This window comes from Paenibacillus sp. FSL W7-1332 (assembly GCF_037969785.1).
Lineage (GTDB): Bacteria > Bacillota > Bacilli > Paenibacillales > Paenibacillaceae > Paenibacillus_AQ.
Map to the genome: position 1 here is coordinate 6,615,687 of NZ_CP150209.1, position 57,671 is coordinate 6,673,357.

Genomic DNA, 57,671 nt, shown 5'->3' on the forward strand with positions numbered 1-57,671 from the left:
TCTATCAAATGACCGCGTGGATTGATAAAGGGGTTTTTACACCCTCTGGCTCTTCTTGGTTCGACGAAAACAATTTAATTGAATCCTTGCAATTATTTCTACAGCAAAGAAAACATAGCCGTGGAAGAAGAATAAGCCGAAAAGTAAGTGGAGGGGAAGAAATGCTGGAGAACATGTTTATCGAATCTCCTTATTCCGAAAAATTGACCACCGCATTAATTGAGGAATTTAAAGTCAAGGAGTCCCTGACTTTGGAACAATTTCTTCAGCCTTTATCGGAAAAGGTTGAAGGTTTCATGTATCTGGCTGCACTCTGCGCAATGGAAAATCAGAAGTTTCTTTGGAGAGATTCCCCATTTATAGGGTACACGTTAGATACGAAAATGCATAGTCTGACCCTTCAAGAACACCTTTTTCATCAGCTTTCAGATGCTCTCATTGAAAGGATGGGTACACATGTTTAACTTAAACCAATGGATGGATTATAGCCCGGAAGAAGTTTGTGCGATGCTAACCATCAAAGCATGTCCTAAGCATCTAATTCCTCGACTCGAGTTTGATGATACTTTTCGTACAGATGTAACGAATCGACTTCGAGAGGTTGGATACGAGTTTGTCGATGATCCGATTTCCCAGCATTTTGATGCACGTTTATCTCAGGATATTCGTCACCTCGAGCCTTTTACCGAGGGTCCATTTCCACCTAATGAGGGGCAGTCGGTTGTTGGAAAGGCATTACTTGTGATTCTTTGGTGCAATCTCATTTTGCCCAAATATGATCATTCGCTAAAAAAACAAATGGATGAGGATCCCCATGTAACCGAAGAACAACTATTTGAAAATTTTAAATCACAGCTTGGCTCCATGCAGAACTTGAGGAAAAATTTAACCGTGCTGAAGCAACAAGGTTTTATACTAGGGGTTCGCGGTACAACCTCTATGATCGCGGGCCCCCGCTTATCCACAGCTGTGGATAATTCAAAACTTTATGAACAGGTCCGAAAGCATGTCATTGATCTTCTTATCAATGAAACTGATGCATTGAAAGAAGAAACGTCACTTGCGTTTACGGAAATAACGAAAGAAGGTGGGGATACATATGAAGAGAATTATGGATAAAAAGTATTTGCCGATTCGTTTTCTGAATCTGGAAATGGAAGGCTTTTCCTACTTCCCGCGTCAAGAAATCCCATTAGACGCACAAATCATTGGGTTAATTGGTAATAATGGTGCCGGCAAAACGACCATCCTGAATATGATCCGAGTACTCATTGGGTCAAGAAAATTCGATAATAACCAATCTCTTCAAACATTCTTTGAACGGGATGATGTCGATGAAATCTATATTGTCGGACGTTTCGTGAATACCATTCATCCCACTTACGGAAAACGTCCATTTGAAGCTATTGGTAAAAGGCAAGACACCGTTTCTATTGTTTGTAGAATCAAACGCGATCCATGCAAACGTGAATACTGCGTTTTTGATGGCTATTTTGATTTAGATCTTGATTTAAAGGCCTACATCCGCTGGTTGAATATGGAGCAATATGCTCGGCAAATGCAAGAGATCGGTCTAACCAGATCCCTCATCAATGCTTGTAGTTTAGACCAAGGTAAAACGGAAGATATTATGGATCTCAATGAAGAAAAATTGGCTGACTATATTTTGCAGATTTGTGGAGAACAAGAGAGATTGGACCGCTTTAACCAGATTAAAGCGGATATTAAAACGTTAAAAGAACAGTATTTTCATATTAATCTACAGAAACAACAGCAAGAACTTACATTGAGGGAAATTGAAAACAACATCAGCCTCTGCAAGCGGATACTCGAACTCGAGCATGAGATAAAAGCTCTTCAATTGGAACTTCCGCTTTCAGAATATGCACACTTAATGAATGTATATGAGGAGTTCAACCAAGAAATAGTAGATCTTTTACAAAAAGAACATGAATTAATTTCAAAAATAGAGACAAATGCTCAATTGCTTGCCGATCATACGCAGCAATTATCCAAAACCAAGATAAACATCATAGAATTAAATGGATCCATGAGAGAGCTTTCGGAAAAACGAACATCGACAGCGGTTGAAATATCCAATCATGAACGTAATGCTGCAGAACTAAGCACGTTCATCGAGACGTATCATCCCCTTCCTGTTCAAGACATAGCTCAACTATCTGAGGGAAAACATCAATTGAATCAAAGCTATAAAGACCAATTAACCATAACAACAAATTTGAAGAATCAGCTACATCAGCTTGAACATAAAATTGCTCGCATGGAAACATCAAAGAAAAGTGAATTTCCTGCCGGCGTTATACAATTAAAAAAATGGCTGGAATCTAAAGCCATTGATCATTTATTAATTGCCGATTGTATCGACATCCCCGATCCGTCTTGGCAAGAAGCTATAGAAGCTATGTTAGGAACGGAACGATTTACGATCGTTGTAAGTCCTGAAGACATGGTCCAAGTCATGAAAGAAGCACAAGCAATTAAGTATCCTTTCTGGGTATCACCCTATAAACCTGCGTATTTACAGCTTAAAAAACAAGCCGTTCTGAACAAAATCCTTCTTAAAGACGAACGAATAGCTGGTTATTTACAGCGATTTGAAAATGTAATGATTGCCCATAATCTTGAAGAAGCATGGGCCTGGGTTCGTAAAGGTAATAGTGCTTTATTAAATTCACCGTCTCCCTATTATGTTGTTGAACGTGGCGGACGTTCTATTGGTGCAAAAGGTCTTTATTGTGGTCAGTCTGCTTTTCAAGCCCAGCTTAAGGCAGACAAGAAACATGCACTCGAACAAAAATCCCTACTAATTCAATCAGAAGAGCAAGAAGTTCTCTTATTGGAACAGCTGAACGCAATAATAGAAGAAATTAAGACCCAGGAGCAAATTCTTCTATTACCTAGTAAAAAAGATACTCTCGCTCACACCTACATGATCCTTCAGCAACTTCAACATGAGATGGATACCCTGACGAAATCGAGAGATGAATGTACGAATTCTCTATTAGAACTTGTCACCCTTCAAAATCAACTTAGTAATCAAGCTGGCGTACTAACTGAAAAATTGAACGGTTATCGTGGTGAATTATCTATCGTTGAAGTGAGCATTCGGGATAAGAAATCGCAGAAAATCAACATCGAAGCCCAAGCCGATGAAATTCGGAGTCAATTTACCGAAGAACAACGAGTGGCATTAGCTGTTGCCGATAAATTGGCCACACTAGAGAAACCGGAGCAATACCGAAAGAGTATAGAAATGAAGGAATCCGCTGTCGAGATATTGCGGAATAATATATCAGGAGGAGCCGTCCGACCGGGAGAAGAAATAGCTACAGTCAAATTAGAGCAGTCGTATGAAAAACACCGCATGCTTCTGGATCAACATCAAGAGGAGATTCAAAAAATTCAAGATGATTTGGACAAACTTGAAAAGAAGCGTGTTGAAGCTAAAAACGAGTACCGAATTATGGTTGATGAGGTATTTCAAAAAGTACGGAAATCACTCGAGGAAATGGCAGCGCGGGGTAATTTCGAAGCCTCATTAAGAGCTGTTTATTTGGAGGATGAGCGTTGGAAGGTTGATTATCGTCTAGGCTTTAATGGGAAACCGGCAAAAAGTTACCGGGATAAAAGTGCACTTAGCGGTGGACAAAAAGTCATTGCTTCATTACTTCTAACCTTCGCTGCGATTAAAGCAGATGGCGTACTCAGCTTTATGTTATTGGATGAACCGTTTGCCCATTTGGATGAAGAGCGTATTGCCTTAGCCGGCCAGTTTCTAAGTAATTCCGAGGCTCAAATCATTATAGGGATGCCCTATTCTGAAAACATCAAATTGATGATGCCATGGATGAATATGTTACTTAATTTCCGACCTAAAAAGAGGAATGAAACAGTAGCGCCTCCGATTACTTACGGAAAAATTCGTCCGTAGATTTAATTACATAAGGGGAAACCAATGATGACCTGTGGCACAACCAAACATTCTTTCAAAACAATTACGATGTGGACTCCAGTTGAATTCGAAAACGAAAACTATACAAGTAGGAAAATAAAAGTCTCTACCTGCAGACATTGTGGCTTTACTCGTCAAACTCCCATATCTGAACGGATCAGATATGGAGCCGGTGAACCCCCTTATGATCTAGATAATGTTCTAGAGGGAGAGATGCTAGAGTTGACTCGCTCCCTCCTCTTAGATCTAATCAAATCAAAGACTCGCAAGCGATGGGAAAATTGGAAAGCACACTGGTTAACTCATGTTGAATATCAACTATTTGACGAATCCGTAATGAGATTATTTAACTGGGGCTTGCTAGTCATGCACGAGAAAAAGCTCCACAATCGTATCCAGACCTGGGATCCCAAGTTCGTATCTGCTAATCTTGGAATGTTTGAATCTGATATTGCTCGCCTCATGGAAATGAATTTCGACACGAATACAGCCGAACTCGATTCACTCACGATGGCGTTCCAGGACCTTAAGCCATTGACCGAAAACGAACATCTCATAAAAAAGGTCATTCAATTCGTAAAAATAAAGAGAGATTCATCTACCATACACATGATACGACTGCTATTTGCTCTTTTTGACCACAATCAGAAGCAAAAAACCATGAGTTGGAAAATGTTCTCGCAACAGTATTTTTATTCGACAAAAGCCCTTTCAGAAGGGGATAAGCATCGCTTACGAAAATTACTTGGAAAAAAACTATCCGACTTTGGTATTCACTCCAATAAGTCACGAATTTGGATAACCGGTCCTTTTTCATGGGAACTAAATGGCTATACGAACTATGGGCTTGCATTTCATGGAAGTTTATCTTTAACTCGGAGTATGATTCATAAAATGCGGATAATATCCTGGGACTCCCCCCATCTTCTCATTATTGAAAACAAAGATTTGTTCGATTCACTAGTTGATAGTCAGTGGTTAGACCCATGTAAATGGTCTCTCCTTTACAGTAAAGGCTTTATATCTTCTGAAGAAATTGAGCTTATTTCCTATGCCTCAACATTTAATCTAGTGTCTATTACCATATGGCCAGACTTTGACCCTTTTGGGTTGTCCATTGCCATTAATATAAAGGAAAAATTAATGGGGAAAGCCTTGAATATCCCCGTTAAGATATTTGGATTCACCAAAGAATGGGGCGAAAGGTTTCCTGGCACCAGCCCCTTAACTAAAAGTGATTTGAATGAAATTTATCGGTTGATGACTTATCCTATTCCCCATGCATGTATAGAGGCTCTACATTTGATGAAAAGTACAAATCGGAAAGGTGAGCAAGAGTTATGTTTTGATTTCTTTACAGAATCTGATTTTGAGCGCCATTTATCTCAAGATGTTGTACAACTGATCTAAACCAGTGTTCGATTCTAATGTGCCTATGATAAAACAATGACCGCTATAGGTCAGTTAATTGCCACAACGAAAAAGATGTTTCCTCTTAAGGACATGTGAGGGCCAAGTGCCGTTTATTAAGGCGATAAGTTATAGTCGAAACTTGGCGTCATTGATACTAGAATTTTTTTATTGAAGGGGATATCACATTATGAGCACAAACAGTCAGTTACTCCTTTTATCGAGCTTTTGTAAATATTTCACTGGCCCATCAAACACTAAAATATTCAAAAACATTATATAAACTTCCTTTTGTGGGATCCTCTAACCATTCTTCATGCTTATGTTTGATTCTATCAGTCATAAATGGAGATTCCTTCAATAAACTCCAACTTTCTTTATATAATTCAATTAAGTATTTTAATTGTTGTGATGGGTTTTCAAAATTTTCTGCTGATTTTCTGTACAAATCAATAATTGTTACACTATATCGTTGAGCTGTTGCAAACCCAAGATCATGCCAGCCCAAATTATTGTAGAATTCAAGTCTATCTCGAAGAGCTAAGAGAATATCGAATCTTTTCATACTGAATTTATTGTTCATAATACTAGTTGGTGTTTTTCTGTAAAAGTACAACCTATCGTTAATAACGGCCATGGATTTGGCATTGTATAAGATCCTATGAATTGCAGCTTCATCTTCATGAATTAATCCTACTGGAAATGTAACATCATTAAAAAGTGAACGTTCAAAAATCTTTGCCCACGCCATTGGCCGGGTTTTTCCCTTACCAATAAGACCCCAATGCATTGCTTTTCCTTCATAAACGATTAATTCCGGTGGCGCGGTACTATATGAAAATAAATTATTTTTATCTTCAAAACGTAAATAGTAACATTGGACAAGGTTGAATTTGTTTTCTTTACAGTTATTATAAAGTACTTCTACTAGATTTTCTGCAACAATATCGTCCGAATCAACGAAAATTATATACTTACCAGAAGCCATTTCTAATCCATAATTCCGTGTATCAGATAGTCCGCTATTCAATTTATGATAAACACGAACTCGAGTATCTAGTTTTTTTATTGAATCACAAATTGCTCCACTTCCATCTGTTGATCCATCATTAACCAAGATAACCTCTATATTTTCATAGCTTTGTTTCAATATTGAATCTACACAATCCTGGAGCCAGTTCAACGTGTTATATACTGGAATAATTATACTGATTTTATGATTCATATAACCCTCACTTTCTTACCCTCCCGCGCTACTATAGCGTTTTAAACCAAAAACAAAAAAACGTGATGCGATAAATAGTAGTAACAATGCTATCACAGGGGTGATATAAGCATATGCAGCTAAAGAACCCCCGAGTATAAATTCAACTGGAAAATAACTTGTAAATGCATATGGAATAATCCACGTTAATAATATTTGTAAGGCATAGGGATAGATTGCCAGGGGGTATTTTAAAAACTGATTTAAACTCTCAATAAGAACCATTGAACTCATAACATCTATAAACCAAAAACTGAAAGTAGCCATTAAAATTGTTATTGAAAAATATATGCTTGTTGCACATATGATGAGAACAAGTATCCAGAGAAATGTCATAGGTGTAAAAACCAGATTTAACTCTATGCCAGAATAAACACAAACAATTATTCCATAAATACTTAAGATAAAACCATGTAGATTTGTACCATCCACTGTAATCGCATATAAGGGATTTATTGGTCGCAACAATAGTCTGTCAAGATTACCCATACGCACATACTTATTGGGTAAAGTCCATATATTACGGAGAAAAAATTCATCCAGACCTGCTGGGATAAGTGCAAACCCATAGAGCATTAGGGACTGATGATAAGTCCATCCATTTAGCGCGGGGGTATTGGTATAAATAATTGATAAAAAAAGGATTCCGACCGTCTGTCTCGCTATATGTGCTGATACTCCCATCAAAAAATCCAACTTATATGACATACTCTCACGTAGATTTTTAATCAAAAAGTAGCGGTAGAGTATGATATGCTTTTTAACCCCCATTAATTTGTAACCCCCTAATTGCTAACTTATAAAGACTTTCAGAGATTAACCATAATACAACACTCCAAAAAGTTTGTATTAAAAGCTGTACAAGTGTGTCGTTAAAATCGTATCGTCCCATATAAATCAAAGTTGGGGTATAGATGATATTTTTGAATGGAAGCCAATTGCTTAACGTCATAGCCCAAGCAGGAAACAAAGAAAGTGGGACGATTGCTCCTGAGAAAAAGTCGAACAAAGATTTTTTTAAGAAGTGTAGACCCCAAAAGTTCATAGTCCAGAAAGATATATATCCAGTGATTAAGCTCAGTGAAAAAAGAATCAAAAAACTCAATACTACGCTCATAATAAAAGCTATAACATATCCAATTCCGGCTGGAGGAATTATAGTAGGAAATAAAAACGTTATAATCAGCATGACGATTGATGCCTGCACGATACTGACTAAACTTCCCCCGATATTCTCCATCAAGCGAGCAATACTGAAACGAACGGGTTTAATCAAGTCGAAAGCTAAATTTCCATTTTTGACACGATCAAAGATAATACGTTCTGGGGAGTTCCTATATGCATAAATAGAATTTAATATTTGTGAAATGAAAAGATACGTAATCATTTCTGATTCTGTAAATCCTGAAATTGACGGTTTCCCAACATACACTGCTCTCCAAATAAAATAGAGAACAGCTAGCTGAATAGTTGTTCCGAGGATATATATGGTAAAGGAGAATCGATATTGAACACCATTTCTAAAAGTTATAGTTGTAAACGCAAAATATTTTCGTAAAAAGTTCATAGAGTGTATGCCTTCTCTATAATATCTTCTACAGTTGTATCGATAAGTTGCATATCAAGTATCTTATACTTAGAATCAATAAATGCAAAAACTTCGGCTGGTGATATATTTACTGGGATTTGGACAGAAATCATTTCATCTCTAATCATCATAGTATATTCTGCTGCAAATCGTTCAATATCTATGCTACTTACTGGTTCAGCCAGTTTAAAATTCACTGTTCGATTACCAGCATATCTTTGACGTAAACTGCTTATTGTATCATCTAAGATCATTTTGCCATGATTTATAATCATAACTCGGCTTGAAAGTTCTTCAATGTCCTGCATGTCGTGTGTAGTCAGTATGATTGTAGTATTATAAAGCGAATTTAACATTTTAATAAATTCCCGCATTTTTCTTTTAGCTGTAATATCCAACCCGATTGTCGGCTCATCTAAAAATACTACTTTTGGGCTATGCAGGAACGCTGCTGCAAGATCGGCTCTCATACGTTGTCCTAGTGATAGTTGGCGTACTGGGCGATTAATAAATTCGTCTAATGATAAAAGGTCAATGAATTCTTTAAGTTTGTTCTGATATGTTCTATCGTCTATTTCATAGATGCGTTGAAGTAGGTTTAATGATTCAATAACTGGTAAGTCCCACCACAACTGGGTTCGCTGGCCGAATACAGCACCTATGTTCATAGCATTCTTTAACCTTTGCTTGTGTGGAGATATTGAACAAACTTCTACTTCACCTGAAGTTGGGGTTAAAATACCCGTTAATATTTTTATTGTCGTAGACTTTCCAGCTCCATTTGGTCCAATAAATCCAATAATATCTCCCATATTAATAGAAAAACTTATATCATTAACGGCATGTATTTCCTGCCTCTCTCGTGAGAATAGAGTAGATAACGCACCTAAAAAACCAGATCGTTTAGATATCGAAAGAAAGAATGATTTATGCAGATGCTTAACCGAAATAACCTCCATTTTTCTTTCCTCCAAGTAATAGAGTTATAATTAAAAAACTCCCTTCAACCTCCCCTTATATCTGTGTATAAACGCTTATAGTTTGATCCATAGATAAAAATTCCCTCGAGTTAATTTGAAAATTTAGAGATAAATTCATTTATGATTGTTTTATGACTTTTAGCTAAGTTCTCTGGAATTTCGTCAAGCGGAAAAAATTTAAAATCCTGAGATTCTTCACGATTAATTATCATCTCACCACTTATGTGTTTAGTGTAGTATGCAATTACAACAACATAAAATTCGTCACCATTCGGTGCTTTTATGAAATTTTCTTTTCCCGAATATACATTCAGCAAATTTAGATTTTCAATCCTTAAATTTGTTTCTTCTAAAATTTCCCTTTTCGCTGTTTCTTCCGTAGTTTCTCCCAATTCCATAAGCCCACCAGGAATTGCCCAAGAACCTCTAGGCTGTTTTCTTTGTTGAAGTAGGACTTCATTCGAATCATTGAGAATAATAATAACAGTTCCGGGAAAAATTAGAGGCCTAGTTCCTACTAACCTTCTTAAATCTTCAACATATCCCATCCATTATCCCCTCCAAATTAATCATTAATTATCATGTTATAAATATTATTCGTCTCAATTACAATATTATCCCAGCTATACTTTTCTATTCTTTTTAGAGCTTGTTTGGCTAATTGGGACCGGGTATAGGGGTTATTTAGTAACTTATCCATTTCATTTGCTAATATCTCAGAGTTTCCTAACGGAAATACAATCCCATTCACACCATTTTCAATAATTTCAGAAAGTCCTCCTGTTTGACTTGCGATTACGGGAATGCCCTCAGCTATTGCTTCTAGAGCTGTTATCCCAAATGACTCTTCTATACTAGGTATCACATGTAAAGATGACTGTCTTAATAATAATTTCACTTCGTTATTTTTGAGAAATCCTAAAAATTCAACATCTTTATCAATGGATAAGGATTCAGATAGTAATTTCAGCTCATTTTTTAATGGACCGTCACCAGCTATTTTCAATTTATAGTTAAAGGAACTATTACTTCTTTTTAAAATTGCAAATGCTTTTAATAAAACATCACAGCCTTTTAGAGGCGATAGGCGTCCACAAAATGTTATAGATAGTGGTTGAAATTGAGGGTTACAAGCCCTTCTAAAAGAGTCTTCACAAGAATCATAGTCAATACCATTGGGGATCACATGAACATCTGTTGCTAATTCCCCATACCTTGTACCTATTTCTTCATTCAACCATTTACTAACAACAATAGCTTTATTAGAATTATTTAACATATATCTTCGCAAAGAATCATTGAAATGGTTAGGGGGAGCTGAAATTGAATGAATAGTTGTTACCATGGGAATATTAAAAAGGTCTTTTATAGCAACACTAGTGAAGGCATGAAATGAATCATGAGCATGAAATACATCAAATGGATCAACACTTTTTAAAAATCTATATACCATAGGAAATAATTTATTACTTAGCTCTGCCCATTTAAACGGTGTTGCGATACGTGTTTTACTAAAATGAGGATCAATTTCATTACTGAAATCTCCATCCATTGTAGTGGGAAAATTAATAACAGTAAGCTTACCATTTTCACTAACTTCAAAATTATTAGGGTCATCAGAATGTCGATTAATTTTAGCAACAAGCACTGTCACAGAATTACCTTCATTAACAAATCCTGTAGCTAAATTATAGACATGTGTGCCTATTCCACCATATAAATTAGGTGGATAATCGGGAGTCATCATTAATATTCTCAAAATATCACACCTCAAATATGCATAAAAATTTCCTTCTATAATCAATTGCTTTTAGATCTCTTTTTATCTGGAAATATACTACAACAAAGTCTTTCCTTTAGCTTTGCTTAAAGATTCATTATGATTTTTGTATTATGTTTAGTGAAGCTTTACAACCTAGATCTTATCAATTTTCCACTTTCAGTTTTTGGTAATGATTTTGCCAGAGCTATGACTGAAGGAATCTTGTACCTCGAAAGTTTGTCTTCACAAAATACTTTTAATTCCTCTAAACTTAGTACTTCATTTTCATTTTTCAGTACGACAATTGCCGAAATTTTTTCACCATAAACCTCATCAGGTACTCCTGTAACAGCAACTTCTAACACTTTCGGGTGCTTATATATAACTTCCTCTACTTCTCTAGGATAGACTTTAAACCCGCCATATATTATCATCTCTTTCTTACGATTGATAATGTAATAATAAGAATCTTCATCTTGCTTCGCATAGTCACCACTGTATAACCAACCATCTTTTATTACTTTCTCAGTTTCTATATCATTATTTAGATAGCCTTTCATAAGGTTTGGACCACTTATTAATAACTCCCCGACCTTTCCGATTGTCACATCATTGCCATTTTCATCTACAATCCTAAGTTTTACTCCTGGTAAGGCAACTCCTATGCTGCCTTTCTTTTTTTTCCTTTTTAATGGATTCAAAGTAACCATTGGTGAAGTTTCAGTAAGTCCATAACCTTCTGTGATTTCAAAATTGAAAATCTCCCTCCATTTATCAAACACTTCCATTGGCAAAGGTGCAGCCCCAGTAAAGGCAATCTGCAAGCAAAGATTATATTGAGTTAATTTGGGATCCATTAACAAATACGTATACATTGTTGGGGGACCAAAGAAAAATGTTATTTCTTCTTTTTCTAGTACAGTTAGGGTTTGTTCGCTGGATTTCCAGCGCTCCAAAAGATGGACATATCCACCTATTAGCAGTGTGGAGTTTAAACAACATGTTAGAGCTGCAGAATGAAATAACGGGGAAACGATTAAGGTCTTATCTAAGTGGGTTAAACCTATCGATTCAGAAAAAACTTTCGCATTACTGTAGAGATTATTATGTGTAAGTATTATTCCTTTGGGTCTGCCTGTTGTCCCAGATGAATAAATTATTGTGCAATCTTCTACATCGGTCTTTTCATATTGTGTAGGTTGTAAGGAAGGCTTAAAACTTGTAATTTTATTAAGCTGTTCATCAATATCTATTATTGTGCTATATTTTTTGATACAATCGCTTATATTCTTAATAAAAGGTTCTCTAGACACTATGAATTTCGGTGAGGAGTCTGTTAGAATATACTCGCTTTCTCGATGGGTAAGTAGGGGATTAATCAATACTGAAATCCCATTAGCTCTTGAAACTGCATAATACCAAATTATAAATTCAAGAGTATTTAACATCATAATTCCTACTTTTTGCTTCGGTTTTAGATTTTTATTTAACAAGAAGTTGGTACAATTGTCGATCATCTTGTCAAGGGCTTTATACGTTACCTTGTGATCCATAAAACCTACTGCAAATCTTTCCGGGCTATTGATAGCATGAGACTTTATTACCTCATCAATCCTCATTTATACCTCCTATAAATTTTTTATTTGAAAGTTATCGTTCTACAATGGGACATTAGTTTAGAGATTCTCACCCAAAATTTCCACCTCTGGTATTAGGTTAATGTTGTATTTGTCGGCGATGACTTTTTTTACATGCTCCATTAACTTTAAAAAATCAGATGCAGTTGCTTGTCCTTTGTTTACAAAATGATTAGCATGTATTTCAGAGACTTGGGCATCTCCCATTCTATATCCCTTTAAACCCGATGCTTCAATAATTTGACCTGAATATTCATTAGGTGGGTTTAGAAAAACACTACCGACGCTTGGAATTCCGTATGGTTGAGTTTGTTTTCTGTGATTCATAAACTTTTTCATTCTCTTAATACTACTCTCTTTATTTCCTTCTATTAGTTTTAAATTTGCTTGATATACAACCCATTTTTTCCCTTGTAATATAGATTTGCGAGGTCCAAAATTTAATTCGTCCCTGTGCATGGAATGCATTTCTCCATTTTCATCAAGAACATGTATATAATTCACAACATCAGACATTTCGGACCCATAACCCCCAGCGTTCATGTATATAGCCCCACCAATAGTTCCAGGTATACCACAAGCAAACTCCAATCCTGACATACTAGCCTTACTTGCAAGAATACTTAGTTTAGTCAATGAAAACCCACCAGAAACACTGATAGAATGATCACTAAATTCAGTATTGGAAATATTTTCCGGTAATTTAATAACAACACCCCTCACTCCACCATCTTTTATTACAACATTCGATCCATTACCAATAAATTTCCAAGGTATATCTAATTGCTTAAACATTTCAATAGATTGTTTCAGTGATCTAATGTCATGAGGGATAAAAAATATATCTACCAATCCTCCTATTCGTAAGGTTGTATGTTTTGACATTTGCTCACAAAGTCTTATTTTCCCCAAATTCATGCTTTCAATCTTCTCTACCAAGACTTTCAAGTTTTTATGATCCTTAGACATTAGCACCCTCCTGGTATTGCATATGCGCGCCTAATGAATTAAAAGTCTTAACAAAATCGGGGTAGCCCCGTTCGATATGAAAAGTGTTGTTTATTGTAACTTTTTCACCCTCACATAATGAAAGTCCACAAAGGAGAAGAGACATTCCCCCTCTGATATCCTTGGCAGCTACTATATGATTGTCTTCAAATTTGGTTGGCCCTTTTATCACTACTTCTCTGTTTGATAATATCTCTATAATTCCCCCCAACTTAATAATTTCAGGTATATGATGCAACCGATTTTCGAATACATTTTCTTTGATATAACTTTCTCCACTACAAGTTGTTAGCAAAGCAGTTAAAATGGCCTGTAAATCAGTTGGAACTCCAGGGTATGGGTTTGTTTCGAAACTCACACTCCTATATGGGCGCTTCCCAGAAATCCTAATCGTGTTAGTGTCAACTGTTTCAATTATTGCACCAATATTCTTTATCAAATCCATAAAGCTCTCTAGGTTCTGCAAATAACCTCGAGGCACCAATATTTCGCCGTCCGTCATAAGCGTTGCAACTACATAAGTACCTATCTGTAAGCGATCAGGCATTACATCATACTCACATCCTTTAACAGCTTCAGTTCCATAGATTATTAATTTGGAACTGCCTGCGCCATAAATTCTCACTCCCATTCTAGTAAGTAAATTCTGCATATCAATTATTTCCGGTTCCAATGCTGCATTATTAATCGTGGTTTTCCCTTGTGCAAAAGAAGCCAATACCATTAAAACTATTGTTGCGGAATGACTAGGATATTCTAGCTCTATATCAATTCCATTCAAAATCTCATCTCGTTCAATTAAAAATATCCCAGACTCATATTTTATTCTTGCACCCATCATCTCAATTCCTCTCATCATTTCAGCTAGAGGTCGTTCCCCTATTTGATCTCCTCCAGGGAATGGGATCATTATTTTCTTTTTCCTTATTAATAGAGGACAGATAAGACCAATAGATGCCCTAAAACTCCGTGCTAGATCCACATCAATAATATGAGAATCAAAATTTTGGGCATGAATCGCGAGTCTACCCTCCTCTTTTATCCAATTTGACTCAACCCCCAACTTATTCAATATTTTCAAATAGTTCTCTATATCTAGAATATTCGGTACATTGGTAAAAATCACTGGTTCATGAGCAATTAGGGCTGCTGCAATCAGCCCTAGTATTGAATTTTTGGCCCCACTAACTTTTAGATTACCTTTAATTATATTCCCTCCATAAACCACTAACTTATTCTCCATTGCTTAATCACCTCGTGTATTTTAATGGAAATATTTATATAAATAATTAGAACTGATTTAGTGGAGCAGTATTAATTAAAGAATGGTAGTTTGGTATATAGATTTTCGAATTTTCTGGATAATAATCAGTTCTCAATGAAATTTGAGGGAATATTAAGCAATTAGGCTCAATGATTACTCCAGGGTTAAGAAGTACATATGATCCTATTTTGCAATTACTACCTATAACTGAACCGAATTTACTTATCCCTAATTTAATTTTTTCCTTATTTTTATTAATCATTACTATAGGACTTTCATTTAGTAAAACGGAAGCAGTTGATATGTAGGCCCCAAAATGCACATTACTTCCAATTATTGAACTGGATATTCCGCAATAGTGAGTTATGGAAGAGTTATTCAATATAAGGCTGCTTACAACTTCGCAACAGTGTCCTATTTTTGAACCTGTACCAATTATTGAATTGTCTCTTATAAATGAGGACTTACCTATAAAAACATTATCAAAAATCACGAGGGGTCCTTTTAAATAAGCAAAATCTTGAATTTCTACATTTTTTCCTATAAATACATTGCCCTCTATTGTTGCCTTAGGAGATATTTTAGCTGTTGGGTCAATATAAGATTTTAGGGTATAACTTTTTATATATTCTTCGACATTATATTCAAGTGAAGGTAAGAAATCGAAAAGCTCTGATGTCCCGAAAAAATCACTAAATTCAGAATCTATTTGACCAGGAAAGAAGTTTAAAATTTTTATAGTCTTCTCCTCCTCAAATCGAGTTGAGTTTGCATACTATTCTGTAATTGCATAGGGAATTAAATGAAAGCAGCGCTTTGGGGAAGGATGCAAGGCATATTCCCCTACGCTCAAACGAAGAGTATCTTTGGTACGCAGTTCACTTTTTAAAAAATTGATACCTATTAAAGCCACTTTCCCCTGGAGATTCTAATCCAATGCATATACATGCTGAGGAACTCCATTCTCAAATGGTTTAAGTAGTGCATATAACGTTTTTATTGTAGGCAATTCTATTTCTTTTCGTCTTGCAAGGTTGATAGCGGATCCCTGTATACTTTCAATCTCCAACTTTCTACCATTAGTTAAATCAAAATGCATTGAGGAAGTAACTTCACTAGGTAAACGTCCACACCAACGTATTGTCTTCTCAATAAAGTCTTTTTCAAGATTCACACCATAGGAACGTGATAAACACATCATTTCATTAAGTACATCACTAAAAACTTTCTTTGTTGATTCACAATTAATCAGTTGACCTATGTTTAACCTTGAGGTTGATGTCACTCCTGAGTAAGCTACTATGAACGAAAACTTTTCCCAAATAGTTCTCATAATATTTTCTGATCTTATTACTTTGATACTACAGTCCTTCATTAATTCCTCAAATCTTTCACAAAAATTTCTTTGAGTAGGAAAAAGGGCACCAAAGTATATTTCTTTTAGCTCTCCGATACAATGAATATAGCCGTCATCGTCCATAGTCACACTTATTTTGCATGTACCTCCTAAAACCTTTTCATCCCCCAATTTTTCTGAAAGAACTTTGTAGTGTTCAACTCCATTCATCAGTGGGAGTATATATGCACCCTTATTTGTAAGTTCAATAAGATTCTTCATCAATTCTGCATCGAGGTGATAATTTTTCACTGCAACAATTACTAAATCAACATCCGCTATATCTTTAGAATTTGTGAAGATGCGTGGTGTTTTTATGTTTGTTAAATTTGTGTTAGTTTTTATAATAAGTCCTTGTTTAGTAATTTGCTCTGCTCTTTTAGTACGGATCAGAAAATTAACATTTAAACCATGCTCGATAAATTTTGCTCCAAAATAACCTCCAACTGCTCCGGCTCCTATAATAGTAATATTCATATAACCCCTCCTATATTCGTGTTACTGATCAGATGAATGCCTATAAAGTAAAAGCGCTTACAAATTTTCTTGTTTCAAAGGTACCCTTAGTGATAAAGATTCCTTATAAGTTTTATTTAATTTAGATATAAATTATAGATATCATCCCAGTATTTGTATATAGTAATAAATTCCCTATTTTACTAAATATGATCTTATTTTACATAGGTATTATGGGTGGTGGAAATGAACCATTTTCGATTCGCTAATATACTATGGTTGAACCATTATTCAAATCCATAACATTGGATCGACCATAAGAGGTAGTTCACTTTTAGAAAAATAATGAATGGAACTTTAGTCTTTTATATTCCACTGTCTTATATGTTGGGGAGGGAAGGTGTCATATCAATAAATACGTCCTTATTTGCGATTTATATTTACCATTCTTGAAATCATCGTCATACATTACAGCAGTTCACCATTAGCTGTTTCCTCCACTTTCACATTGTCATCTACTGAAATAATTTTGAAATCCTTCACATGAATATGAGTGTTATATAAGATAGTTTTCTCTGATGATGTTTTTCATCTTTAAATCTATGATTATCGGAGATTTTTACTGCATCTTCAAAATCACCTGATTGTAAATCACTAAAATATCTTTCTACGACAGAAATTGCTTTTTCTCTTGGATTCTCGGGGAATTTTGATTCATAATTTGCACTCGCCTAACTTAAATTATAAACTAACTGCAAATTTGAATTACTTCTTTTCATTACATTGCTAGCTTTTAAATATACAACACCTATTTGTTACTAAAAGTTGGTTTTTTCACGACAAAAATAACCCAGCTTGTGTAAATTCGGGTAGGGGGTCGAAAGGATAAGCTTTTGTACGAGCAGATGAGGAGTTCAAGGAAAACAAAGTATTTTATTAGTGCTTAGGTTGAGATAAGTCCCTTGTTTAAACACTACATGCTACCCGCGTAAAATTCCCTATAAAACTAATTTTATACATGTTTTCTTTTACAGCTTCGGCGAACAAGCTGATAAAAACAAAAAGAGGGTTTCCATCGTCATTTTTATGCTAATGACATTTGGGACACCCTTGATTACTTTTATGATTCAATATTCATGAATCGTTTCGTACATGCTGGTCGCCGATGATTAAGGTTTAAATATATATCTAACGTATCTTTCTGAAACCTTTTATTCTATTTATACAATTGATCTGCAGCTAGAAAATCCGGGCGGACTGGGTTTTACCGTCTGGAAAGCTCCGGGCGTCGTCGGAAAATCGCTAGCGATGGTATTCCCTGTCACATAAGCATTGCCGGAACCGTCCGTGGCAACGCTACGACCAAAATTAAAACCGTCCACTCCGCCAAGAAAGGTAGAGTAGATCAAAGCGGTACCGTCAGCATTCAGCTTTGCAACGAAGGCATCCGGGCTCAGCTCCGAAATAACGCTGCGCAAAGCTCCGGGTGTCGTTGGAAAATTGGGGGACGTTGTAATTCCCGTAATCATGGCGTTGCCGAATGGGATCCACGACAATCCCAAGACCTTCATCGGTACTGCTTCCTCCGATATTAGTGGAATAGACAAGAAAAGACCCGGTCGGATCGAACTTGGACACGATTGCATCTGTGCTGCCGGCGTTAGAGGGTTGAAAAGCGCTCGGCGTAACGGGAAAACGACGCCAAAAGCACCAGTCATATAGGCGTGCCCGGACGCATCCACCGCAATGGCTTGGGTACTCCCCCCTTCGCTGGCGCCTTTGTCATTGAGTTATGACAAGAACTTATATACTTAAAACAAAAAGACCGCAACTTATGCGGCTTTCAATGTCTATATGTTCTTGTCGTTCGATATCTGTCATATGTTTATGGATAGTGTCACAAGACTTTTTGAATAGTACTATTAAAGGCTTATCTGTTATTACGCTAATCTACCCGTTAGTTCAATATTTTGCGTATTATGCCATATTATACGTTACGAATGATTCTATTTTAGCTGGGAATAATTACGTAGTAACTATAGACAAATATCGCTGTTTTCCCTCTAACTTCTGAAGAGCAAAAAGCCATCTAAATATAAATTCCAAACACTTATTATACAACGGGTAAGTTCGAGCCCTGTAATAGCTACGATGTTGTTCAGAGTACGCTTACCATCTATGAACCTTAGCATACTGTACTCGTTCGGCGAAAGAAATCTGCGACTGGGCCAGATCGGATCTTCCGAGATGGCCAGCAATCGAGTTATATCAAACCTGACCGACGAAGTAAAATACGGGATGCAGTTTTCATTGAGGGAATTGATTTGAAGTTCCTCCGCCAATCGCGTGGAGTAAGGCTGCATAAGTTTTTCATATAATTCGTATTGTTCGCCTTCAAACATTGGTGGATACCACTGAGGAGTGCCCGTTTTTGTGCTAGTTGCGTACCACCCGCATGTACGTTTATGGGCCTCGTATTGTTCAGCAAATCGGCTTGGCTCGTAAGCAACGGAACTTAATGCACCTTTACTCATTGTAGCTAGACTACTTTGTATATCTGTTACCACGTTTACTAAATTTTTTGTTAAAGCGGCTATACTAAAATGTTGATGTGCATAGTTGGCGGCTTGTCTTCCAAACTCCACACGTAGATCCTCTCTTTGCAATAAAGTAATTACGGAAGCAACACCTTTGGCCCAATCCACACGTATTCCACGTTTTGTTAGTACCGTATCTACAAAATAACCTGTTAAACCATGCTGTACAACATCCTTGAATCCCCCCCATTCAGTACAAACAACAGGCGTACCACAAGCTGCTGCTTCTGCTTGAGAGAGTCCAAAATTTTCACGATGGTAAAACCCTAAATTAGTCACCACATCTGCAGTAGAATACATTTGTGCCAGTTCGTCACCGAAAAGTGGGCCTACAAATCGTACACGTTGTGCTAAACCAAGTTCATCTGCTTTTTGTTGTAGCCACTCTTTATAATTGGTATTCCGGACCTTAAACTCTCCCAGTACAATATCATCTTCTTCACCGATGATACAAAGATGAACATCAGGGATCCCTTCACTTACAGATATTAATATTTTTAATAAATCGTGGATATTCTTCTGTATGTTTAATCTGCCTACAAATATTAAAAGCGGGGAATGAACTGGAATGCCGAATTTATTGCGTATATCCATTTGTTCAGCGATACTTCGAGGATAAAATATTTGCTCGTCTATGCTAAGGGGTATAACCCATTCCTTTAATTTGCTCCATTCTGTCAATTGCCTCCATATATCTTGGTCTGCCTTACAACTAAAGAAAATCCCATCATAAGTACGTAGTAGTGGCTGCCAAGGAAACAACATTGCCTCTGCTCCTTTGGGCATGGCTCCTCCAGCAAACAAAATCGCTGGACAAGTTAGGCCTAATTCGTCACGGAGATTAAGTGCATAAGTACTGGATGAATATAAATCTGCCCAGAGGATATCTATGCTTTTAAGAAATGAAGTCATGTTTTCCCGCTGATTAGGTTCACCTTCTGACTGTGCGTACGGGATAACCACCATGTTTTCACGCAATGCATGCGAAACATCTCGGGCCACCCTGCCCATACTCCACAATTTCCCCATTTTCTTTGGAGCAGTAGTCCATGGATAATCCCCCCATAACATTCCTATACGGGTTTGCCGGTTGAATACCAAAAAAAGCACCTCCAGACAAGTTCACCAATATATATTTACATATTAATATTCAAGGGATACTTTAATTTACCTGTTCAAATCATGGTCTCGTTGTCTATTATGTTTATCTGCCCGTTAGCTTAATGAAATTTGATAGAAACATACTTAGATACTTATCTAATCGTTAATCGGTACAAGTTCTTCTCCTCTTACTCAGGACAAGAACTTGTACCGATAAAACAAAAAAAACGCTAAATTAGCGGCTTTCAATGGGACTATGTTCTTGTCCCTCGACAGGTTTACATAAATGATGACAGAACTTGATAACATCCCCCACACCACCCCCAGAACTTGATATCTATTCCCTCCATCCCCCGAATCCGGGACTTAGTAATTGTCATCGGCGACGTCAGCAACTCCCGAGAACCAGAATGTTTGTAACGCAAAACTACCCTAACTGTCCGTTAGCGCAACGCGGCTGCCGAACCAAGCTGGCAGTCGCGTTTTAGTTATTTATTAAACTATAGTTTCCCGTTAGAATTCCTGTAATACGAATATTTTGGAGATTGAACAAAAACGAGCGCCTCGGTACGATGGGGTTACACACGAGGTCATTGCCTCAAAAAGCCCATCCAGGAGGTCGCTCTACTATGAAGTTTAAAGCACAAGATAAGCAAAATCAACTCATTGAAAACATTACCGCTCATCATCTGGTCGTCGGAGTAGACATTGCTCAAGATACTCATGTTGCCCGGGCCGTCAGCTTTCGCGGGATTGCTTTAGGTGCACCGCTGGAATTCGGTAACCATCTTGAGGGTTTCAAGCTATTTGGACGCTGGATCCAGGATCTACTCCAAACCTACAAGCTTAACAAAGTCATTATAGGCATGGAACCTACAGGTCATTACTGGCTGAATCTTGCGCGCTGGCTCTCTTCTCAGCGCATTGAAGCCGTTCTCGTTAATCCCCATCTCGTTAAAAAGAATAAGGAGAACCGTGACAACTCGCCATCTAAAAGTGACCGCAAAGATGCTCTTGTCATTGCAGACATGGTCAAAAACGGGTACTACTCCCCTGTTCGTTTTCATCCAGAAGCCTACGAAGAACTGCGAATTCTCATGGCTAACCGAGACACGGTTACAAAACGGCTCAACAGTGCTGTTAACCAAATTCATCGATGGGTTGATATCGTGTTCCCTGAGCTGCGCCAGGTCTTTAAAACCCTTACCTGTACCAGCTCTATTGCTACGCTCAGACTCTTTCCCTTACCGGAGGAAATTAGTAGATTAACCACAGAAGAGGTTCTTACCGGTTGGAAACAATATGTAAAGCGTCATGCTGGAGTTAAACGAGCGGAACAGCTCATTGAACTAGCAAAATGCAGCATTGGCGCCACGCAGGCACTCCAAGCCTACAAGCTTCATCTGAGTCAACTACTAGAGGAATATGACTTGGCTCAGCGCCAACTTGAACAAATTGAGCATGAACTTCATCTCATCTTGAGGCGTATCCCCTATGCACAGAAACTGCTCGATATTCAGGGTTTGAATGCAACGAGCTTGGCTGGCATTCTAGGAGAAGCTGGAGATCTGAGCGGCTATGTACATGGAAATGCTTTATTACGACATGCCGGCCTCAATTTAACTGAAGCCAGTTCCGGAAAGTGGCGTGGTAAAATGGCGCTTAGCAAACGCGGCCGCCCTCGTCTCCGACGTTTTCTCTATCTCATGACGATGTGCATGGTCATGACCAATCCGGATATTAGAGCCCTGCACCACCATAATGTCGATGTGAAAAAACTCAAGAAAATGAAATCTATAATGAAATTGTGCGGTAAAGTCGCCCGTATGCTTGTTGGTCTGGCCAAAAGCAGTGAAGCTTACGACTCGACTAAAGTGTTTCCGCAAGCAGCTTAAGCAGTTTTTCTCACCAGCTCATGCATTCGCAGGATGACAAGAAGCACGAGGTATCGGGAGATATTAAACAAAAGGGCTCGGACCCGTTCCGTTAGAAAGACCGACCTCCACCCCTTAGTTAGATGTGACGAAGGAATGAAAGGGCTAAGACCCGTTGAGACATGGGAGTGAGAATCACTAGGGCAAAGTGGAGACGTGCATGATATGGAACAAAGTGGGTATTGGACACAACACCCTTGTTCCCGCATGCCCTTTCTACTGTCCCCAGCCACCGACTCCCCTGGATTCTCTTCTTTCATGTTTAGCTCAGGGTGAAATCCTGCGAATTCATGAGTTTGAGTGAGGAAATTGAATCACTTCGAGGGAGTTTAATAAAAGGGCGTCTGCCGCCGTCGATGAGATCAGATCGGGAATGTTATCAAGTTCTTGTCATTGTGTTTTGACAAGAACTTGATAACATAAATATATAAAGCCGCATAATCAGCGGCTTCTAATGATACTATGTTTTTGTCACCCGACACTTAGCCACCAGTTCTTCTTGCAGCTCCCTTTTTAAGTCCTCCAGTTCTTCTTTAAGCTCAATCGGAATCTGAATTGGTACTCTGGACATATTCTTCCCCCTTGGTGTATACATTTTTCCGGATCTCGTAAGCATGCACGAAAATGTATACATTTCATCCTGGCTGAAGTGTCGCCGGTTCGGTTAATTGTATACATGCGCGGCTTGGATCGAGCCCGGCCGTTGCCGCGGGCGCTCGCTTTATGTATACAACTGCTGAATTGATGTACTTGATCAGAAAACTTCTGTAACTTCAAAATCCTCGATTGGAAAAGGCGCCTTTTGGCTACATTCAAACGCCAATTCAAAATTAAATCATACTAATTTCAATTCTATATGAAACAAAATCATTGGAAAATGCGTTTAAATAGTAAACCCCCCAGTAATGGGATGAATTTACACAAAGGAAGTGAATTAGGTCACAATTTCAGCAATTGTTGTATCATCATTAAATTAATGTAAGAAGGGAGCAGACAAATGAAAAAGAAACTTCGATTCCTAACCAGATTTAGCACGGCTGCAATATTGTCTCTATCTCTGATTTCAGGCTCAGTATTTGCACAGGATTTCAATGATCCGACTCCAGTTCTTCCAGGAGAAATCCCCATTGAGGCAGGCCCTGCACCACAAAATGCTGTAACGCAAACTTTTTCAGAAGTCGAATATGTGAAAACTCAAATACTTGATGATCGTGCAAAGGTACAAGAATTCGTCACTTCTAATATGGAGGATATTTACGGTGGAGTATACACCGATGAAGATGGCTATAATGTTATTTTACTGACAGACACGTCACTTGCTAATGAAGAAAAAATCAAAAGTATCGCAAAGTTCAAAGATAAAACCAAAATTCAAAAAGTGAAATATTCCAAGGAGAAATTGTATTCCTCTAAGGAAGCATTATCTGCTTTAGGAATAGAATTAGGTCTTGAAGGGGTCGGAATTAGTGTAGAAAAGAATAAAGTGAATGTCTACATCACGGAGGAAAATTATAAAATCAATAAGGAAACAATACTTAAACATATTGATGAAGATATGGTTAATTGGGTATTTGGCGATCTTGTTGTCAAGAAAAAAGCATACAATCTTTATCCCGGTGAACAAGTTGAGAGAACTGTCACGGGCGGTGAATATCAGTGTAGCCTTGGTTTCAACGGGCGTGCCAATGGAAACGATGTCGGCGTTATAGCAGGGCATTGTGGAAATGGTACTTGGTATGATAAATCGGATGGAACTGCCGCTATCGGGAATATGTCTAATGGAAGTCTACTTGGAAACTTTGATGCTGGATATATCCGTTATACTACTAATGTAACTGTGACTCCAAGCGTCTTCCTTAATGGGAATTCTATGACAATCGGAACAACGGATTATGCAGGCTATTACCGAGAAGTAGGAGATTATGTAAGAGTCCATGCACGGTCCGGTAATGGTTCCAGCTTCGGTCCAGTTCAAGTTATTGATAACTCCTTTGACATTCCTGGAGATACACAAGATGTAGTTGTCACTACGCTATCCGGTGCAATTGGTGGAGACAGTGGAGGGCTGGTTTACTCTATCGCTAACAACGGAACAAAAAACTATGCTCGTATAGAAGGAGTTTATGCAGGATCGCTATTGGACCAAAATGGCAATGAAGTTTACGATTACTTTTCGAAGTATAGTCGTGTGTTTGATGGTCTAGGAATGTCCGGTGTTTATACTGATTCATCGTTTTAAATAAACACGCTTTTGTGGCTAACCAATCCACAAAAGCGTTTTTTAACATTGTAAATGACACTAGTTCTTGACTTTTACGGTAGCATTGGCTTGGGCGGGATAGGAGTTTTTAATTACTCCTTCAATACCTAACTCCACATTATCACCTATTGCTATAGTGTCATACACTTCTGGATTTTTGAGCGTTATCCAGATTGCATCAGGTTGGTTTTGTTTGAGAAGTTCTGATACTGACATGTTGCCAGTTTCAAGTTCAGGTTTATGCCTGACTACCAATATTTTCTGGTCTTCTTTTGCAATCACATAGCCACTTGAACGATCCCATTTCTCAGGATTGATTGATTCATTTCCAGAGCAACCAACAATAAACAAGAAAAGACAAGGTACTACAAGCAAACTCCACCTTTTCATTCATATTCCTCCTAAAACTGTTGTACCTTCCTCAATAATTGACGGTTTTTCCCTATAGAATGTTGCTATCAAATTCATACTAAATTTCGTTGCCAGGCTCCATGATACATCGGACTAAAGGATACTTTTTACGTTTCCATGCCTCTTTCTTGTAGAAAGTAGCCCCGATACTTGTACATTTATAAGCCAACCATTGCAACGGATTTGCCCGTCGAATCTCTATTGAAAATATTCATGTTTTTTGCCAGTTCATGAAGCCGTTCTTCCTTGTAATGATCCGTATAAAATAATACACTAACCCCCTTTTTCGAAGCTAGTCGTCGAATTTTTGCTGCTCTTACAGCAATCATATTCCAATCCGTGAGAGATCCAATATGAAATTCAAACGTATTAAACAACCGATTGTACCATATACCGTGTCCGTAATTTTTCTTGGAAATGGTTACTTCGACAATAGGATAAATTATAGCAGCTATTAGAAAAAAAAGAGAAATTGATGTACCGAGAATATTAGCTCGAATAGCAAAAAAACTCCCGATAATAGCCATAGTGAATGATAGTGAAAATACAAACTCGGTTATCTGCAATTTTATTTTCAATTGAGCTCTTCTCCCTCGGTGATTTGTGTAGTGTTTTACTACCTCCAATACGCACACAGGTCGCGGTCGACAGCTTCAACTTACAAGTGTTATCCTTTAGGAGATAGGGTTAACCTCGAGAAATGTGGTAATATGATCCGTCTTCATTGAATCTATAGCCCTGGGAATCTAAGTGACCGCGCACGTTTTTGTACAGTGTTTTTCCTATGCTAATGTACTGACCGGACTCTCTTTGTGCGATGTTCAATGCATCTTCTAGTAGAAGTAACTCCGCATTACTGAACTGTAGCACTTCCTTTTTATTAGCTTCTTGGCTAACATCTGAAATGTTGTCATATCGTTTTGCAATCCATCCCAAGTTTTAAACAGTCCCTTCCATGATTTTTCAGAAAGAAGTCAGTAGAATTCTCAGCCGATGAACTCGGCTCGCTTCTTCCATTATATCTCATCTTATCATCTCCTACATAGAAGACGACTACTCTACTCCCACGCCTTAGCGTGGAAGTGGGTCTTATTTTGAGTTTAACGGAATCTCATCTATTAATTCCGAACCCGTATTCTTAACGTTCCCTACTGCAGCAGAAACTGGATAGGAAAGCATGTTGGCAGCAGGGAAAGGAGATAATAATTCCTGAAGCTTTTCTTTATCTTGTACATCCGGATCCAGCCAGATGTCTGCTTTTTTATCATCCAAAATAACCGGCATTCTATCATGCACATTTGCCACCAAATCATTTGGTTTGGTAGTAATTATGGTACAACTGCGCAGTGTCTCTCCGTCCGGATCCTTCCATTCGTCGTACAAACCGGCAAAGCCATACACGCCCTTTGATTTGATCTGGAATCGATACGGCTGCTTTTTGTCCTTCCCTTCTCTTTTCCATTCATAAAACCCGTCACTCGGGATAATAATACGTTTCGTGGAAATAAGATGTCGAAAGGCCGGCTTAGATTGTATCGTTTCAGCCTTGGCATTAATCATCTTATAACCAATTTTAATATCTTTGGCCCAAAATGGAACAAGTCCCCATCTATATCCTTCCAATACCCTTCTTCCGCTACTTCCATTTACGACAGCGATCGTTTGAGAAGGCGCTATGTTGTAACGCGGTTTTAACTCATACTCGACCCTGCTCACTTTAAAATGATCGACGATTTCATTTTCGTTAATAGTTAGGGTAAATCTTCCGCACATTGATATCCCCCCATTCTTATTAATATTATCCAATATCACCGATAATTAACTTCCACAAAACACCAGGATTGTCTATACGCATGCCATCGATGAAGGGTGAGCTTACTTTACGACCTCTTAATTGCCGGGAAGTGGAAACATCGGAGGGCTCTGCATTTGAGAGGGCTCATCGTACACATGATGATGTACGTTGAGTCAGCGGTCATAACCTGGAGCATCACGCCGGGATCTGCGACGATCGAACGGGCATCGACAGCGGCGATTACCGTATCAGCTCATGGATCAGCTCACCGGACTTCAGTTCTCACGGCGTACTCGACGTTTGCGCGTACTTCCGCAAAACCGGTGTTCTCCAAAGGTAGAAATGCATAAATTACAGCACGTTTTGGATTATAAATATTGAATATCAAACAAGCCATTTGCGTATTTGGGGGGCTTGAATCCTGCCCAAATCAAACTGAATCAATTTATCGAGATCGTTTATTGTTCCGCATCGCTAAGGAGTATTTCATCTCGTACGATGAGGGCATGTGGAGCTGATACCCTCTAGCCAAAGAAAAGGGACGATATGGCGTTTTCTTCTAATCCAAAATTAAACGGTGCAAAGAAATCGTAATGCTGTCTTCCTTGGAGTGAACATAGTATAAGCTACGAACATCAAAGTTCAAAAGTTGGCGTGTATATCTTTCTATTTGCTTCTTCAAGAATACCTTAAGCGTTGATACGAAGATCCGATAGAATTGCATACAAATATGATGGTCCCATCAGATCTTGTAACGCTCTTGGTCCGGATACTGGCATACGTTTCAAAGTCTTTTCAATTTGTGTTTTGGAAATAAGATAATTTGTGGTACTTGGTACCAGATTATACCCGGCTAGTTTATAGGTATAAGTCCTCCCTCTTATTTGCCGAAACTCGCTTCCTTCGTTCTCCATGATACGTTGCCAAATCATTTCAAGAGTACCCTTAGTGTCTATCTCTCATCCATTTAGATGCCCCTATGACTCAGAATGGTTACCATAATCTTCATACTACAAGAAAAAGCCTGTACTTTTAAGACGAACAGCTCTTTAAAAAATGTTGGAGTAGTGAACATGAACTACTTCACTTTTAATAATTGGCCATCACTTTCCTTATTCGCATGATATAAATAGAAGATGAAAATGGAATGATGTGGAGGGCAAATATGACCAAAACTGTAGATCTCACAAAACTGTTCAAAAAGGCTCTTGAATTACTAAGGACTGATTTATCTAAGGCTGAATTTGAACATATCGAACCTTCTGCCACGCGGTTTTTAAACGAGATTCAGCAAAGAATTAACAGTTGGGATGAATCTTCTTCAATTTCGATTTTCGAACCCTACTGGCTCGATAAAAACGCTAATGATGTCTCGGCCGAAGGCGTTGCTAAAATGAACAAAGCTAATTTTACTGTCTTTGTCAATGATCCAATTACTCAAGACAAGTTGAAGCAGTTGCTCATGCTCCGCAAAAATGCTGATCTGGATTACAGGATGCCCGCTAAAATCTCGAAAGTTGGACTTATAGAGCATTTGGATCGTTTTAATTTCTCACGGGGAAATAAGCCTGTTTTCTATGTCCATCGCATGCTAATCATGATTTTTCCAGAGCTATTTACTTCAATCGCAGATCGGGTAAAGCTGGATGAGAGTTCGAAAGTACTTGGCATCAAGAGCAAAGGTGTTGCTTTTGAACTTGTACAGTACCAAGTCCGGGACAAGGTTAATGATTTTATTATCGAGGCAGGGCTTCAGAATGAAAGTGAGTTTGTTAAGCGGGGCATTGCATGGTGGGTGCTCGATGCTGTCAAAGCGCTAAAAGGATAATTCACAGAGGGCGAGTAAACCTACGAGTTGGATCTCCGGATGTTTCCAAATCAGATAATCATCGTTGTAATATTCAATACGGCACGGATACCAGCTTTCTATATCATCGGAATCGCCTTTGTATAGGTATTCAATTGATCTTCCGGAGGTAAGTTCACGGCCAACTAGTGTAAACCTTCCGTTACTATTACGGGTAAGAACGCCGTCTGCTGCAATTGGCGAAGTTACAGGATCTATTATATTGTGGTGTGTAAAACTCCTAAATCTATTAAAATGGAACATAGTAGAAAGGTTGGGAGAACACATGGGACTTTGGGATAAACAGCAGCTACGTGTTCATTAAAGATCATAATCTAGTGACCGTGCAGGATGCACAAAACGCCTTGAAAGATCTGTTTGCAGAAACACTCCAAGAAATGCTGGAGGCCGAGAGCACCAGTATCTGGATTTTCTTGTCCTTGGCTCGGGACAAGAACTTGTACCGATAAAATAAAAAAGCCGCTAAATTAGCGACTTTATATGGGATCATGTTCTTGTCCCTCGACAAGTCGCAATAATGCGACTACTTACAAATTATCTCTTTAATAATTCAATAAGATGTTTAATAGAATCGCCATCTTGTTTTTGTATATCGAGTAACCATTTTTGAGTCTTCTCTCTGTTATACTTTTTACTCATCAAACATTTCATGAAAAAATTTCTTAACTTCAATACATCGTTTTCAATATGAGAAAATGTACTTTCAAACTGTATAGCATCATCCAAATATCCACTTTTCATTAAATATTTAACACGCATGGTCATCAGTTTTTTGTGCTCATACAAGGCATGAAGAGATCGTAATGTTACTGGCGATATTTCTTCCTGATCAAATACCTCTACTAAACTACGATAAACCCCTACCCCCCAAGTTCTATTTCCTGAAGTCCTACCTTCCGGGTCTAAAAGCGGTACTTCTAATGCTGCATATCTCATCGAAGTATTAAACTCATTGATATAATCTTCTAGTTGAGTCACTACATAATCAAGATTTAATTGATACTTCGACTGGTGTCCTTCATCAATTCTTTTTAGCAATTGGACACCTTTAAATTCATTAGTATCCGAATACTCACTTTCCACAGCTTTTTTAAACGATTTATACTCTACAACTTCACGACTATAAGTCCCATTGAAAAAATCAGCAACATAAAAATGCTCATGCTTAGAATCGTAACCATATACAAAAATATCATGACCTATATGGTTGGAACTACGATATAATGGCAAATAAAAGGTGTCAACACCTAAATATACATAATAACCTAAGTTTATGCTATTAATTATAAAATCACAGACATCCATTTCAATACTATTAAAAATATCCTTCTTTATAAATTGTACTTCGACTAGAGGATAATGTATTCGGCTTAAAGGTTCATATGTATCCAGGTAAGTATCAAAATTAGTTACTGCAGGATATATTCCACAAAATAATTGTACATGATTATTAAATAGCCAATCATAAAAGTGAGGATGATTGTTAAGTATAGAAGTAATATTAGCACGGAATGGATAACTTTTAATTAATGGTTCACCCATTTCTAATATTTGTTTCATTCTTCTAATCTCCTTTTACTCAATATACGATAATTTTTGGCGTATAATTTTCCCATTCTCATTCCTAGGTATTTTATTCACATTATAAAAATAATGAGGAATCTTATAAGGGCTTAAATTTTGTTGGCATATCTTCTTTAGTTCAGTAATAGAGTTGTCATCAGCATTATTTGTTACTAATAAAGCTATTATTAATTCACCAAGAATAGGATCCTTTTTACCATAAACCGCAGCATCTAATATATCCTTTTGCTTAACTAAAAATTCTTCGATCTCCTCAGGGTATATTGTATTTCCTCCAACCAGAATGACATTCTTTTTTCTTCCAATAATACATAGTTCCCCTTTTTCGTTCAGGTATCCTAAATCCCCTGTTCTTAGCCAATTATTATTTAGTACTTCTCTCGAAGCTACTGGATTATTATAATAACCAATCATATTGCCAGGACTATTAATTAGAATTTCGCCGATCTGATTTGTTTTACATAGTTCATTATTCTCAGTGATTATTCGAAGTTGGATGCCCTCAAAAGGTCTACCGACAGTTTTATCATCAGTGCTAGGATATATATCACTATCGGGGTCAGTACAAGAAACTCTAGGCCCTGCCTCTGTAAGTCCATAGGCTTTTATTATTTTTGTATTTGGTAATTTCTTTCTAGCTTCAATTAGTTCTTGCGCCGGAGTATAATCACCGGCGCTAATTATAAATTTTAAAGATGATAGTAAGTCTGGGTCTTTTGGAGGGTAACGATTCATTAAATGCAAATGTGTAGGCACACAACCCAGTGAATAAATTCCATGCTCCTTTATTAATTTGTAAATATCTCGTGGAAAAAAGGGTTTAGAATAAACTACTGAAGTACCACCTAAAATTAATTGTGCCAGTAGTTGTGTTGTGTTCACGAAACTTGATGTTAGTGGAAGGATAATTAGTGTCTTATGAATACTATTTTTAAAAACTCTGTTATTATGCCTTTTTGCGACCCATAACAAGCCAGAATGAGATAATTGGACAATCTTAGAGGATTTGCCTGACGTCCCTGAAGTCGGTATCAAAACTGCTGTTCCATCTTTTAAATACCTTATATCCCTGTCATTATTGATAAAGGTTTCTTTTTCGCTATAGTTTAGAATTTTTATATTGAATTCTTCGCGGTCTAATAAAACATCCTCTCTATCTGTTATAAGAATAGTTGAATTCGTTTCTCGAATATGATTTTTAAGTTCCTGTACTGTGCTTTTTATTGATACTGGAACAACAACGCTTCCGGAAAAAAGGATCGCTAAATATGAAATATAGTAAAAAATAGGGTTATGAAGACATACAGAAATATTGGTTGGGTTTCCAAGTTTATTTGAAAGCTTTAGAGCCTCTTCCAACAATGAATCATATGTGATACTTTCGTTGTTCCATATTACTGCGATATTATCTGGGTATTTTCGTGCTGTTTCAGTAAATACACTTTGTATAGTATTAGTGCTCATATACATAATATGATCTCCAATGAAAAATAATAAAATATGCTGGATTCAAAAACTATGACAATGGAATAAAGGATCTAACCTTTCCTGTACTTGAATCTGGAATTATTATGTCAACTTTTTCTGTTGTCACAAATATATCGCATTTCAAAAACCTCTTTAATGCCTTTTCTATTTCTGTCTTAACATTTTTATCAATAATACCTTTTCCGGTATATTTTATATGGAACAGTTCGTAGTTTTTTTGTTCAACTTGTATTTGTATAATATCAGCTATAGGATTTAATAGAAGCCAAATTTGTGAGAGAACTGATCTATTTACAGGGCCTTTAGGTGTGATTACAGATTCACCCGTTCTACCTAAAATTTCAAGGATAGGTTCGTTTGAGCCACAAGAACATTCTTCCTTTAAAAAGCGACCTACATCACCAATTCTATAACGTACAAGAGGCATAGCTAATTGCATTTTTCCAGTTACGATAATATCTCCATACTCCAATCCGTATTCGTTGAAGAAGAAGAAGTTGGTTTCTCTAGTAACAGTTTCGCTCATGGGTTCACTTTTGTTTAGTGGTATAGCAAGTGCTGCTCAAGCAGGCTTCAGTTGGTGGCCGACTTTGAGAGAAGGTTCAACTGGTGGTTATGTTTCAGGTTTACAGGCTAACTTGTGGGCGTTCGGACAACAACCATATACAGCGATTGATGGTAGTTTTGGATCCGGAACAAAAACAGGGGTTATGAACTTTCAAAGATATGCGGGTGTTACCGCTGACGGTGTAGCTGGTTCATCTACATGGAATAGGTTCGATTACTACTCATTCTATTCAACCGATAAACATTGGTACCTAGATAGCCCCCAAAGCTCGACTTATTGGACCTTCTACGATGCAAACGGAACTAGAGTATCATACGAAGTACTGTATAAGTCTAATAACGCGAGAGTTAAATTCGGATATGTCAATTAATTAACAAGGAGGTACATTATACAATGAAGATAAAAAAAATACTTGTTACATGTGCGACAGGGGCTTTACTTCTAACAGGTGCTGGATATGCGTATCAGTCCTATGCTGCCGAAGGGGATACTACGATTCCAGAAGTGGTTACAGAAGAAAATACAGTACAACAAAGTGAAGGAATTACCGCCTCAAACACTCAAGAAACAGTAGTCCCGCCTGATCCGGGAGTTCAAGACAAGAGAGTTGATCTGTCTCAGCTTCCAGAGGGTGTTGAAGTGCGTATTCCTGAATCAATCAAGGACACAGCTCCTGCAGGAATAAGTGCTGCACAAAGCAGTGATGTTCCTAATTTGAAACAACTCACTCCTATCACTGCTAATGAAGTTGCTCCTGGTGAGTTTCATTTCATAGCAAGATACCAATCGCAAAATGGTGCTGAGATTATTGTAAATCAGGTACCTGTCGAGGGAAGTACCATCGAGACTATAAAGGGCTTCTATAAAGAACCGACAGAAGTTACCGAAATCAACGGCCATACCGTTGTTTATGTAGATGGCGAACATAGAAAAGCCGCACATTTATTCTTGAATGATCATCTGTTTAATGTCTCCACCTCCACTGGAGACCTTGATGATGTAATGAATGTACTCCAACAAATTCAGGAGTAACAATAAAAACCCACCGGGATTGAACTGTACCTCCAATGTTAGATGTGTCTAACAATTGGGGTGCAGTTCATACGCGGTGGGTTTTCGCTTGTTTAACTTCCGTCAAATCCATCGATAAAGCTTCCGCAAAATGCCTAGTTGCTCCTTTCTTTGAGTGTGCCTTTTGGATTACTCTTTAATTTCTTTCGCTAGTTCAATCAGGTAATCAAGAGTCACATCTTCATAAACTGTACCCACGGTAAATACATGATCATTTGTAACAATGTGGACCGTTTTCCTTGGGCCTTCATCTGTAGTCACTGCTTGGAATCCATTGATATCAATCACGGACACTTCACTAGAGTCATATATGCTCAAATTTTTAAAATAGTCAATAGACACCCTTGGGTCACGGTCTACTTGGAAAAACGTTACTTCTGATCCGCTCTTAAGAGCATAGATTACTTGTTTTTCTACATTTGTTCCCCAATCAGTTTCATTTGCCAATACCAATTTCTCAATAGAATTGTTAGACGCAGTACTTATATTCGCTTGAGACATTGTTCGATCTGCCAAGTCTAACGGAATATGGATATTATCAGTCGAAGCATTTTCAATATCAATATTTACAGTAACCGGTTCAGGACGTTGATTATCAGTAAAATCGCTTTCATTAACAACACCTTCCAAATCAGACGGTGTAGACTCAGATATGCTGCTTTCATTTACATTTGTTACAAGCGGTTGTTCAGCGGTATAAGCATAAATTGAAGTGCTTGCTCCCAAAGCAGCCACTATTCCTAAAGAAATTAGAATAGACTTTTTCATGTATTCATCCTCCTATTGATTTTATTGAGTATATTCGAGATAACATTAGAGCCATCTCTGGAAAACCAAACCAGAACTTACCACATTTCCATTTGATCTGTACTGAAGATAATAATTCATAGTTACATCGACGTTAGTCGCATAGTATGAATATATAGTTTGGTAGGTTGTGCTACCAGGATGAAGGTAACGGTATTCTCCATACCCCCCAGTAGGCATCACATAAGTATCCATCCTTGACCATGTACTTGAGCCAGCAACCCCGTCTGATGTCAATCCTTCTCTTGATTGGAAAGCTTTCACCGCATTTGTAGTGCCAGAACCATAACTGCCATCTATCGTTCCTACTGTTGATTGATATCCAGATGACCACAAGTTAGCTTGAAGTGCTCTAACATACCCTCCAGAAGAACCGGAACGAAGTGTTGGGAACTCCTCCCTGAAAAGTGCATCAGCTGCAGTACCTAAAAATAACATACTGGATAGAGAAATAGATGAAGCAAGCAATAAGACTTTCGACAGTGCTTTTTTCATTTTACCACCTCGTATTCTTATATTAACTTCATAAACTTGTAAACCATTACATCACAAATTATTACCATAAACACCATTTAATATAAAAATAGTTATTAAATTCCTAAAAATAGGGGTGGTTACCTACAAAATACTTAAAACCTAAGTATTCCGTTGGTTATATATATAAACACCTAAACCAGACTAAAGGTTAGGAAGAGTTGAAGAAATTTATCCGATATGCTGAATTATCGATAGGATACAAGGTGTTATTAGTGGAGAAATAAGGGGTGAAATTTAGGACTCATGCTAGCAATCCCAAGATATCGCTTTATAATGCTAAAAGAATAGAAGCGATTGAAAATCTGGAAATGCTTACAAAGGTGCAGCGTGAAATACAAAACTACCCGGGGGCGCCCGCAACAGAATTTTTTCGAGAATTTACTGTTTTAAAAATAAAGAAAAAGCCTAACTCTGCTGAGTTAGGCTTTTTTATCTAACTTCCGAATTAACTGACTCACGTAACCTTGGGAAAAACCAAGCTTTCTTGCCCATTCGCCTTGCGTAGCGTTGGGATAGGTCTCCATCACCTCGGCGAGCCGCCTCAAGGCATTGTCCCCTTTTTTTCCTCCAATACTACTCCCCTGTTCCGGTTGATCATCGCTTTCCAAAGCGGCGGCGCTTTCAAGGATGGCCATTGAGTCTAAGTCAGGTTGAGACACCATATCTCGTAAACAAGATCCACAAACTTGCCGCCCCTTGAAGTAACTTATCGACTCCATCGAATCACAAAACAAACATCCCGATTGATATTTACGAAACATCAATCGATTCGCCTGATCATCGATAAAAATCTCAACCGGCTCTCCCACATCCATCCCCAAAACCCGTCGTAATTCGATGGGGATCACAATCCGGCCAAGCTCATCCACCTGCCGGACAATTCCTGTACTTTTCATATAGCTTCCTCCTTCAAGCAAAAACTTTGCAACCCATTATGTTATCATCCAAGCTTTTTAGGACTTCAATTCATTTTGCTTACTGGACGTTGTGAAATATGTCGTTTCTAGTTAACACCAAATTTTATTAGAATTATAGATGAATTTACCTAATAAATCTATATTTCTATATAATTTGGTATTTTAATTATGGTTGGCTACGTTGCGTACCGGCTATCTAAATGACCGCTTTACCCCACATAGTCCGACTTTTTTATATTCAGAAATCCGGTACACCCACCAAGATGAATCGGCCGTCTTCCGGAAACGATAGCTAACACACAGAGCGGTTGCTAAAACCATAACCCTTGAATTACCTCTAGGGAAAGTTCAAGATATTTCGATATAATTTCTTGAGAGACAAACTTTTAGGCTTAGTGACAGGGTAGCTGCTCTAGACCGCAAAGTATTGTTTTCATTCTCTAGTCAATAGATTACACTCGAATTATTATAATATATAAGTTGGTTTGTTTATTATTATTTTGTCCACTATAATATGTAAAAAATTAATAATTGGATTTGTGTAGTGGAATCCTTGATCAGAATGAATCAGTGCATCTGATGTAAGTGTTATTGACCGGTTATTTTTTAGCTTTTTAACCGTTTCTAGTGCAATATCAAGCGTAATCTTATCCGACACCTGATAAGCCAAAATTTCATTGGTAGATGCATCTTGAATCGTAGAGAGATATGCTTTCTTCCCTTGTCCATAAAATAAATAGGTAATATCAGTAAGTAGTACTTTCCCAGGAGTTTCTTGTTTGAATTTACGGTTTAATTCATTTTTTAATACACGATGTTCCTGCGTAGCCTTAGCCATTTGACGATAAGGATTTGCTTTTCGGATGGGGCAAACAATGTTATATTTTTTCATTATTCTACGGATCCGTTTTAAGTTAAAGTTCACACCAAATTGAAGGGCTAACGTCATCTTAATCTGACGTGCTCCTTTTTTGCGATTGCGGTAACGAAAGGCTTTGAGGACCCATTCCTTAGCCTTTTCATCCTGTAGATCCCTCTGATTGCGACATAGCTGTGCCTGCATTGAAAAATGATTATAGTAGCCTGATCTGGATACACCAGCGATCTGACATAGGTACTTGACCATACGAATAAGGTGAAACTTTTGGATAACGGAATGAATTAATGTGAATTTTGTTGTATTAGCTATTTGAATTTCTTGTTCATCAGTCTCCTTTCTTCCATTTCGAGCTTTTATAACAGTTCGTTTTCTGCTTGTAATAGTTTGTTTTGAGCTAACAAACGTTCATACTTCTCCTCCATCGATAGCTCACGACCCAAAGGTCTACCTGAGTTTCCCTTACGTGTATCTGTAAGTCCATCTAACCCACTGGTCGTGTATGCACTCTTCCAACGTTTTGCAGCCTTATTTACACGAACCATTCCGAGGATTTCAATGTCAAAGCCGCAGGACTCAAAGATTTCTCTGGGTAGTCGACCTGACTCATATTCTGCAATAAATAAGCGTTTGAATTCATCTGTGTACGTAATACTCTTTTGACTTACGCTTTTCACATACGGATTGGATTTTATCTTGTTCACATCACGTTGACTAAATTAACTTAATACTCATGGTTTTCTCCCCGAATTTTATTTCCTTAAGTATATAGAAAAGTACCCCGTAGAGTAGACCTTTGGTGTCTACTCTACGGGGTACATTTTATATTACTGGCTGACCTTTTTTATAGGTTCTTATTATAATGACAGTCAGGATAGAATGTAGCGCATCGTTTTGAATTTCCGGCTGTCGAACAGGGTTTCGTTGTCCAAGCATACTTTATGACACATTTATTAGGATAGTTCCTGCCTAGCTGACATTATCTAAACGAGCGTGTCAAAACCTCTCGAAATATAAAGCTCTGCTATGTCACATTCTTGTGGAAACATCCCAAAAAGCAAGCTAAATCTGAACCCTACAGAATTTAAAAGCAAATGATTCTTTTTATTGAATTATTAAATGGACAAAGAGAAACAAATGATTTCATTTTGGTAAAAATAACGACCCCAAAAACAATTTAAGTGTGAATAAATGAGTCATATGGTGGAAAAGTATTTAACAAAGGAGGCTGTTCACACTGCTGAATATATTTAAAATTCATGAAACATTTGGTTGGATTTTTTACTTTCGGAGTTATTTTTTCTAAAGACTGGGTATATTCCCCTGCTTGTCCTGATAATTATCAATTTAGTACAGATATATGTTACAAATCGCCTTGCTAACGTCGAGGTAAAACCAAAATAACCTGCATCATTAATATGGCACCAGAACTCCGCTTAGACTGCAAAGCTAAGGAAATCCCATTATATAAAGCCCAATTTCTCGGTGTTGTAAGTGGGAAATTAGGCTTTAGTTAGTTCAAAAAAGCACCCTAGGAGGAATGGATTATGGAGTCGTCAGAAATAATCACGATATATCGGGAAGTATTAGAAGGAAAGCGAGCACGTTTTCCTAACTATTTTTTTGATGGGAAGCAAGGAAAGACACATCTTATCTGTCTAACTCAATACTTATTAGAAAAGCATCTGAACATACCGACTAAGGATATTCCTAATAAAGTGAATGCTAGACTCCTGTGGAGCCACCGCCTGCGGCCTCCAGCCAGCATGCATGGATGGAGTTTTATGGAACTAATTCAACATGCCTATCCCGGGCAATTTCACTCATGGCAATTTAAACAGGTATCGAATGGTTATTGGAGGGGACACATAGGATTAGAACGTGCTGTGGAAACGATCAAATATGTTATTGAAAATAAGTGCAATATTCCACACAACAAAATCCCACAGCACATAGACTGTCACTTCTTTAAACAACATAGGTTGACTGGTATTCTTTCTTTGTTTGGTGATTCTCCATATCAGGCCATTAATGCCGTATACCCAAACCAATTTCAACCTTGGGAATTTAATAATGTCCCTATGAATTATTGGAGAAGTGATCATAACATTAAAAAGGCCATGAACAGTCTCATTTTTGATAAGCTTAGCTGTTCCTCATACGATGAAGCTCATTTAAAACTAAAGAAGACCCACTTTGAAAAGTATGGATATTCCGGATTATTTCAAACAGCATTTAACATGCGATTATATAATGTAAGAAAGTGGTTAGATGAAGCCGGCGATTCAGGTAAATAATGATTCAGTTCGAAGGTGCTTGGAAGTTCTTATTGCCATTCGGAGCCAAAAATCCCTACCGAAAATAGAGGTTCACGAGAGTCTCTATCCAGAAGTCTTTCATCTATTGTATTGAGTTACTTCTAGTTCATACATTGGGTTTTCGTTTCCCGCTCGTTACTCTATATCATGAATGAGAACATAGGGATGACGAAAATCTTTGGTAAGGTTAAAAAGAGATTATAGAATTGCGGTGAAAGGTCTAATATGAATATCTAACAGACAACCGTCAAAGGCTGTCTGATTTTTTACTTTTTAGGTATCCATTAATAGTGTGTTTTCAACACCGTGTAGATGAATAAATCTCCACATCTTTACACATGGTAAGAACTATAAAAATAAATCAGTGTTTGGAGTGTTTCACGCTATGTTTAAAAGAGGACGTCATTTTTCTATGCCTCGAAAAAAAGAGGCACCATTCATTCAAGGGAAATTATCAAATCATCATTCCGAACGGTTAAGTCCAGCGTTAGATGAGAACCTGAGACAGATCCATGCCCGAATTGGGGAAAATGGTGATGTTATCAATCGAGAGTTTCTTATCTTCGGGAAATACCGCGGGGCTATTGTATACTTGTCATCCCTGGTTGACGAACCCTCCATTTATAGAGATATACTGAAGCCTTTAATGCTGACTCCCTCACATGATAAAGACTTGGATGTTCCTTGTCAGGAATTGATCGATATGATCTGGTGTGAATATTTACATGTAAGCAAGGGAAAAAACATATCAGAAGTGAGCTTAATTCTTGAATCCCTCTTTCAAGGAAACACCCTATTCGTGGTTGAAGGCTCCTCGGAAGCCATCCTGTTAGATACGCGCACTATTCAGAAAAGAGGAATCCAGGAACCTCAAACGGAGCAGGTCATTCGTGGCTCTCGAGAGGGATACATTGAAGTTTTAGAAACAAACTTAAACCTCCTTCGTGCAAGATTGCAGACGCCTGACCTGCGAATTACCATCAAACCTATCGGCCAAAAAACCAAGTCAAAGGTCGCTGTTTGTTACTTAAACGGTATTACAAATCCAGAACTGATCGATGAAGCCAATAAAAGGCTATCTAAGATTAATACGGATGGGATATTGGATGCGGGCTACATTGAACAATTCATCGAGGATTATCCCTACTCCCCATTCCCACAAGTTCAAAATACGGAGCGACCGGATAAAACAGCCGCTTCTCTTTTGGAAGGACGTGTAGCTATTCTGGTCGATGGGTCCCCCTTTGCCTTGATCATTCCTGCGGTATTTAATCAGTTCTATCAAACCCTAGATGACTATACAGAACGTTTTATTATAGGCAGCTTGATACGTACGATTCGATTAGTTGCCTTACTATTTTCACTGTTTATTCCAGCGCTGTACGTATCGATCATTTCCTTTAACCCGGAATTGATTCCCACTGAATTTGCCGTCGCTGTGGCAAGCGGACGTGCAGGTGTACCTTATCCAGCCGTCGTTGAGATCTTGATTATGGAAGTGTCGATGGAGGTCCTACGTGAAGCCACATTAAGGCTCCCTCAACTCATTGGAGGCGCCCTCTCGATTGTGGGTGTTCTTGTTATTGGAGATGCGGCTGTTTCAGCGGGATTTGTTAGTCCCATTACTGTCGTCGTTGTTGCTTTAACCACCATTGGATCATTCGCAACTCCAGCCTATAATGCTGCGATCGCAGTACGTATGCTGCGATTTCCAATGATTATCTTAGCAGGCATGTTTGGCATTTACGGTATGGTGATTGGCATGCTATTCATTGTCAATCATGTATTGAACATTGATTCGTTTGGAGTTCCTTACTTATCCCCTTTTGTTCCAGGAAATAAGCAAGGGCTAAAAGATTCTCTTATGAGGGCGCCATTATGGTGGATGTCTCACCGTCCAAGCCACCTGCATACACTCGATAATACGAGGCTCTCAGACAATGATCAGCCCAGCACAGATTCCGTATTACAACCAACAAGAGAAGAGAGATAAATTCATGTACAGACAAAGATCCATAACCTGGTTTCAAGCATCGGCCGTAGTCATCAGCTCTATTATTGGTGGTGGTGTACTCGATATCCCTCGTATCGCAGCTGCCACTGCGGATAGTGGCGCTCCTCTCATCACATTGGCTGGAATTGCGATTGCTTTATTGGGTATTTGGTTGATAACCGTTTTAGGCATGCGTTTTCCGAAGGAAAATTTGTTTCAGTATAGTCAGCATATCCTCGGAAAGCCAGTTGCATATTCGGTTAACCTATGTATGGTTCTTTTCTTTGTAATCCTTACAGCCTTGACCGTAAGGCAGTTTGGCGAGGTTGTGGTTTCCGCGGTATTGCGGAAAACACCTATTGAAGTCACCATCATCATATTATTGCTGCTTGCCACTGTAACGACGCGACGAAACATAATCAGATTTTCTTACATCCACATGTTTTATTTACCATTTATCCTCGGACCTGTCCTTGGTATTGCATTGATCTCACTTCAAAATGCTGAGGTACTCAATCTGCAACCCATCATCGGTAACCATCCCAAGGACGTTATTGGGGGGGGATTGTCCATCACAGCATTGTTTCAAAGCTCCTTGATTATCACGTTGATCATTCCCTTTATGAAAAAACCAGAGAAATCATTGAGATCCAGTATGCTTGGAGGGACTATTGCTGGATTATTGTATTTCATCATCGTTATCTCAACTGTTGCTGCTTTCGGCCCTCAAGAGACTATTCAACTGATTTGGCCAACACTGGAAATAGCAAGATTAACTTCCCTTCCCGGTAAAATTTTTGAACGCTTAGACGCTATATTTATTGCCGTGTTGGTTATTACTGTGTTCACGACCATTTATGCTACATATTATTTGGCAAGTTATGCTGCGCGCGAGACGTTTGGTTTAAAGGATCATGGTTTTCTTTCAAGCTTTCTTCTCCCCTTTCTATACCTTGTTGCCATGATCCCACAAGATATATTTCAGTTATACCGAATGGGTGAAATCGTAGGTAAAGTTGGCCTTTCATTAACACTGGGCTATCCATTACTACTATGGATTATCGCTGTAATACGAAAAATAAGGGGGAATCCCGTTGAAGAATAAATTCATGAAAGTCGTTGTTTATCTGCAGCTCCTAGCTATTTCTGTGCTATTGAGTGGATGTTGGGATAGTACCCAAATCGACGATCGTGCCCTTATCTTAGGATTAGCGATCGATGAGGCTGGCCCGGAAGCCTCCAAAAAGGAAGATCTCGCGAATCACAAAGAAAGAGATGTTAAACAACTTAATAAAAACATGATCCGTTTAACTGCTCAAATCGCGGTGCCTGGACGCGTTCCACTCGGTCCTGGCAATGGAGGTAGCTCAGATAGTAAAAAAAGCAGTCCGGTTTGGGTTGTCCAGGTTGTGGGTCACACGATCGAAGATGCGATGAATAATTTGCAACAGGAAATAGCAGATCCTCGCTTTTTAGAACACCTCAGGATCATCGTGATCAGTGAGAATATCGCGGAGAGAGGTTTGGATGATCTGAATGATGTTTTTCGCAGGAATGCGCAAGTCCGCCGTTCAACCTGGTTACTCGTTACCGATACAAAAGCTTCTGATTTGATGGAAGTTGCTCCTCCTCTCGAACGCGTACCCACTTTATATGTACTTTCTATGCTGGAAAAATCCGTTGAGATGGGGAAATTTCCAGAGATGTATTTGTCACACTTTTGGAATAATGGTTCTAAACTTGGACAAAACCCGTTTTTGCCCTATATTTCGATACGAGAAGGTGAAAATATCCTGATTAATGGATTTGCTTTTTTCAGAAATAATAAAATGGTTGGAACAACGTCGAGCCCTATTGAAATTGGCGTATATATGGCAGCAAAAGGGATAAATCCTGGAGGTTATACAGTCCTGTTCCCTGTCCAAGATACGGGTTATGTCATGGTTAGAGCCAAAAAACGAAAGAGTTACACTAAAGTTCGAATACAGAATGGAAAGCCACATGCTGATATTGATGTTTATATTCATGGTGAACTCGTTGAAAAACTCTCTGCGAATACAAATATTGACACGACTCTAGACTTGAAAAAAATTGAGGAAGAACAAGAACGGAGAACAACTACGGCTATTAACGACCTGATAAAGGAGACGCAAAAGGTTAAGTCTGATATTTTTGGTTTGGGTGAATATGTAAGAGCCCATGAACGATCCTACTGGAATGAGAATGTTCGAGCTAAGAATGATTGGGAGAACTTGTATGCCGGCATGTCCATACATGTGAACGTTAAAGTGAACATTCGTAGAGTAGGTATGAAAGTTAAATAAGGGAGGATCTTTTGAAGATGATACTTAATCTAGGGTGGTCCTTGGTGGCTCTTTTCGTCCTGTCTGGATTATTTTTATTAGCTGTAGAAGGTCCGACATTTCGGAGAAAACACATGAAAAAAGAACGAATGGTTGCGCTTAGGTTAGGATGGATCCAATTAATCCTATCTGTCTTTCTGACTTCTATCGTGGTCACCTTGCAATTCCTTGGAATAGGTCGGTAGTAGAAAATTGAAAGCAGTTTATTTTCGTGCTATCTAGAGGTATTCATAGCAAGAGTGAACCAGGTTTGAATTAAAAACTCACTGAAGTTGATGTACCGCTTTATCAAGGTAGCGGCAACCCCTGCGATCTCATGCTTTATCCGTTGCAGTCACGGATAGAAAGGTGTTGTAGTGATGCAAGCAAGCATGGAGTAAGATATCTATATGCATAAATGATTAGTCCTGCTCACAAAAAAATCTTCGCTTACACTTCACTGTCTTCATCTATCCCTAAGTCATGCTGATAGATCAAATTTTGCCCATATATACTGCGAGTCCCTTAGTGAAGATCAAGTAGTAAACATATGTACACAACCGACCCCTTACCAAAAAAATTCATATCCTCTAGGGTAGGAATACATTTCGGATGTTTTTGCCCATCCCCTCGAAAAGGTGGAATAAGGGAACTTTTGATAAAGATATATTTATCAATATAAAGAATGGGCGCATCTTATTCAAGAAAAGCGCCCGATTGCGGAAGTGTTACTATTTCGTTATCAATAATAAGCTCCGAATCGGCTTGAATGCAAATGTCTATTTTTTGCCGAATGGAAGCCTTCTCATTGAACTCTTCTGTTCGTTACTTCAATGAAAATCAACAACACAGTTTAACAAAGCCATTATTTTAAGTTCTATTTAAATCCTTCTTCGTCTGGAAGAATTCAGCCATTGTCGGCGACCGCGATAGTGCATTTTTCTATGCTAATTCAAGAATTGATTCGGTTGCGGGCCTCAGGGTGAAAACAAAAACTTAGGATCGTAATGGCTCTCATTCTCCGTCATTCAGTATTCAATCCTTATGTGTGTACATTTTCAACGATTTCAATGCCGCAAAAAACAGAATAGCAAGGCTTCTCATTGTGTATACAACTGTACACTTTGTCCTCTATTTGTATAGCTGAAGCAGCTGTAGTAACTTGATCTTGATCCCTTTTGTAAGTAACTATATCATAAAGAAAGAATTAATTTGATGAGAACCACAACAACAAGGAGCGCTGCTACATGAAAGCAATACAATTCACCACGTACAATGCATATGGAGAATTTTGTTTTTATGTTAAAAAAGAACTACTGCAGGAATAATTTCACTTGCCAGAATCACGAGGTGGATTCACCATGTTCATGTAATTTATATCTTCCAGGGTAAACAATATTCACCTCAACCTTTACATGGCGCAGGGAATCTTGGTTTAAAACGAGTTGCTGTTTTCCTGTGGCAATGCTCTTCCATTGATGTGGATGTTTGCGATACAAAGATTCGCCCAAATTGTAAATATCTATACCCTCTTTAAAAGCAGTTTGATACGTTTTGCGGATTTGCTCCTCTATTTTTTCCTGAGCCATTTGTGTGAGTTCCTTTTCGGTAAGGTCCGTATGCAATTCATTGATCCCTGCCTTCACTTTTACTGAAATATCGAAATACGCCTTGTTCAATTTCACAATAGGAGTCACTTCATATTTGGGTTTTTCTGCGACAAGAACAGCCGCAAGCTTCTCTTCGGCAAACAAATCAAGAGGTACTCGGATCGTGTGAGTACTTAGCCAGGGCATTCCCGGCAAATCCTTAAGATCCATTCGTCCATAATAATTGTGTAGATCATATACATGTATGCCAGAATATCTAAGCAGCTCTTTTGGTTTATTACTTTCCTGCCATTGACCTTTGCGAAGCGATAATTCCGGTATATAACTGGTTCTGGCCTTTTCGTTTGAGTCCAGTACAAATTGTTGCAGGCGGACCGGAGCAAGGATAGAACGCTGTCTGAAATTTTGCTCGGGATTGTGAAGAATGGATGCATTTGGCGATAATCTAAAAAATGGGGTTGCCAGCAAGATTTCTTCAGGAGGCTCTCTTGTGCTAAACAGCCAGACCAAGTACCTTATTTCACGATAACGGTTGATCAATTCCAGCACTTCTCCGACTTTGTTTTCCTTCATCAATCTCTCGCTGAACAAAATGGCAGAGATTTGTCCCCAGTTTAAGCGTTGTTGTGATGTACTGTACAAATCATTTGCCGCCTCCGTAAACGAGGAACCTTCGCCTTTGCCCACCCAAACCGGGGGCTGCTCCGCTTTTTGCTGTCCCTCCAGCTTGGCCACTGTCGAGAAATCGAGCATTTGCACATACAAGGTGTATTGGCCATCGACATAGTCTATTCCAACAGCCGTAGCATAGTTCATGTTTTGCACTTCATATTCGCTCCAGCAACCGGTAAGGGTGAGAAGAAGGAAAAGTGCAACCATACTTTTATATCTCCTCATTTATGCCTGTCCCCTTGCCTTGTAGAATCTCGTGTCTTCACATGTCCGGTCGAGTGTTTCGCCATGGCCAAGGTAATCGAAACAAAGCGTTGGCCAAGTCTTTAAATGGAGGTGATATTGGGGCCAAGTAAGGCAAGCCGCATGAACGCAATGAGGCTAAATGGCTGAGCACAATAAATAATCCAAGAAAGAAGCCATAAATGCCAAGCGTGGCAGACAGAATGAAAAGAAAAAAGCGTAAGATACTAATCGTTCCAGCCAATGATAGGCTCGATAAAGTTGAACCAAAGATTTGTGTAATTGCTCCGATGACAACGATACCTGGGGATAAGAATCCAGCACGAATGGCCGCATCCCCCAGGATAAGTCCTCCTACAACCGTTGCCGTGGAGCCGACCGCAGAAGGCAATCGGATACCAGCTTCCCGCAGGATTTCTAAGAAGAGAAGTACAATAAACATTTCAACTGCCACATCAAAAGGGATTCCCAACCGGTTAATCCCCAAAGTGGCAAGTAGATAATAGGGCAGCTGATCTTGATGATAGGTAAGAATGGCAACAAAAAATGCAGGAAGCAGTAGCGATATGGACAAGCCAAGTAAACGAAGCGTTTGACCAAATGTAGCTGCCAAAGCAGTAAAGTGGATATCTTCGGGTGCTTTCACAAGCAAAAATAAATTGGCAGGCGCAATCAACGCAGCTGGTGTACCATCCACAATCAACGCTACACGGCCATTTAGCATACAGTTAGCGGTAAAGTCTGGTCTGCCTGTATACCCCATCAAAGGAAATAATGCTTTTGTCGGTTCCATTAATTCTTCTAGCTGAGTGGCGCTAAACGCTCCGTCAATGTGAAGATCATCTAATTTATTCTTTACATCTTGAACAATCTTAGGATCAACAATGTCACGCATGTATAGAATCGCAACGGTTGTTTTCGTGCGAACGCCTACTTTTTTCGTTTCATAAACCATACTGGGGTAATACCAGCGTAGCTGATACCACCCGCAAACGCATGGATAAAAATGTAAGAACTCTCCAGACGCGGAGAGTTCTTTTTATGAGTGATAAATGTACCAATTACAGCCTGTTTGTTAAACTAACGTTTAGCTAGACTTGCTTAATCGGTATATAATAATCAAGTATCAGTACTTTCTGTCCGCGTTTCTGGGGCATTCCAAATCTTTGATCCGTATAAACTTCACATTTAAAGTAATTTTGCCAATCCACTTCATATCCATTTTGATGAATGGCTTCCATTGTCAGTCGATGTGCATTCGGATAGATATCATGCTCTTCGCCCTCAATCCAAGTTTTTGCAATGGTACAAGCTGGTATGTCATATGCTGCATACCCATCGGGCACAGGTGTATTAACTTTCATTAAAAAGCCTGCAACGTATGTAAATGTTTCATCCTCTTTGTTGAAATCTCTTACGTACCCTTCATAACCATTCGGCGTTTCGGCAGGACAATATTCAGTCATGTTTGCAAGGGTATCAAATGTGCCGTCGGAAAAGCATTGTTTCCACAACGATGGAATCGTTGGATATTTTGATGGAAAAATAGGATTAAAGTTTTCAATCTTGGTTCTAATTTCTTTTCCAACCATCTTGTATGGACCAAAATCAACAAATTCAATTTTTTTCAAATTAGCCATAGTCATCTTCCTTTCGCAGTAATAGGAACCCATAATTCATTTTGGGGATAGTGTCCTGGAGGATAAAAGCATTCAACTGCTGGCAAGTCTGCCAGTACATAATCTGATGTAGGAACCCAATCCGTATACAAACACTTCCATGCGTTTACGAGGTCGGCAGGATTTTGGGCTTCGAATACAACCCATTGGCTTTCAGGGAATGTTAGCTTTTCCATATCCGCAGGAGTTTCTTTTTCATATGGTACAGCCAAGTAATAGAAGAGAGTTTCATTTTTACCCCAGTCACCTCCTGATAAAATGCCCAATATGCCATTAGGTACTTTTTCAGGGTTTTCACCCATTAAACCAAGTAATTTGTCTCCAATACCATTCATTCCTGCTTCTTGCCAGATTTTAGGTATGGAATTGAACGCATGATCAGTATTCACGCAATTTTTGAAGCCTGCAGCTGAAAACCCAGGATTTTTTTCAATTCTGTAGTTCATTTCTGTCCTCCCCGCAATCGAAATGTGGAAAGAAATACGTGGATAAGCCTTCATCTTTACCCCTGATTTACGAGTTGATGTTGGTGAAGTCCCGTGCAGTTCACGAAATGCTCGCGTAAATGAAGCATGAGATTTATAACCATATGTTTGTGCGATTTCGATCACACTTTTGTTGCTTTGCTGTAGCTCAAAAGCAGCAAGTGTCAGCCGTATTCTTCTGATATAATCAGAAAGCGTCACCTCTGATATGAACGCAAACATTCGTTGGAAATGATAATTCGGGCAACAAGCTGCTTTTGCAGCTTGCTTATAATCAATTTCCCCAATCAGGTTGTCCTCAATATAGTCAATTGCTGCATTCATTCGATCAAGCCAATCCACTAATGGTCCTCCTTCCATATATAAGTCTAGCAGAAAAATAAACTGCCGCTTTGCAGTTGTTGTACAAAATATGCAAAAGAAAAAAACTGCTATTTATTTTTTTGTTGAGCAGGTGTAGTCCCCATTAATAAATAAAAGTTCCTAATTTGGTCAGTATCGGAACAATGTAGTTGAAATCAGTATATCTGAGCTATATATTTTAAACAATATGAATCTCAAAAAGCTCTATGTTCCACTTACAAAAGAAAATACGGAACTTTAATGTTTGTGAATTATTTGAACCTTTCGCTACAGCATGTTTTTTGTGCTCCTTCAGTTATTGGAAGTGCTTTACAGTCGATCGATAAGATACTACAATTTATAGGAACGTTAGTTCTGCATCTTATTAAGGCGCTTAACCAATTTGGTTCGTATACTCCACTATTGAGAGGTGATCATTATGGAAGCAGCTAGAGCAATAAATCTTATTGAGGAAGAGATCATTAATGACCTCAGAGGCAAGTTTGGATGGCATATTCAATCTGTAGAAGCAAACAACTTGGGATACGGAAATATGAAGTGGATCATGAAGACCGACAGCGAATCCTATTTTGTGAAGAAATATTGTAAAGTTAGGTACCGAAGAGGACTTGAAGACGTTCACGAAGCATTGCGGTATCAAGATTTGATGTATCGCGATGGCATACCTTGTCAGCCTGTATATTCGTACAATAATCGGTATATTCATCGTTTACAATCCGAAGAAGACTATATGATTACTGGTGTTAGTAAGGGGGAGCTTATCCAGGCAGGGACTGCTAATCTCCAACAAATGTACAGTCTTGGGGAAGCTACTGGAAGAATGCACAAATGGATGAGTATCCATATGCCTCGACGCATAGCTCTGCATTGGGAGTTGCCGAGCAAACATAAAATGATTGCCAGACTAGAGCTGAATTTGCATGAGACAGAGGAAGCAAATCACGAAAAATACGTACTAGCCATTCAAAAGCAGATGGAAATACTTAGCGGACTAGACATGGATATATTCAATGAATGCGCTAAGGGATGGGCCCATTGGGATATGCATGTTGACAATCTTTTGTTTTACAAGGATGGAGTTGCTGATATTGTCGACTTTGATCGAGTACAGTTTGTTTATCCTGATTTTGATATCTCACGAGCGTTGCTATCGTGTGCTCTTAAAGATGCCCAAATGCGATTGGATGCTGTAGAGGCTTATGTAGAAGGCTACAGGGTACATATGAGCTTATCTAATGAGCAACTCGTTCGATCCATTAAACTTACTTGGTATAAGGAGTTCAAGTGGGTACATGCGATGTATAGCAGTGAAAAGACAATGGGACGCTTTATTGATGAGATGATCTGGATCGGGGACAACTGGAACGAATTGAATGATATTTTTAAGCTCTGAATTGATTTTTTACATATATATCCACCTACTTTGCGGGTGGTATCAGCTTCGCTGGTACTACCCCAATTAGCTGTTCTTCGGTATCCCAGTTGGCCATACACTCATATCAAAAACATCCCGGATTCAGTCATACATTATATATCGAAACAAATCGGTGCCACTTCATCTTCGATTAGTCTTTATCCTCAAAGAGAAAATACACTTTGGGATCATTTGAAAGAAATTCGAAGTGAATACGACTTTGTAACTTTTACACTAAAAGAATATCGAATAGCATTTAAGCATCTTCATCAATTAGCTTTGGAAAATGGCGATGCCATGCATCTACTACATGAATGTATAGATTTTCTAAGAAAAAAGAAAATCATTCTGCCTGCTATCACTACACTTGAGAGATTGGTGTGGGAGGCAAGGGCAATGGCTGAAAAGAAGCTATTTAATACGGTTAGTCAAACTCTAACAAATAACCAAAAAGAAAAGCTTGAAGAGATCATTACTTCGCAGCATCCATCCGAATCCAATAAAACGATATTGGGTTGGTTAAAGGAACCACCGGGTCATCCTTCATCCGAAACATTTCTAAAAGTAATAGAACGACTCGAATACATACGAGGTATAGAATTAGAAACGGTACAAATTAATCATTTGCATCGCAATCGCTTGTTACAGCTATCTCGCTTAGGTTCAAGATATGAGCCTTATGCGTTCCGTGACTTTCAAGAAAATAAACGATACTCGATTTTAACCGTCTATTTATTACACCTTACTCAGGATTTAACGGATAAAGCCTTTGAAATTCACGACAGACAAATACTCAGTCTGTTATCAAAAGGCCGTAAGGCTCAAGAAGAAATTCAGAAACAAAACGGGAAAAAGCTGAATGAGAAGGTTATACACTATACGAACATCGGACAAGCTTTAATCAAAGCAAAACGGGAAAAACTAGACGTTTTTGAGGTTTTAGAATCGGTTATTGAATGGAATTCTTTTGTTTCTTCAGTGGAAGAAGCTCAGGAGCTTGCACGTCCTGCCGACTATGACTATTTAGACTTACTGCAAAAACGATTTTATTCTCTTAGAAAATATACGCCAACCCTATTAAGGGTATTGGAATTTCATTCCACAAAGGCGAATGAGCCACTTTTACAAGCTGTAGAGATTATACGAGGAATGAACGAATCTGGGAAGCGAAAAGTACCTGATAACTCACCTTTGGATTTTATTTCAAAACGGTGGAAAAAGCATTTATACGAGGATGATGGTACAACAATCAATCGGCATTACTATGAAATGGCTGTTTTAACAGAACTTCGGGAGCATATTCGGGCTGGTGATGTTTCTATTGTGGGCAGTAGACAATATAGAGATTTTGAGGAATATTTGTTTTCCGAAGATACATGGAATCAAACGAAGGAGAATACAAGATTATCGGTTAGTTTATCATTCAAGGATTATATTACAGAGAGAACTAGCAGCCTTAATGGGAGGTTACAGTGGTTAGCTGCTAATTCCAACAAGTTAGATGGAGTTTCTCTTGAAAAAGGAAAGCTGTCACTTGCACGATTAGAAAAAGATGTTCCAGAAGAAGCAAAGAAATTTAGTGCAAGCCTGTATCAGATGCTACCAAGAATAAAATTAACCGATTTACTGATGGATGTTGCCCATATAACAGGATTTCATGAGCAATTTACACATGCTTCTAACAAACGAAAACCAGATAAAGAAGAAACAATCATTATTATGGCTGCTCTTTTAGGAATGGGAATGAATATTGGCTTGAGCAAAATGGCTGAAGCAACACCCGGGCTTACATATAAGCAACTAGCCAATGTGTCTCAATGGCGCATGTATGAAGACGCAATGAATAAAGCCCAAGCTGTATTAGTAAATTTTCATCACAAGCTACAATTGTCTTCTTATTGGGGAGACGGTACAACATCCTCGTCAGACGGTATGAGAATGCAGCTAGGTGTTTCATCACTACATGCAGATGCAAATCCACATTATGGAACCGGAAAAGGAGCCACCATCTACCGTTTTACTAGTGATCAATTCTCTTCTTACTACACAAAGATTATTCATACTAATTCAAGGGATGCGATTCATGTTTTGGATGGTTTGTTGCACCATGAGACGGATCTAAACATAGAAGAGCATTATACAGACACGGCCGGTTATCAATACCTTTTTATAAAAAAGTTAGAATTTAATTGTGTTCTTTCATTATAGACATGTATTTAAAGAATGATTAAAAATGACTAACGACTCAAAGTCGTTAGCCATCATCTTCCATTAAAGCACTTAAATAAATGGAATTAACAAGAACCATCCTTACTTTTTAGTTATATTTGAGGAGAGCGTCAAGGGACAATGGAAACTTCTCATGTGCTAATTCCTGCACAGCTTCAGCAAGAACTCTAATTTCGTATTGGGCATCCTCTGGGAGTCTTAAATTCAAGAAATGGGCTACACCTTGAAGAGAACCAGTCCAATAATATCTCACAAACATAGAGTAAGCAGGAAGAAATAATCGAGCTTGTTCTGGAGCCACACCAGCTTCCATGGCTTCTTCATAAAGGCGTTCACCTTCAGCAATATGCTCTTCAAGCTTCTTTGTAAAAACTCCTCCAGATAATTCACTTAAATTCTCGCCAGAGCCTTGTTTTGAATTTGCTGGTTTCGATCTCCACTCATTAGCATTAGGTATGTAAAACTCTGGTTCTTCAGTAATATAACGACGAGAAGATTCATTCCAAGCAACGAATGGGTCCTGAAATCCAGAACCAATGATATGCTTCCAATGTTGTCTTGCGACGTAAAGAGGGACGTAAACTTCAAATTGAAGTGAAGTGTGTCTGAATGGACTTGTGTGACCTTCACGAGCGAGAAAGTCAATGAGTCCCTTATCTTTATCGTCAAGAACGTCCTTTTTCTTGTTATAAGAAACACGAGCTGAATTTGTAACAGATAAGTCGGAACCCATGTAGTCTTGTAAGATCACATATCCACCATTTAAAATGTCAATTTTTTTCATTTTCCAAACCTCTCTCTAACCAAAAATTATTGTTGCTTAATATTTTAATCATTTTTTAAAAGTTTTACTTAAAATCTCTGAAACTGTTAGCTTAATAAATTTATTCTTTTATAAACATGAAAATAGTAGTTATATGGGTTTTTTTCATTCATAATTCCTTTTTCAACAGATTCTTCTTTCCATTCATCAAAATTAACTTCAGGAAAAAATGTGTCTCCCTCGAATTCATGATGAATTCTTGTTATATACATTTTTTCAACATAAGGTAAGAACAAACTATAAATCTGTTCTCCACCGAAAATAAAAATCTCTTCTTCATCTTTACATAACTCAAAAACATCTATAATTGAATGGGCAATTTCACATCCATCAAAATTAAAACCTTTATCTCGTGTCAGAATAATATTCCTTCTGCCAGGTAAAGCTATTCCGATAGACTCAATGTTCTTTCTACCTAATATAATTGAATGTCCATTTGTAGTATCTTTAACATACTTCCAATCATTCGGAATTCTCCAAGGAATGTCATTCTCTTTACCAATTACTCTATTCTTATCCATCGCAACAATTAAAGAAATCTTCATATATACTCAGCCTTTTTTAACTATTTTACCTTGCAATTTTTTATTTCTATTGAAATTTCTTTTTCCACTAAATGACCCTATATTTTAAGTACAATCTTTCAAAATCTCTTCGATATTTTAACATAAATATTCATGAATCCGATGTCATTGTACAAAAAAGACATTCAACATTTTTATGGCTTCGTCATATTACAAGAAAAAAATCAACAGGGAAAGGAAAAAGAGTGGGAACTTAAATATCCTCATACATTTTCCCATATTGAATTTTCAATTGTTCTTTAATTTCTTTATTTTCCTTTTCTAAATGCTTGACTCGCTTCCGTAAGGAAGCGATAATTACATCTTTTGATGCGTCACTCATATTCCTTTTAACTTGCTTTATTGAGGGGAGACCCTCTTGTTGTTTGCGAAGTGTTTCGATTCGATCTCGGAGTTTTGTATTTCTGTATAGAAATGCCTTTGAAACCCCTGATTCTGCAGATATAGAGTTAAAATTGATTTTCATTTGTTTTTTTATCATCTTTTTGATCGCTTCTTCAACTTTTTGAATGGACTTTTCCGTTTTCAACTTCGCATATTTTATAATACCTTCAGTATTTGGGGTTTCATTAGACATTTTGCATCACCTTCTCACGTTCATCTCCAACATACTCACGTCTAGTTTTATCTAAACCAAAGATTCCACCAGTATGTAGTAAACCATTTGCTAATTCTTTATATCTTTTTAATTTGGGTTCAATTAACTCAATGGAACGTAACCTTCCGGATTTTTTGTATACTTCAATATCAGCTTCCATTTTAGATATCTGTTCTTGATAATAGTCGAGAAAAGTCTTGTCAACGTGAAAACTTCGGCAGTTGTTTTTAATACATGGTGGTTCCAATGTCTGTTCAAGAAAATCACAATGAAGTTTTGGGCTTTTTACACAAAACCCATGATCTAAACGAATGGAGTCCATGTTGTGACGTATCCACTCCAGTTCAACTCCATTTTCTTTAGCCTGTTGAGCTAAATCAGCGACAATAACTTCTCCACGTGTATCTAATCTTACTGCGCCATTATCTCGAGCCTTTTCCCATTCATCACGGAGTGACTGGTCATGAATTTGGGCATAGACTAATGTCATTTCAGGACTGGCATGTGCCATCAATTTTTGAACATGAAGGATATTCATTCCGTTATTAATCAAATTAACACCGTAACGGTGTCGAAATGCATGATTTTTAAACCAATAAATTTCTCCATCCTTGTCCTTAATATTACATCTGTTAGCTAGTTTATTAAGGTTCAGCTTTATGGAATCCTGCGATATGGGATTACCCATCCTTTTCCCTTTAAGTACTGGAAACAAATATTTCTTAGGGTTCGTGTCTAAAGAGGATCTCTTTTTTGTAATTTCTTGCTGCACCAAGACAACATTAGCAATTTCTTCTGAAATAGGAACTTTATGATTTTTATAACTTACTTTTCTTTGATCTCCGATAATCCACCAGCCATCTTCTTGTTTTACTAAGCAGTCAATTATAAGTGATAAAACGTCACTAATTCGAAAACCTGTAGCTTCCATTAGAAGAATTATAGGTATATGATCTGAGGAAAGTTGGTTAATATGGCAAACTAACTGTTCCCATACTTCATCCGGAATATATTTAATTTCATCAGCCTTTGCTCTTTTCTTTTTAGGAATATCCTCAATTGACAATAGTGAAATAACTGACTTTATCGGAGCTTCTTCCCATTCGAATTTTTGTATGTATGAGATAAACGTTTTAAGGTCTATTAAAAAACGATTTACATAATTGTGATCTGGATTAATTAAATATTTTCCTTTTTTAATAGTAGAATGTCGCAAGTATTCAATATACTCCTCAATATCCATTCTAGATAGCTGATTTAATTCTTTCCACTCAGGATATTTCTCCTTCAAAAAGGTGAAGAAAAACAAAAGTCTATTTAAATAACATATTGCTGTAGAAAAGCTAATGGATTGCTGAACAACTAGGCAAGTCTTTATATATTTTTTAAATAATTGTCTATAAGGTTGCGGAATTTTCGAAAAGTCTAATGAATATCTACTGATTGTATTGTTATAATTAATCTTCAAATTTCGTACATCCCAACAATCCTTATCTGTTTCTTCTCGTTCGTCATAAAAGTAATAATAAAAATCATAAACTTGAAGAAATAGTCTAATATACAATGATGGTTGAACTGTTGGTGACATCCACGGTGATGACTTTTTCCGGTGTACAATCTCAACTGATTTTCCTTTCTCTACAAGAAATGTTCGATACTCTATTAGAAACTTTTCTTTCGGAATATCAATAATAGAATCTAAATCAGCATAATATCGAGAGATGAATTCTGTAAAAACTTTAAGACATGGAGAATAATGCATAAAAGCATAGATAATCGAGATCCTTGTCTCCTGTAACCCCTTATAAAAATAATATTTTAATTCATTTTTTAATCTAAGATTGTGTACCTTATCAAAAATCAATTTTCTATTCCAATCATAATGTTTATCCAAAAAGGGACATTCTTGTACATCCCACACATCATTTGCCCAATATCCAAGTAATGGTTCATTTATCTGTTCCAAATGATGGGGAAGGGGTTTTATTTTGAATGTGTTCTGTATCATTATTTATCTCTTCTTCCCATTTTTTTATTTGAATGAGCTTGTTCCCAGCTTTCACGTATGGTTTCATCGGATGCATGGATATAAGTCTGTATGGTTGTTTGAACGTGTGCATGCCCTAATAACCTCTGTATGATGGCAATATCAACTCCTGCTGCGTGTAACTCTGTGGCATATGTATGCCGGAGCATATGAGGGGTAAAATCTATTCCTGTTTTTTTCTTCATCCGTTTAATTAAAGAACGTACAGAACCATCAGTCATTGGTTTACCACGATTTGGTCCAGTTAAGGTGATAAAAACATAATTGCTATCAATTTCGTAAGAATGATAGTCTATTAGATAATCTTGAAAGAGATTCATAGTCTCAATAGACACATAAACTTTTCGTTTTTCTCCATCTGATGTTTTGGATTTCCTCACCGTAACAGCGTTTTTACCTATATCAAAATCCTCTACCCACAAAGAAAGGGCCTCTCCAATCCGTAATCCTCCTTCATATAATATACGGAATAATAATTCATCCCGTATATTGCTGCACGCATCATGGATCACTTGGATTTGATTTTTACTCAAAGTTTTGATTAAACGCTTTGGTTCCTTAATCTTTAAAATGTTTTTATCATAAGAATTCCCTTTTGTAATGTGATGAAGGAAAGGTTTGAAAGTCTTAAAACGCCCTGGGGCTTGCTTTATTAATTGATCATTTAAATTCCCCCCGTAATCCTCATTACGAGTCAAATAGTCATAGAACCCTATGACACACGTTATGATGGTATTGACCGTTTTTTCTGATCGTTTCGCTAAGGTTGCTTCAAAATAAATGACTTTTGTAGATTGATCAGGGATTCTCAGCCAACCGATGAATTGAGCTAAAATATCAAGGTTTACTTCTTGATATTCTAATCTACACTCCTCTAGGAATTGAAAGTAAAGCTTTAGATGGTAACAGTATGACTTTAGTGTGTTTTCAGCTTTTCCAATGTTATCTAAATACTTTATATACTTTGCAACTGAAGTAACTGGATGCCCTCCATTGTCAATTAACAGATATCTTTTCTTCTCATGAATGAGAACTTCTTGTACTTTCAAAATTTCCCCCCATGTCTAAAATCATTTCGTTAGATACTATATATCCATAAAATTCATAGTACATATAATGAATCTATAAGGAAATAAAAAAGAAGTAGTTGATAACATGAGATACGTTAATTACTACTTCTAATACTAGTACAATTAATGCTGGTTACACAGACCAAATATTCGGATTGACTCATTTATTAGGATTTAAATTTGCTCCAAGAATAAGGGATTTATCAGACTCGAAATTATTTACAATAGATAAAGCAAGTGAATCTCCAAAATTAGAAGCCATTTTACGTGGACAAATAAATACAAAGGTCATTAAAGAAAATTATGAGGATGTTTTGCGATTAGCTCATTCTATAAATGAAGGAACAGTTTCAGCATCCCTTATTATGGGGAAACTAGGTTCTTATTCAAGACAAAACAGCTTGGCTACCGCTTTACGTGAGATGGGCCGAATAGAAAAAACGATCTTTATTTTGAATTATATTTCGGATGAATCATTAAGAAGAAAAATACAAAAAGGATTGAATAAAGGAGAAGCGATGAATGGACTGGCAAGAGCTATTTTCTTCGGAAAACAAGGAGAGCTTAGGGAACGAACCATACAGCATCAATTGCAAAGGGCCAGTGCCTTAAATATAATCATTAATGCCATCAGTATCTGGAATACTTT

General features: G+C 37.8%; 48 protein-coding genes and 3 pseudogenes (2 of these 51 cut by a window edge). 19 read left to right on the forward strand and 32 right to left on the reverse strand.

Annotated elements, in window-relative coordinates; genetic code table 11:
- The 4 genes in view from MKX98_RS30105 to MKX98_RS30120 are tightly spaced (at most 24 nt apart) and all read left to right on the forward strand, a layout consistent with a single transcriptional unit that may run on beyond the window.
- Nucleotides 1–464, forward strand: partial view of a hypothetical protein gene (locus MKX98_RS30105; protein ID WP_063477433.1) — the 3' end only. 781 nt of this gene lie to the left of the window's left edge; 464 of the gene's 1,245 nt are visible here — the last part of the coding sequence; its start codon lies off the left edge, out of view; the stop codon is at nucleotides 462–464.
- Nucleotides 457–1,119 (forward strand): hypothetical protein, encoded by a 663-nt coding sequence (locus MKX98_RS30110; RefSeq protein ID WP_063477434.1) that lies wholly within the window; start codon nucleotides 457–459, stop codon nucleotides 1,117–1,119. The genes MKX98_RS30105 and MKX98_RS30110 overlap by 8 nt, the downstream gene beginning before the upstream one ends.
- Nucleotides 1,100–3,952 (forward strand): AAA family ATPase, encoded by a 2,853-nt coding sequence (locus tag MKX98_RS30115; RefSeq protein WP_063477435.1) that lies wholly within the window; start codon nucleotides 1,100–1,102, stop codon nucleotides 3,950–3,952. Before MKX98_RS30110 ends, MKX98_RS30115 begins: the two co-directional genes overlap by 20 nt.
- Before the next feature lie 24 nt (nucleotides 3,953–3,976).
- Nucleotides 3,977–5,383, forward strand: coding sequence for a hypothetical protein (locus tag MKX98_RS30120; protein WP_143767935.1), 1,407 nt, complete (start codon nucleotides 3,977–3,979; stop codon nucleotides 5,381–5,383).
- 250 nt (nucleotides 5,384–5,633) lie between these two features.
- Here the strand turns inward: MKX98_RS30120 and MKX98_RS30125 are convergent, their stop codons facing one another.
- The 13 genes from MKX98_RS30125 to MKX98_RS30185 form a co-directional block, all read right to left on the reverse strand.
- Complete coding sequence (locus MKX98_RS30125) at nucleotides 5,634–6,608, reverse strand: glycosyltransferase family 2 protein (protein WP_339220074.1); 975 nt, start codon at nucleotides 6,606–6,608, stop codon at nucleotides 5,634–5,636.
- A 15-nt stretch (nucleotides 6,609–6,623) separates the two neighbouring features.
- Nucleotides 6,624–7,418 (reverse strand): ABC-2 family transporter protein, encoded by a 795-nt coding sequence (locus MKX98_RS30130; protein ID WP_071220933.1) that lies wholly within the window; start codon nucleotides 7,416–7,418, stop codon nucleotides 6,624–6,626.
- Complete coding sequence (locus MKX98_RS30135) at nucleotides 7,408–8,214, reverse strand: ABC-2 family transporter protein (protein ID WP_071220934.1); 807 nt, start codon at nucleotides 8,212–8,214, stop codon at nucleotides 7,408–7,410. Before MKX98_RS30135 ends, MKX98_RS30130 begins: the two co-directional genes overlap by 11 nt.
- The gene (locus MKX98_RS30140) at nucleotides 8,211–9,194 is read right to left on the reverse strand and encodes an ATP-binding cassette domain-containing protein (protein ID WP_071220935.1); all 984 of its coding nucleotides are present in this window, start codon (nucleotides 9,192–9,194) and stop codon (nucleotides 8,211–8,213) included. The genes MKX98_RS30135 and MKX98_RS30140 overlap by 4 nt, the downstream gene beginning before the upstream one ends.
- A 110-nt stretch (nucleotides 9,195–9,304) precedes the next feature.
- Nucleotides 9,305–9,763: an NUDIX hydrolase gene (locus MKX98_RS30145; protein WP_071220936.1), complete on the reverse strand. Its 459-nt coding sequence runs from the start codon at nucleotides 9,761–9,763 to the stop codon at nucleotides 9,305–9,307.
- 17 nt (nucleotides 9,764–9,780) lie between these two features.
- A complete protein-coding gene (locus MKX98_RS30150) occupies nucleotides 9,781–10,974 on the reverse strand; it encodes a glycosyltransferase family 4 protein (protein WP_162487592.1) in 1,194 nt (397 codons plus the stop codon).
- Between the two features lie 149 nt (nucleotides 10,975–11,123).
- Nucleotides 11,124–12,596, reverse strand: coding sequence for an AMP-binding protein (locus MKX98_RS30155; protein WP_071220938.1), 1,473 nt, complete (start codon nucleotides 12,594–12,596; stop codon nucleotides 11,124–11,126).
- A 57-nt stretch (nucleotides 12,597–12,653) separates the two neighbouring features.
- Nucleotides 12,654–13,583 (reverse strand): UDP-N-acetylmuramate dehydrogenase, encoded by a 930-nt coding sequence (murB, locus tag MKX98_RS30160; RefSeq protein WP_083397646.1) that lies wholly within the window; start codon nucleotides 13,581–13,583, stop codon nucleotides 12,654–12,656.
- Nucleotides 13,576–14,865 carry a UDP-N-acetylglucosamine 1-carboxyvinyltransferase gene (murA, locus tag MKX98_RS30165; protein WP_071220939.1) on the reverse strand — a complete coding sequence of 430 codons (1,290 nt, stop codon included), beginning with the start codon at nucleotides 14,863–14,865 and terminating at the stop codon, nucleotides 13,576–13,578. Before murA ends, murB begins: the two co-directional genes overlap by 8 nt.
- A gap of 46 nt (nucleotides 14,866–14,911) precedes the next feature.
- Nucleotides 14,912–15,379 (reverse strand): hypothetical protein, encoded by a 468-nt coding sequence (locus MKX98_RS30170; protein WP_074961878.1) that lies wholly within the window; start codon nucleotides 15,377–15,379, stop codon nucleotides 14,912–14,914.
- A 435-nt stretch (nucleotides 15,380–15,814) separates the two neighbouring features.
- A complete protein-coding gene (locus MKX98_RS30175; protein ID WP_071220940.1) occupies nucleotides 15,815–16,759 on the reverse strand; it encodes a ketopantoate reductase family protein in 945 nt (314 codons plus the stop codon).
- A 1,199-nt stretch (nucleotides 16,760–17,958) separates the two neighbouring features.
- The gene (locus MKX98_RS30180; protein WP_339220076.1) at nucleotides 17,959–18,345 is read right to left on the reverse strand and encodes an SBBP repeat-containing protein; all 387 of its coding nucleotides are present in this window, start codon (nucleotides 18,343–18,345) and stop codon (nucleotides 17,959–17,961) included.
- A gap of 456 nt (nucleotides 18,346–18,801) precedes the next feature.
- Entirely contained in the window at nucleotides 18,802–20,436 is a 1,635-nt protein-coding gene (locus MKX98_RS30185) for a glycosyltransferase family 4 protein (RefSeq protein ID WP_339220078.1), read from the reverse strand.
- A gap of 629 nt (nucleotides 20,437–21,065) precedes the next feature.
- Here MKX98_RS30185 and MKX98_RS30190 point away from each other — a divergent pair.
- Both MKX98_RS30190 and MKX98_RS30195 read left to right on the forward strand, forming a co-directional pair.
- On the forward strand, nucleotides 21,066–22,331 hold the full coding sequence (locus MKX98_RS30190; protein ID WP_063477462.1) for an IS110 family transposase: 1,266 nt from the start codon (nucleotides 21,066–21,068) through the stop codon (nucleotides 22,329–22,331).
- Between the two features lie 1,036 nt (nucleotides 22,332–23,367).
- Nucleotides 23,368–24,609 carry a hypothetical protein gene (locus tag MKX98_RS30195; protein ID WP_339220080.1) on the forward strand — a complete coding sequence of 414 codons (1,242 nt, stop codon included), beginning with the start codon at nucleotides 23,368–23,370 and terminating at the stop codon, nucleotides 24,607–24,609.
- A gap of 60 nt (nucleotides 24,610–24,669) precedes the next feature.
- On the opposite strand, the gene MKX98_RS30200 is transcribed toward MKX98_RS30195, so the two are convergent.
- The 3 genes from MKX98_RS30200 to MKX98_RS30210 all read right to left on the reverse strand — a co-directional run bounded on the left by MKX98_RS30200 (nucleotide 24,670) and on the right by MKX98_RS30210 (nucleotide 26,814).
- Nucleotides 24,670–25,020: a DUF3221 domain-containing protein gene (locus tag MKX98_RS30200; protein ID WP_063477440.1), complete on the reverse strand. Its 351-nt coding sequence runs from the start codon at nucleotides 25,018–25,020 to the stop codon at nucleotides 24,670–24,672.
- A gap of 179 nt (nucleotides 25,021–25,199) precedes the next feature.
- Nucleotides 25,200–25,568, reverse strand: a complete 369-nt coding sequence (locus MKX98_RS30205; RefSeq protein ID WP_339220082.1) for a hypothetical protein — start codon at nucleotides 25,566–25,568, stop codon at nucleotides 25,200–25,202.
- A gap of 562 nt (nucleotides 25,569–26,130) precedes the next feature.
- Complete coding sequence (locus MKX98_RS30210) at nucleotides 26,131–26,814, reverse strand: SOS response-associated peptidase (protein ID WP_063477437.1); 684 nt, start codon at nucleotides 26,812–26,814, stop codon at nucleotides 26,131–26,133.
- Between the two features lie 156 nt (nucleotides 26,815–26,970).
- Between MKX98_RS30210 and MKX98_RS30215 the strand changes: the two genes are divergently transcribed.
- From MKX98_RS30215 to MKX98_RS30225, 3 genes are all read left to right on the forward strand, one after another.
- Complete coding sequence (locus tag MKX98_RS30215) at nucleotides 26,971–27,186, forward strand: hypothetical protein (protein ID WP_162487585.1); 216 nt, start codon at nucleotides 26,971–26,973, stop codon at nucleotides 27,184–27,186.
- Nucleotides 27,187–28,001: 815 nt separating this feature from the next.
- A complete protein-coding gene (locus MKX98_RS30220) occupies nucleotides 28,002–28,664 on the forward strand; it encodes a hypothetical protein (RefSeq protein ID WP_071220746.1) in 663 nt (220 codons plus the stop codon).
- A gap of 332 nt (nucleotides 28,665–28,996) precedes the next feature.
- Complete coding sequence (locus MKX98_RS30225) at nucleotides 28,997–29,152, forward strand: hypothetical protein (RefSeq protein WP_339220086.1); 156 nt, start codon at nucleotides 28,997–28,999, stop codon at nucleotides 29,150–29,152.
- 85 nt (nucleotides 29,153–29,237) lie between these two features.
- On the opposite strand, the gene MKX98_RS30230 is transcribed toward MKX98_RS30225, so the two are convergent.
- Genes MKX98_RS30230 through MKX98_RS30240 form a run of 3 tightly spaced genes read right to left on the reverse strand, consistent with a single transcriptional unit; the run spans nucleotide 29,238 to nucleotide 32,301 of the window.
- Nucleotides 29,238–30,263, reverse strand: coding sequence for a hypothetical protein (locus MKX98_RS30230; RefSeq protein ID WP_063477442.1), 1,026 nt, complete (start codon nucleotides 30,261–30,263; stop codon nucleotides 29,238–29,240).
- 15 nt (nucleotides 30,264–30,278) lie between these two features.
- Nucleotides 30,279–31,757, reverse strand: a complete 1,479-nt coding sequence (locus MKX98_RS30235; RefSeq protein ID WP_339220087.1) for a class I adenylate-forming enzyme family protein — start codon at nucleotides 31,755–31,757, stop codon at nucleotides 30,279–30,281.
- Between the two features lie 46 nt (nucleotides 31,758–31,803).
- Nucleotides 31,804–32,301 carry a hypothetical protein gene (locus MKX98_RS30240; protein WP_063477444.1) on the reverse strand — a complete coding sequence of 166 codons (498 nt, stop codon included), beginning with the start codon at nucleotides 32,299–32,301 and terminating at the stop codon, nucleotides 31,804–31,806.
- On the opposite strand from MKX98_RS30240, the gene MKX98_RS30245 reads away from it, so the two are divergent.
- Nucleotides 32,300–32,713: a peptidoglycan-binding domain-containing protein gene (locus tag MKX98_RS30245; protein WP_063477445.1), complete on the forward strand. Its 414-nt coding sequence runs from the start codon at nucleotides 32,300–32,302 to the stop codon at nucleotides 32,711–32,713. The genes MKX98_RS30240 and MKX98_RS30245 overlap by 2 nt on opposite strands.
- A gap of 23 nt (nucleotides 32,714–32,736) precedes the next feature.
- Nucleotides 32,737–33,375: a hypothetical protein gene (locus MKX98_RS30250; RefSeq protein ID WP_063477446.1), complete on the forward strand. Its 639-nt coding sequence runs from the start codon at nucleotides 32,737–32,739 to the stop codon at nucleotides 33,373–33,375.
- Nucleotides 33,376–33,543: 168 nt separating this feature from the next.
- Here the strand turns inward: MKX98_RS30250 and MKX98_RS30255 are convergent, their stop codons facing one another.
- Both MKX98_RS30255 and MKX98_RS30260 read right to left on the reverse strand, forming a co-directional pair.
- Complete coding sequence (locus MKX98_RS30255) at nucleotides 33,544–34,182, reverse strand: hypothetical protein (RefSeq protein ID WP_339220089.1); 639 nt, start codon at nucleotides 34,180–34,182, stop codon at nucleotides 33,544–33,546.
- 45 nt (nucleotides 34,183–34,227) lie between these two features.
- Entirely contained in the window at nucleotides 34,228–34,716 is a 489-nt protein-coding gene (locus tag MKX98_RS30260) for a peptidoglycan-binding domain-containing protein (protein ID WP_074961862.1), read from the reverse strand.
- A 269-nt stretch (nucleotides 34,717–34,985) separates the two neighbouring features.
- On the opposite strand from MKX98_RS30260, the gene MKX98_RS30265 reads away from it, so the two are divergent.
- A complete protein-coding gene (locus MKX98_RS30265; RefSeq protein WP_063477448.1) occupies nucleotides 34,986–35,195 on the forward strand; it encodes a hypothetical protein in 210 nt (69 codons plus the stop codon).
- On the opposite strand, the gene MKX98_RS30270 is transcribed toward MKX98_RS30265, so the two are convergent.
- Both MKX98_RS30270 and MKX98_RS30275 read right to left on the reverse strand, forming a co-directional pair.
- The gene (locus MKX98_RS30270; RefSeq protein ID WP_063477449.1) at nucleotides 35,178–35,654 is read right to left on the reverse strand and encodes an AbrB/MazE/SpoVT family DNA-binding domain-containing protein; all 477 of its coding nucleotides are present in this window, start codon (nucleotides 35,652–35,654) and stop codon (nucleotides 35,178–35,180) included. The genes MKX98_RS30265 and MKX98_RS30270 overlap by 18 nt on opposite strands.
- Nucleotides 35,655–36,207: 553 nt before the next feature.
- A pseudogene (locus MKX98_RS30275) lies at nucleotides 36,208–37,256 on the reverse strand (IS3 family transposase); the annotation flags it as partial.
- Nucleotides 37,257–38,099: 843 nt separating this feature from the next.
- Between MKX98_RS30275 and MKX98_RS30280 the strand changes: the two are divergent.
- From MKX98_RS30280 to MKX98_RS30295, 4 genes are all read left to right on the forward strand, one after another.
- The gene (locus MKX98_RS30280; RefSeq protein ID WP_063477451.1) at nucleotides 38,100–38,849 is read left to right on the forward strand and encodes a DUF4046 domain-containing protein; all 750 of its coding nucleotides are present in this window, start codon (nucleotides 38,100–38,102) and stop codon (nucleotides 38,847–38,849) included.
- Nucleotides 38,850–39,255: 406 nt separating this feature from the next.
- A complete protein-coding gene (locus MKX98_RS30285; protein ID WP_082834227.1) occupies nucleotides 39,256–40,863 on the forward strand; it encodes a spore germination protein in 1,608 nt (535 codons plus the stop codon).
- Between the two features lie 4 nt (nucleotides 40,864–40,867).
- The gene (locus MKX98_RS30290) at nucleotides 40,868–41,968 is read left to right on the forward strand and encodes an endospore germination permease (protein ID WP_063477452.1); all 1,101 of its coding nucleotides are present in this window, start codon (nucleotides 40,868–40,870) and stop codon (nucleotides 41,966–41,968) included.
- Nucleotides 41,958–43,187 (forward strand): Ger(x)C family spore germination protein, encoded by a 1,230-nt coding sequence (locus tag MKX98_RS30295; RefSeq protein ID WP_339220093.1) that lies wholly within the window; start codon nucleotides 41,958–41,960, stop codon nucleotides 43,185–43,187. Before MKX98_RS30290 ends, MKX98_RS30295 begins: the two co-directional genes overlap by 11 nt.
- A gap of 1,361 nt (nucleotides 43,188–44,548) precedes the next feature.
- On the opposite strand, the gene MKX98_RS30300 is transcribed toward MKX98_RS30295, so the two are convergent.
- From MKX98_RS30300 to MKX98_RS30315, 4 genes are all read right to left on the reverse strand, one after another.
- Nucleotides 44,549–45,694, reverse strand: a complete 1,146-nt coding sequence (locus tag MKX98_RS30300) for a Ger(x)C family spore germination protein (RefSeq protein ID WP_339220095.1) — start codon at nucleotides 45,692–45,694, stop codon at nucleotides 44,549–44,551.
- A gap of 55 nt (nucleotides 45,695–45,749) precedes the next feature.
- The gene (locus MKX98_RS30305) at nucleotides 45,750–46,685 is read right to left on the reverse strand and encodes a spore germination protein (RefSeq protein WP_339220097.1); all 936 of its coding nucleotides are present in this window, start codon (nucleotides 46,683–46,685) and stop codon (nucleotides 45,750–45,752) included.
- A gap of 136 nt (nucleotides 46,686–46,821) precedes the next feature.
- Nucleotides 46,822–47,370, reverse strand: coding sequence for a GyrI-like domain-containing protein (locus tag MKX98_RS30310; RefSeq protein WP_071220731.1), 549 nt, complete (start codon nucleotides 47,368–47,370; stop codon nucleotides 46,822–46,824).
- Between the two features lie 2 nt (nucleotides 47,371–47,372).
- On the reverse strand, nucleotides 47,373–48,236 hold the full coding sequence (locus tag MKX98_RS30315; RefSeq protein ID WP_339220099.1) for a helix-turn-helix domain-containing protein: 864 nt from the start codon (nucleotides 48,234–48,236) through the stop codon (nucleotides 47,373–47,375).
- A 439-nt stretch (nucleotides 48,237–48,675) separates the two neighbouring features.
- Between MKX98_RS30315 and MKX98_RS30320 the strand changes: the two genes are divergently transcribed.
- Both MKX98_RS30320 and MKX98_RS30325 read left to right on the forward strand, forming a co-directional pair.
- Nucleotides 48,676–49,650, forward strand: coding sequence for a phosphotransferase (locus tag MKX98_RS30320; RefSeq protein WP_071220729.1), 975 nt, complete (start codon nucleotides 48,676–48,678; stop codon nucleotides 49,648–49,650).
- 63 nt (nucleotides 49,651–49,713) lie between these two features.
- A pseudogene (locus MKX98_RS30325) lies at nucleotides 49,714–51,828 on the forward strand (Tn3 family transposase); the annotation flags it as partial.
- 160 nt (nucleotides 51,829–51,988) lie between these two features.
- Here MKX98_RS30325 and thyX read toward each other — a convergent pair.
- The 5 genes from thyX to MKX98_RS30350 form a co-directional block, all read right to left on the reverse strand.
- Complete coding sequence (thyX, locus tag MKX98_RS30330; protein WP_059040594.1) at nucleotides 51,989–52,684, reverse strand: FAD-dependent thymidylate synthase; 696 nt, start codon at nucleotides 52,682–52,684, stop codon at nucleotides 51,989–51,991.
- 86 nt (nucleotides 52,685–52,770) lie between these two features.
- Entirely contained in the window at nucleotides 52,771–53,268 is a 498-nt protein-coding gene (gene dfr / locus MKX98_RS30335; protein WP_059040595.1) for a DfrD/DfrG/DfrK family trimethoprim-resistant dihydrofolate reductase, read from the reverse strand.
- A 232-nt stretch (nucleotides 53,269–53,500) separates the two neighbouring features.
- Nucleotides 53,501–53,884: a DUF6262 family protein gene (locus MKX98_RS30340; RefSeq protein ID WP_059040596.1), complete on the reverse strand. Its 384-nt coding sequence runs from the start codon at nucleotides 53,882–53,884 to the stop codon at nucleotides 53,501–53,503.
- Complete coding sequence (locus MKX98_RS30345; protein ID WP_339220103.1) at nucleotides 53,877–55,913, reverse strand: tyrosine-type recombinase/integrase; 2,037 nt, start codon at nucleotides 55,911–55,913, stop codon at nucleotides 53,877–53,879. The genes MKX98_RS30340 and MKX98_RS30345 overlap by 8 nt, the downstream gene beginning before the upstream one ends.
- Nucleotides 55,913–57,001, reverse strand: coding sequence for a tyrosine-type recombinase/integrase (locus tag MKX98_RS30350; protein WP_071220727.1), 1,089 nt, complete (start codon nucleotides 56,999–57,001; stop codon nucleotides 55,913–55,915). Before MKX98_RS30350 ends, MKX98_RS30345 begins: the two co-directional genes overlap by 1 nt.
- A gap of 149 nt (nucleotides 57,002–57,150) precedes the next feature.
- Between MKX98_RS30350 and MKX98_RS30355 the strand changes: the two are divergent.
- Nucleotides 57,151–57,671, forward strand: a pseudogene (locus MKX98_RS30355) (Tn3 family transposase); its annotated part runs 172 nt beyond the window's last position; the annotation flags it as partial.

Coding starts and splice junctions, on each gene's coding strand:
- MKX98_RS30110 (WP_063477434.1), top strand. CDS start 457: ATGTTTAACTTAAACCAATGGATGGATTATAGCCCGGAAGAAGTTTGT.
- MKX98_RS30115 (WP_063477435.1), top strand. CDS start 1,100: ATGAAGAGAATTATGGATAAAAAGTATTTGCCGATTCGTTTTCTGAAT.
- MKX98_RS30120 (WP_143767935.1), top strand. CDS start 3,977: ATGATGACCTGTGGCACAACCAAACATTCTTTCAAAACAATTACGATG.
- MKX98_RS30125 (WP_339220074.1), bottom strand. CDS start 6,608: ATGAATCATAAAATCAGTATAATTATTCCAGTATATAACACGTTGAAC.
- MKX98_RS30130 (WP_071220933.1), bottom strand. CDS start 7,418: ATGGGGGTTAAAAAGCATATCATACTCTACCGCTACTTTTTGATTAAA.
- MKX98_RS30135 (WP_071220934.1), bottom strand. CDS start 8,214: ATGAACTTTTTACGAAAATATTTTGCGTTTACAACTATAACTTTTAGA.
- MKX98_RS30140 (WP_071220935.1), bottom strand. CDS start 9,194: ATGGAGGTTATTTCGGTTAAGCATCTGCATAAATCATTCTTTCTTTCG.
- MKX98_RS30145 (WP_071220936.1), bottom strand. CDS start 9,763: ATGGGATATGTTGAAGATTTAAGAAGGTTAGTAGGAACTAGGCCTCTA.
- MKX98_RS30155 (WP_071220938.1), bottom strand. CDS start 12,596: ATGAGGATTGATGAGGTAATAAAGTCTCATGCTATCAATAGCCCGGAA.
- murB (WP_083397646.1), bottom strand. CDS start 13,583: ATGTCTAAGGATCATAAAAACTTGAAAGTCTTGGTAGAGAAGATTGAA.
- murA (WP_071220939.1), bottom strand. CDS start 14,865: ATGGAGAATAAGTTAGTGGTTTATGGAGGGAATATAATTAAAGGTAAT.
- MKX98_RS30175 (WP_071220940.1), bottom strand. CDS start 16,759: ATGAATATTACTATTATAGGAGCCGGAGCAGTTGGAGGTTATTTTGGA.
- MKX98_RS30190 (WP_063477462.1), top strand. CDS start 21,066: ATGAAGTTTAAAGCACAAGATAAGCAAAATCAACTCATTGAAAACATT.
- MKX98_RS30195 (WP_339220080.1), top strand. CDS start 23,368: ATGAAAAAGAAACTTCGATTCCTAACCAGATTTAGCACGGCTGCAATA.
- MKX98_RS30200 (WP_063477440.1), bottom strand. CDS start 25,020: ATGAAAAGGTGGAGTTTGCTTGTAGTACCTTGTCTTTTCTTGTTTATT.
- MKX98_RS30205 (WP_339220082.1), bottom strand. CDS start 25,568: ATGGCTATTATCGGGAGTTTTTTTGCTATTCGAGCTAATATTCTCGGT.
- MKX98_RS30210 (WP_063477437.1), bottom strand. CDS start 26,814: ATGTGCGGAAGATTTACCCTAACTATTAACGAAAATGAAATCGTCGAT.
- MKX98_RS30220 (WP_071220746.1), top strand. CDS start 28,002: ATGACCAAAACTGTAGATCTCACAAAACTGTTCAAAAAGGCTCTTGAA.
- MKX98_RS30230 (WP_063477442.1), bottom strand. CDS start 30,263: ATGAAACAAATATTAGAAATGGGTGAACCATTAATTAAAAGTTATCCA.
- MKX98_RS30235 (WP_339220087.1), bottom strand. CDS start 31,757: ATGTATATGAGCACTAATACTATACAAAGTGTATTTACTGAAACAGCA.
- MKX98_RS30245 (WP_063477445.1), top strand. CDS start 32,300: ATGGGTTCACTTTTGTTTAGTGGTATAGCAAGTGCTGCTCAAGCAGGC.
- MKX98_RS30240 (WP_063477444.1), bottom strand. CDS start 32,301: ATGAGCGAAACTGTTACTAGAGAAACCAACTTCTTCTTCTTCAACGAA.
- MKX98_RS30250 (WP_063477446.1), top strand. CDS start 32,737: ATGAAGATAAAAAAAATACTTGTTACATGTGCGACAGGGGCTTTACTT.
- MKX98_RS30255 (WP_339220089.1), bottom strand. CDS start 34,182: ATGAAAAAGTCTATTCTAATTTCTTTAGGAATAGTGGCTGCTTTGGGA.
- MKX98_RS30260 (WP_074961862.1), bottom strand. CDS start 34,716: ATGAAAAAAGCACTGTCGAAAGTCTTATTGCTTGCTTCATCTATTTCT.
- MKX98_RS30270 (WP_063477449.1), bottom strand. CDS start 35,654: ATGAAAAGTACAGGAATTGTCCGGCAGGTGGATGAGCTTGGCCGGATT.
- MKX98_RS30280 (WP_063477451.1), top strand. CDS start 38,100: ATGGAGTCGTCAGAAATAATCACGATATATCGGGAAGTATTAGAAGGA.
- MKX98_RS30285 (WP_082834227.1), top strand. CDS start 39,256: ATGTTTAAAAGAGGACGTCATTTTTCTATGCCTCGAAAAAAAGAGGCA.
- MKX98_RS30290 (WP_063477452.1), top strand. CDS start 40,868: ATGTACAGACAAAGATCCATAACCTGGTTTCAAGCATCGGCCGTAGTC.
- MKX98_RS30300 (WP_339220095.1), bottom strand. CDS start 45,694: ATGGTTGCACTTTTCCTTCTTCTCACCCTTACCGGTTGCTGGAGCGAA.
- MKX98_RS30305 (WP_339220097.1), bottom strand. CDS start 46,685: ATGGTTTATGAAACGAAAAAAGTAGGCGTTCGCACGAAAACAACCGTT.
- MKX98_RS30310 (WP_071220731.1), bottom strand. CDS start 47,370: ATGGCTAATTTGAAAAAAATTGAATTTGTTGATTTTGGTCCATACAAG.
- MKX98_RS30320 (WP_071220729.1), top strand. CDS start 48,676: ATGGAAGCAGCTAGAGCAATAAATCTTATTGAGGAAGAGATCATTAAT.
- thyX (WP_059040594.1), bottom strand. CDS start 52,684: ATGAAAAAAATTGACATTTTAAATGGTGGATATGTGATCTTACAAGAC.
- dfr (WP_059040595.1), bottom strand. CDS start 53,268: ATGAAGATTTCTTTAATTGTTGCGATGGATAAGAATAGAGTAATTGGT.
- MKX98_RS30340 (WP_059040596.1), bottom strand. CDS start 53,884: ATGTCTAATGAAACCCCAAATACTGAAGGTATTATAAAATATGCGAAG.
- MKX98_RS30345 (WP_339220103.1), bottom strand. CDS start 55,913: ATGATACAGAACACATTCAAAATAAAACCCCTTCCCCATCATTTGGAA.